The sequence below is a fragment of the Paraburkholderia sp. CNPSo 3076 genome (genome assembly GCF_026343935.1).
Taxonomy (GTDB): Bacteria; Pseudomonadota; Gammaproteobacteria; order Burkholderiales; family Burkholderiaceae; genus Paraburkholderia; species Paraburkholderia nodosa.
The window spans coordinates 1-57,671 of sequence record NZ_JAPMAL010000026.1 but is presented as its reverse complement, the minus strand read 5'-3'; the positions used below and the strand labels follow the sequence as shown (position 1 = coordinate 57,671).

Here is a 57,671-nt window from a genome sequence, read left to right as displayed (position 1 = left end):
CAAACGCGTGACCAACGACCCGATGGAAGCGACCTTCGTAGGCATCCATATGTGGAAGCAGGCCGTGGAAAAGGCGAAGAGCACCGACGTCGACAAGGTGCGCGTGGCCATGATCGGCCAGACCGTGGCGGCGCCCTCGGGCTTCACGCTCACGATGGACGGCAACCATCACCTCCACAAGCCGGTCATGATCGGCGAGATTCGCGGCGACGGCCAGTTCAACGTGGTGTGGAAAACGAAGACCGCCGTGCGCGCGCAGCCGTGGAGCCCGTTCATCGCCGGCAACGAAGGCAAGCCGGATGTGGTCTCCTCGAACGCGCTGCCTGCCTTCCTGCGCCGCTCGCGCGTGGCCTGACGTTGTCTTCGCGAGCGCTGCGCCGCAAGGTAGCGCGCTCGCGTGCCCTGTCTACGGGCCGCGGCGTAACGGCAGGGTGTTGCGCTGTGGCCCGCACCCAAAAAGAAAGCACCATGGCTCTCTCACTCCCGAGGTACGCGCGCGCGGGCTTGCGCCACGCGCTCGCAGCGGCTTCGCTCTTCACGGCGCTATGCACATGCGCGCACGCACTCGAAGCGGCCGACGTCGCCCCGCTCGGCGGCGACGACTTCGACGCGAAATCCGCGGCGATCGACAAGCTCATCGCCACGCACGACGCCGCGTCGCTTGCGCTCCTGAAAGCGCTCGCCGACGACAACGTCACGGCAACCGACTCCGGCGAAGTGCTCGTGCAGGATGGTACGGATGGACAGGGCGCGCACGACGCCGCAACGGGCCAGCCCGTCGCCGCGAACATCGCTTCGAGCGCGCAGCCCATCACGCTGAACAACCTGTTGCGCTCGAAGGTCGCGGGCGCGGTCTCGGGCCTGCAACTCGCCTCGCCCGACCTGGAAACGCGCCGGGCGGCCATTAACGGGTTGCTGAAGAACCCCGATCCGGCCATGAAGCCGATGATCGACGCCGCGCGCGCGAAGGAAACCGACCCCGCGCTCAAGCGCCGTCTCGACACGCTCTGGGCGATGACCGCGCTGCACGACCCGAATGCGGCCACGCGCCTCGAGGCGGCGAAGCTCGTCGCGGCGCGCCACGATCTCGACATGTTCGAACTGCTGCGCCCGCTCGTCGCGAAGAACGCGAGCGGCGCGTACAACGAGCCCGATGCCGACGTGCGCGCAGCGGTGCAACAAGGCATCGACGCGCTCGACGCCATCCAGCGCCGCAGCGAAATCGCCGGCACGCTGTTCGCGGGCCTCTCGCTCGGCAGCGTGCTGCTGCTCGCGGCGCTCGGCCTCGCCATCACCTACGGGCTCATCGGCGTCATCAACATGGCGCACGGCGAGTTCCTGATGATCGGTGCGTACGCAACCTATGTCGTGCAAACGCTCGTGCAGCGCTATGCGCCCGGCGCGTTCGACTGGTATCCGCTCTTCGCGATTCCCGCTTCGTTCGTCGTCGCCGCGCTCGTGGGCGCGGTGATCGAGCGGCTCGTGATCCGCCACCTCTATGGCCGCCCGCTAGAAACGCTGCTCACCACGTTCGGCATCAGCCTCATTCTCATTCAGGCCACGCGCATGATCTTCGGCGCGCAGAACGTGCAGGTCGAAAACCCCTCGTGGATGAGCGGCGGCGTCGCCGTCATGCCCAACCTCATCCTGCCGTACAACCGCCTCGCGATCCTCGCGTTCTCGCTGATCGTGGTGGGCATTGCGTGGACCGTGCTCACGAAGACGCGTCTTGGCCTGTTCGTGCGCGCCGTCACGCAAAACCGCCGCATGGCCGCCTGCGTGGGTGTGCGCACCGCGCGCGTGGATGCGTGGGCCTTCGCGTTCGGCGCGGGCGTGGCGGGCCTTGGCGGCTGCGCGCTCTCGCAGATCGGCAACGTCGGTCCCGATCTCGGCCAGAGCTACATCATCGATTCGTTCATGGCCGTGGTGCTGGGCGGCGTCGGTCAGATTGCGGGCACCGTGCTCGGCGGCTTCGGACTCGGCCTCGTCTCCAAGGCCATCGAGCCGTTCTGGGGCGCCGTACTCGCGAAGATCGCCGTGCTCGTGCTGATCGTGCTCTTCATCCAGAAGCGTCCGCAGGGGCTTTTCGCCCTCAAGGGCCGCAGCGCGGAGGCATGACATGACGAGCGTCACTTCCTCTTCCGCGCGTCACACGCTGGGCGCCTCGCGGACTTCGGGCGACGGCGCCGAAACCTTCGCTCTCGGTTTGCCCGCGCGGGCCGCCCTGCTCTCGCCGCGCGCCTGGCTCGCGCTCATCGTGCTCATCCTCGTCATCGGCGTGGGCGTGCCGCTTTGCGCGCTGGTGCTGCCGCAAGCGAGCGCGCTGCATCTTTCCGCGTATGCGATGACGCTGGGCGGCAAGCTCATGTGCTATGCGATCGCCGCGCTCGCGCTCGATCTCGTGTGGGGCTATTGCGGCATTCTGAGCCTCGGGCACGGCCTCTTCTTCGCGCTGGGCGGCTACGCCATCGGCATGTACCTCATGCGCGAGATCGGTCACGACGGCAAGTACGGCAGCGACCTGCCCGACTTCATGGTGTTTCTCGACTGGCATGCGCTGCCGTGGTACTGGCAAGGCACGCAGCACCTCGGCTATGCGCTCCTGCTCGTCGTGCTCGTGCCGGCCGTGGTCGCCTGGGTATTCGGCTTCTTCACGTTTCGCTCGCGTGTGAAGGGCGTGTACCTCTCGATCATCACGCAGGCCATGACGTTCGCCGCGATGCTGCTGTTCTATCGCAACGAAACGGGCTTCGGCGGCAATAACGGCTTCACCGACTTCAAGCGCATCGCGGGCATGCCGATCACGCATCCGGGCACGCGCACCGTGCTGTTCCTGCTGACGTTCGCCGTGCTCGTGCTCGCGTTTCTCGGCGCGCGCGCCATCGTCACCTCGAAGCTCGGGCGTGTGGTGAGCGCGGTGCGCGACGGCGAAACGCGCCTCATGTTTCTCGGCTTCAGCCCGCTTGGCTACAAGCTGTTCGTGTGGACCGTCTCGGCGGTCCTGTGCGGCATCGCGGGCGCGCTCTACGTGCCGCAGGTCGGCATCATCAATCCGAGCGAGATGTCGCCCGGCAACTCGATCGAAATGGCGATCTGGGTGGCCGTGGGCGGACGCGGCACGCTCATCGGGCCGATCATCGGCGCGTTCGCCGTGAACGGCGCAAAGAGCTTCTTCACCGCGCATTTCGCCGAGTACTGGCTGTTCTTCCTCGGCCTGATGTTCGTGCTCGTGCCGCTGCTGCTGCCCAACGGCATCATGGGGCTCATCGAACTCATCCGGAACCGGATCACCACGCGGAGCGAACGCCCATGAACGGACACAGCGTGATCAGCGACCCGCTCAACCACAACCCCTTCGACGACGCCCTCAAGTACGACGAAATCGCCCTCTCCGGCGCGGCGGATCTCGGGCACGTGGTCGAACCCGGCGCGATCGACATCTCGCACGGCACGATCCTGTATCTCGAAGACGTGAGCGTGAGCTTCGACGGCTTTCGCGCACTCAACAAGCTTTCGCTCGTGATCGACGCGGGCGAGCTGCGCTGCGTGATCGGCCCGAACGGCGCGGGCAAGACCACGATGATGGATGTCATCACCGGCAAGACCGCGCCCGATTCGGGCAAGGTGTTCCTCGGGCAGACGCTCGACCTCACGCGCATGAACGAGCCGGCCATCGCGCGCGCGGGCATTGGCCGCAAGTTCCAGAAGCCCACGGTGTTCGAGCAGCATCCCGTCTGGGAGAACCTCGAACTCGCGATGAAGGCCGACAAGGGCTGGTTCGCCACGCTGCGCGCGCGCTTGGGGCGCGAGGCGCAGGCGAAGATCGAGGAAACGCTCGAGGTGATCCGGCTGGAGAGCGACGCGCGACGCCTCGCGGGCGAGCTATCGCACGGCCAGAAGCAGCGGCTCGAAATCGGCATGCTGCTCATGCAGAAACCGCAACTGCTGCTGCTCGACGAGCCCGCCGCCGGCATGACCGACGACGAAACCATGGAACTCGCCACGCTGCTCAACCGCCTGCGCGGCAGCTGCTCGATGATGGTGGTCGAGCACGACATGGAGTTCGTCGCGGCGCTCGCGGGTGAGGCCGGGCGCGTCACCGTGATGGCCGAAGGCAGCGTGCTCGCGCACGGCACGCTCGAGGACGTGAAGCGCGAAGAAGCGGTCATCGAATCGTATCTGGGCCGCTAGGGCCGTTTTGAGTAGATCAGCCATGCTAACTATCGAATCGCTGAACCAGTACTACGGCGGCAGCCACATCTTGCGCAACGTCTCGATGACGGTGCCCGAGGGTGCACTCACCGTGCTGCTCGGCCGCAACGGCGTGGGCAAGACCACGCTGCTGCGCTGCCTCATGGGCGTCGTGCCGACGAAGAACGGCTCGATCGCGTGGCACGGCGAAGCGCTCACGAAGCTGCCCACGCATGCGCGGGTGGCGCAGGGCCTTGCTTACGTGCCGCAAGGACGCGATATCTTTCCGCGCCTGAGCGTCGAAGAGAATCTGCTGGTGGGCGCGGCGAGCAAGAAGCGCATGCCTAAGGGCGTGCCCGCGCATATCTACGAACTCTTTCCCGTGCTCAAGGACATGAAGGCGCGGCGTGGTGGCGACCTCTCGGGCGGCCAGCAGCAGCAGCTCGCCATCGGCCGCGCGCTGATGAGCGATCCGCAACTGCTCATACTCGATGAGCCTACCGAAGGCATCCAGCCTTCGATCATCCAGGACATCGGCCGTACGCTGCGGCGGCTCGTGGAAGAGAGGCACATGACAGTGCTGCTGGTCGAGCAGTACTACGACTTCGCCAAAGCCATTGCGGACCGATACTGGGTGATGAGCCGCGGCGAAATCGTGGCGGGCGGCGCCGGCGCAAGCATGGATGCGGATGGGGTGCGGGAGTTGATCGCGGTTTGAGCGTAGATTCGGCGTGCTATTCTCGACGCCATTCCAGGCTCCTTTCCCGTCGCCACGCATGTCGCTCCACGTCGATCACGCCGCACTCGCCAACACCACGTTTCGCAGCACCGCGCATCAGGAATGGGCCGCGAAACTCGAACTCGGCTTCGAGTGCCAGGGCGTGCGCACCGCGCTCACGCATCGCCTGCACATGGGGCCGTTGCGCGTGCAACGGCCGCTCTACCCTGAGGGCGACGCGATCTGTCACGCGGTGATCGTGCATCCACCAGCCGGCATCGCAGGCGGCGACCGGCTCGACATCGACGTGAGTGTGGGCGATGGCGCTCACGCCGTGCTCACGACGCCGGGCGCGACCAAGTGGTACAAGTCGAACGGGCGCGTGGCGCGCCAGCGCATCAACGTGCGCGTGGGTGCGGGCGCAAAGCTCGACTGGCTGCCGCAGAACAACCTCGTGTTCGACCACGCCCACGCCGAACTCGAATTCGCGCTCACGCTCGGCGCGGGGGCCACGGCCATCGGCTGGGACGCCACGCAACTGGGCCGCCAGGCCGCGGGCGAACGCTGGTCGGCGGGCATGGTGCGAGCGCTCACGCGCGTGACGCGCGCTGCGTCCGAAGGCGAAGCCGACGAACAGCTGCTCTGGCTCGAACGCGCCCTCATCGACGCCAACGACCCGCTGCGCAACGCGCCGCAAGGCCTCGCGGGCTACCCCGCTTTTGGCGTGCTGTGGGCGATCGGCCCCGCGTGCAACGAGGCGCTCGCGCAAGACCTCGCCGCCATCCTGCCCTTCGACGACGCGCTGCGCTCGGGCGCGACCTGCATCGCGCCGGGCGTGGTGCTCGTGCGCGTGGTCGGGCGCTCGATGGAACCGCTGCAGAACACGCTCACGCAGTGCTGGACAGCGCTGCGGCCGTTCGTGCATGGCGTGAAGGCCGCGCCGCTGCGCCTGTGGACGACCTGAGCGCACGTTATACGCACCGCAGCGGTGCGCATCGGCGCCTCCACGCACGATAACGCAGCGCAGCAACGCCAACACGGTGCATAAGCACCTCGATAATGGTGCGCCCACGCTGTCCCCTTCATTGGCACACACCTTGCTGTGAGCTTGCATCGATTCGTGCGCGCCGCGCGCGAGGCCGCAAGCTGCACGTAACCTCGCTCCCGTAAGCTGGGTCGACAGACTTGCCCCAACCGACCCAATACATGACGCGATGAAGCTCACGCCACGCGAGAAAGACAAGCTCCTGATCTTCACCGCCGCGCTGCTCGCCGAAAGGCGCCGCGAGCGCGGCCTCAAGCTCAATTACCCGGAGGCCGTCGCCTTCATCAGCGCGGCGCTGATGGAAGCGGCCCGCGACGGCAAGACCGTCGCCGAGGTCATGCACTACGGCACCACCCTGCTCACACGCGGCGACGTGATGGAAGGCGTGCCCGAGATGATCCCCGACATCCAGGTTGAAGCAACCTTCCCCGACGGCACCAAGCTCGTCACCGTCCACCATCCAATCCCCTAAGTCGGGAGGAGCCAGCCATGATCCCCGGCGAAATGCTGATCGACGACGGCGAAATCGAGCTCAACGCGGGCCGCGAAACCCTCACCGTGAAGGTGGCCAACACGGGCGACCGCCCCGTGCAGATCGGCTCGCACTTCCACTTCTACGAGGTCAACGCCGCACTCTCGTTCGACCGTGAAGCCGCACGCGGCTTTCGCCTGAACATTGCCGCGGGCACGGCCGTGCGCTTCGAGCCAGGACAGGAGCGCACCGTGGAACTCGTGGCGCTTGCGGGAGAGCGCGCCGTGTACGGCTTCAACGGCCAGGTGATGGGTCCGCTCTGAGCGCGGACTGGCGTTTTCAGGCGATTTCATCAGGAATCCGACATGACATTGAAGATCGGCCGCCGCGCGTACGCGGAGATGTTCGGCCCCACCACCGGCGACCGCGTGCGTCTCGCCGATACCGAACTCATCATCGAGATCGAGCGCGACTACACCGTCTACGGCGACGAAGTGAAGTTCGGCGGCGGCAAGGTGATCCGCGACGGCATGGGCCAGTCGCAGCGAGCGCACTCGGAAGTTGCGGACACCGTGGTCACGAACGCCGTGATCATCGATCACTGGGGCATCGTGAAGGCCGACATCGGCATCAAGGACGGCCGCGTCTGGAAGATCGGCAAGGCGGGCAACCCCGACGTGCAACCGGGCGTGACGATTCCCATTGGCGCTGCAACCGAAGTGATCGCGGGCGAAGGCCAGATCGTCACGGCAGGCGGCATCGATACGCATATTCACTTCATCAGCCCGCAGCAGATCGACGAAGCGCTAGCCTCGGGCGTGACGACCATGCTGGGCGGCGGCACCGGCCCGGCCACGGGCACCAACGCCACCACCTGCACGCCAGGCCCGTGGCATATGGAGCGCATGCTCCAGGCCGCGGACGGCTGGCCGATCAACCTCGGCTTTCTCGGCAAGGGCAACGTGAGCCTGCCGAAGCCCGCCGAAGAACAGATCGCCGCGGGCGCGATCGGCCTGAAGCTGCACGAGGACTGGGGCTCGACGCCTGCCGCTATCGACAACTGCCTGAGCGTGGCGGACGCTACCGATACGCAGGTGGCCATTCACACCGACACGCTCAACGAGTCGGGCTTCGTGGAAGCGACGGTGGCCGCCTTCAAGGGCCGCACGATCCACACGTACCACACCGAAGGCGCGGGCGGCGGCCACGCGCCCGACATCATCAAGGTGTGCGGCGAAGCGAACGTGCTGCCCTCCTCGACGAACCCCACGCGCCCGTACACCATCAACACGCTCGACGAGCATCTCGACATGCTGATGGTGTGCCATCACCTCGACCCGTCGATTGCCGAGGATATTGCATTTGCCGAGTCGCGCATCCGCCGCGAGACCATCGCGGCTGAGGACATCCTCCACGATCTCGGCGCGCTATCGATGCTCTCGTCGGATTCCCAGGCGATGGGCCGCGTGGGCGAGGTCATCATCCGCACCTGGCAAACCGCGCACAAGATGAAGGTGCAGCGCGGCGCCCTGCCCGAGGACGGGGGGGGCAACAGCGCACGCCACGACAACTTCCGCGTGAAGCGCTATGTGGCGAAGTACACGATCAATCCGGCACTCACGCACGGCATCGCGCACGAAGTGGGATCGCTCGAGCCGGGCAAATGGGCCGACCTGGTGTTCTGGGAGCCGGCGTTCTTCGGCATCAAGCCTTCGCTCATCCTCAAGGGCGGCATGATCGCGCTCGCGCAGATGGGCGACCCGAATGCCTCGATTCCGACGCCCCAGCCCGTGCATTACCGCGAGATGTTTGCCACGCGCGGGCGCGCGCTCGCGCAAACCTCGCTCACCTTCGTTTCGCAGCTCTCGCTCGACAAGCGCATTCCTGAGCGTTACGGCCTGCAAAAGCGCGTGGTGGCGGTACGCAACTGCCGCAGCGTGACGAAGGCCGACATGATTCACAATGCCTGGCAGCCCACGATCAGCGTCGATCCCGAAACGTACCAGGTCGTCGCCGACGGTCAGTTGCTCACCTGCGAGCCCGCCACGGTGCTGCCGATGGCACAGCGTTACTTCCTGTTCTAAAGTTTAGCCATGCGCACGATCGACAAACGACTCAATGCGAAGCTCGCGCCCGTTCTTGTGAAGCGGGCGCCCACGCTCACGCTGCCCTACGACGCGCGCTGCAAGAGCCGCCTGGCGGCCACGCTCGACACGGGCGAGGAAGTGGGCGTGGTGCTGCCGCGCGGCACGGTGCTGGGCGACGGCGACCTGCTCGTGGCCGACGACGGCGGCCTCGTGCGTGTGATCGCGGCGGCCGAGTGCGTGTTGCGTGTACGCGCGCCCGATCGCCTCACGCTCACGCGCGCCGCGTATCACCTCGGCAATCGCCACACGCCGGTGGAAGTGGGCGCGGACGAACTCAGGCTCGAAGCGGACCCCGTGCTCGAAGACATGCTCAAGCGCCTGGGCGCGCAGGTGGAGCGCGTGCAGCTGCCGTTCCAGCCGGAATCGGGCGCATACGGCGGCGGTCACCGCCACGGCCACGACGAAACCTTCGCCGACGACTACGCGCTCGCGCAACGCGTGTACGAGGAGCACGACGTGCACCACGGTCATGCGCATTCGCACCACCACGCGCACGACCCTGCGCACGGTCATTCGCACAATCACGCTCATGGCGAAGATCAAGCGCATGACCACGACTGCGGACACGATCACGGTCACTGCGACGGCCACGCGCACGACCACAGCCATGAACATCGCTGAGCTCACCGCCCTGCTGCATCTCGCGTCGCCGGCGCTGCCCATCGGCGCGTTCAGCTACTCGCAGGGACTCGAAGCCGCAATCGATGCGCAACTCGTCACGAACGCCGACGACGCCGCGCACTGGATAGCGGGCGGCCTTGCGAACGTGCTCGCTTGCGGCGAGCTACCTTTTGTGGCGCACCAGATGGGACGCTGGCGCACGCACGACGCGCGCGCGCTGATCGTGGCGAACGAGGAATTCGTCGCGAGCCGCGAATCGGCGGAATTGCGGCGCGAAACCGCGCAGATGGGCTGGTCGCTGCGCCAGCTCTGCGCGCAGCTCGAATGGGGCGATGCCGAACGGCGCGCCACGTTAGAGCGCATGACGCCCATTGCGCAGCCCACGGCCTTCGCCTTCGCCGCGTGGGCCCACGCGGCCGCGCCAGACGCCGCGCTCGCCGCCTACGCGTTCAGCTGGATCGAGAATCAGACGGCCGCCGCGCTCAAGGCGGTGCCGCTCGGCCAGCTCGCGGGCCAGCGCATCGTCGTCGCGCTGCGGCCCGCAATCGAAAAAGCCGTGGCGCGCGCGCTCGCCACGCCCCCCGACGCGCTCAACACCTTCGCGCCGCAGCTCGGCGTGCTTTCTGCGCGCCACGAATCGCAGTACTCGCGGCTCTTCCGCTCCTGAAACACACACACACGAACCATGATTTCGCACGCACCCAGCAAACGAACGAAGAAACTGCCGCCGCTGCGCGTCGGCGTGGGCGGACCGGTCGGCTCCGGCAAGACGACCTTGCTCGAAATGCTCTGCAAGGCCATGCGCGAGCGCTACGACCTCGTCGCCATTACCAACGACATCTACACGAAGGAAGACCAGCGCCTGCTGACCGTGGCGGGCGCCCTGCCCGCCGAGCGCATCATGGGCGTGGAAACGGGCGGCTGTCCGCACACGGCGATCCGCGAAGACGCGTCGATCAACCTCGAAGCCGTCGACCAGATGCTCACGCGCTTTCCCGACGCCGACATCGTCTTCATCGAATCGGGCGGCGACAATCTCGCGGCCACCTTCAGCCCCGAGCTTTCGGACCTCACGATCTACGTGATCGACGTGGCGGGCGGCGAGAAGATCCCGCGCAAGGGCGGCCCTGGCATCACGAAGTCGGACCTGCTCGTCATCAACAAGACCGACCTCGCGCCGTTCGTAGGCGCGAACCTCGACATCATGGCCTCCGACGCGAAAAAGATGCGCGGCGAGCGGCCCTTCGTGATGTGCAACTTGAAGGCGCTCAAGGGGCTTGGTGAGGTCATCGCGTTCATTGAAAAGAAAGGATTGCTGGCCGATTGAACCGCGTCATGCGGCTCAGAGCAGCGTAGTGAGCACGTCCACCGTGCGCGCCGTCGCGCCGCGATGGCGCGAAGCGAATGCCGCTGCAGCCGCGCCCATGGCGACCCGGCGAGGCTTGTCGTTGAAGAGTTCGCGCAAGGCGCGCGCGAGATCGGCGGGGTCCTGAACCTGCAGGGCCGCGCCCGCGACCGTGGCGTCGGCGGTGGCTTGCGTGAAGTTGAACACGTGCGGCCCGATCAACACCGGCACGCCCACGGCGCACGCTTCGATCAGGTTCTGCCCGCCGAGCGGCAGGAGACTACCGCCGATAAACGCGAGATCGGCGGCAGCGTAGTAAGCGCCCATCTCCCCCATCGAATCCCCGAGCAGCACGCTCACGTCCTGCGGCAACACGCGCACGCCCGCGTGCGCAGAAGCCGCAGCAGCGGCAGCCGGCGCCCAACGCGAACGCCGCTCGAGCTTGAAGTTCTTGCGCTCCACGAGCGCCGCCACCTCGTCGAAGCGCTGCGGATGGCGCGGCACGAGGATCAGCAGCGCGTCGGGCACCGCATTGGATTGAGTAAGTGTCGCGAAGGCCTGCAGCACGAGTTCCTCTTCACCTTCGCGCGTGCTCGCCGCCACCCACACCGGCCGCTCGCCGATCGCGTGCCGCCATTCGCGGCCCCGCGCAATCAGCGCGGGCGGGCTCGCCATGTCGAACTTGAGGTTGCCGAGCACCGCCACGTTGCGCGCGCCGAGCGCGGTGAGGCGCTCCGCGTCGGAGGGACTTTGCGCGAGCACGCGCGTGAAGCCGCCGAATACCTCGCGCGTGCCCGCGCCGAATTTCGCCGCACGTTTGAACGAACGCGCCGACATGCGCGCGTTGGTGAGCACGAGCGGCACGTCGGCGTGCTTGCATTCGTCGATGAGCGTGGGCCACACCTCGGTTTCCATCACGAGACCGACCGACGGCCGCCATGCGTGCAGGAAGCGCCGCACCGCGTGCGGCACGTCGTACGGCAGGTAGCAGCGCAGCACGCGATTGCCGAAGAGCTGCTCGCCGGTGGCGCGGCCGCCCGGCGTCATGTGCGTGAGCAGGATGCGCGCATCAGGACGCGCCGCCTGCAGCGCGTCGACGAGCGGCTGTGCCGCGCGGGTCTCGCCCACCGAAACGGCATGCACCCAGATGAGCGGCGCGTCGTCCTCGGGCAGGCGCCCGGCGCTATAGCCAAATCGCTCGCCGATATGCTCGCGATAGCCGCGCTCGCGGCGCGAGCGGATGAATAGCCGCAGCACCGCGAGCGGTGCAATGAGCCACCAGGCCGCGCGATAGATCGCTCTTAGCATCGGGCCTCCGCGACGGCCAGGGTCATGCGAAACGCCGCGGCCGCGCGGCAGGTAGCGGGGATCGGCGGGCTCATCGCGCGTGGATTCAAACCAGTTCCTTGCCCTTGAGGCGTTCGAGAATGCCGAGCGGCGCCCATTCGGGATGCACCATCTCCTTCACCGGCAGGAAAAAGGTCTGCTCCATCATGAACTGACCGGACATCACAGCGTGCGAGGTGTGATCGGAGAAGCACACCCACACGCTGCCCGGCGGAAAGCCGATGGTCTCCTGCGGGCTCGACTTCTGATAGCCGAGATCGGCCTTCATGCCGTCGTGGAGATTGAGCATCAGATGGTCGTACTCGCTGCGCGGCGACTTCGTGATGTGCAGCAGATTCTGCAGCCACGCCGAGCCCGGAAACTGCGGCTTGATGTTGGGCAGGAAGCGCCTGGCCATGTCCTCGAACGGCTCGCCCACGCGCCACACGCGCGGCACGCCGTTCGGGTTGACGTTGGTGAACACGCGCAGGATGCGCTCGCCGTAGTTCGGGCGCGAGGGAAACGCATCCACGTGCAGGCGCGAATCGTCCTTGCGCCACGAGGTCTGGCGCGTTTCCACCTGATGCAGGCGCAGGCTCGTGGGCGCCACGCGCAGCTTGCCGGTGTACTCGGGAAAGAGGCCGTCCACCAGCGTGCGCGCGCACGTCTGGTAGCGCGCGATCAACGCGCGCACAGCCGACTGCGTGACTGTGTCGCCGAGCACGCCGTGCAGCGCGCCGTCGTTCGGGTCGAGGCTGATGTTCTTGCGCTTGGGGTCGGCGATCGCCGGGTCGAGCAGCGCGCGCTCGCCGCCTTCGATCGCAAAGGCCAGGTTCGGAAAATACAGCACCTTGCCCTGCTCGACGGCGTCGAGCAGCGTCTCGCGCGGTTGCGAGAGCTGCTGGCCTTGCCAATCGGCGGAAGTGATTTCGATGATCTGGGATTCGTTCATGGTCGCCCCTGGAAGCGATGGATCTGATTGCCTGCCGGTGTGGCGCGCTGCGAGCGTGGTGTGCCTTGTTGCACGCCCTGTTGCCCGCTCTATTGCCGTCATGCGCGGCCCTTGCCGGCCAGGCCCTGGCGCGCGCCTGTGCACGTTTGTGCACCCTCGTGCGTGCCGATTCTTATACCCGCGGCCTCAGTGGACCGCCTTGACGCGCCGCAGCCCCTCAGTTTGCCAGGCGCCCGCGGCGGTGCGGCGCTACAGCAGCCCGAAGCCCGCCAGCACGTCCTTCACCTGCGCGAGCGTTGGCGGCTGGCCGGCCGTGCCCAGATTGACGACGTTCGGCGACCAGTAGCCGCCCGTGCGCCAAGCGGTCGCGAAATTGTACAACTCGACGGTCGGCCGCTTCAGCGCCGCCGCGATGTGCACGAGGCCCGTGTCCACGCCCACCGTGGCCGCTGCGCCGTCGATGAGGCCCACCACGGCAGGCAGCGAGAGCCTGGGCGGCACGATCGCCGCTTCGCCGAATTCGCGCGCGAGGCGCTCGCTCGTGGCCCGCTCCGCCTCGCTACCCCAGGGCAGCACGAGCGACGCGCCGCGCCGCACGAGCGCCTGTCCCAGTTCGATCCAGTGCTGGTCGGGCCACTGCTTGTCGGCGCGCGACGTGGCGTGCACGAACACCACATAGGGCACCGGCAGGTTAAGCCCGACGCCCGCGAGCGCCTGAGCGGCGCGGTAGGTGTCGAGGCCGAACTCGATGTCGTCAGTGGGCGACGGCGGCGCGAGATCGAGCGCGCCGGCAACCAGTTTGCGCGTGCGCTCGACCACGTGGGTGCGCGGCTCGATACGGATCGAACGGTCGTAGAAGAAGCGCACGGGCCATTCGTAACCCGCGCCATCGGTGCGGTTGCCGAGGCCGACGAGCGGACCGCGCGCCCAGCTTGCGACCCAGGCGGTCTTGATGAGCCCCTGGCAGTCGATCACGAGGTCGTACTTTTCGGCTGCGAGCGCGCGCCGGAACGCGCCGATCTCGCGCCAGTTGGCGCCCGAGAAGAGGCCCTTGCGCCAGCGGCGCAGCGAAAACGGAATCGCGCGGCGCACACCCTCCACGAGCTCGACGAGCGACTGGAAGCTCTCTTCGACGAGCCAGTCAATCTGCGCGTCGGGGTGCCGTCGCCGGATATCGGCAATGGCGGGCATGTTATGGACGACGTCGCCAAGCGACGACACGCGCACGATGAGGATCTTTTGCACGCTCAGGGCTCTTGGGCCGGACAGATTAAAAAGGTGGGCAATTTTAGCGCGCCGCACGCAATTGCAAAGAAAAACCGGGGAAATGCGCGGAAAGGAATGCAAACGGCGCCGCGCCGTTTCTGGCGGGGCGCCGTTGGGCGCGTCATGTGGCCGCAAGGAGCCGCAAGGGGCGTGGTGGCCCCCGGGGCTTAGAACGGCAGCTTCGCGTCCGGTTTCTCGGCGAGAATCACGCGCTTGAAATCGGCCTGGATGCGCGCGAGCGCGGCATCGTTGTCGGCCTCGAAGCGCATCACGACCACGGGCGTGGTGTTCGACGAGCGGGCGAGGCCAAAGCCGTCCGGATATTCCACGCGCAGGCCGTCGATGGTGATGACCTCGTCCTCGCCCGTGAACTTCGCGTTCTTCTGCAGCTTCGCGATCAGCTCGAAGTTCTCGCCTTCCTCGAGCTTCAGCTGCAGCTCGGGCGTGGCGTGCGAATTCGGCAGGTCGTTGAGCAGCTTGCTCGGGTCGGCCACGCGCGAGAGGATTTCGAGCAGACGCGCGCCCGTGTACAGGCCGTCGTCGAAGCCGTACCAGCGGTCCTTGAAGAACACGTGGCCGCTCATTTCACCCGCGAGCGGCGCGCCGGTTTCGCGCAGCTTCGCCTTCACGAGCGAATGGCCCGTCTTCCACATGAGCGGCTCGCCGCCCTTTTCCTTCACCCACTTTGCGAGATTGCGCGTGCACTTCACGTCGTAGATGATCTGCTTGCCCGGATTGCGCGAGAGCACTTCCTCGGCAAACAGCATGAGCTGGCGATCGGGGTAGATGATCTGGCCGTCCTTGGTCACGACGCCCAGACGGTCGCCGTCGCCGTCGAACGCGAAGCCGATCTCCGCATCCGTTTCCTTCAGCGCCCGGATCACGTCCTGCAGATTCTCGGGGTGCGCCGGGTCCGGATGGTGGTTCGGGAAGGTCCCGTCCACCTCCGTGAAAAGCTCGACCAGCTCGCAGCCCATCGCCTTGAAAAGACGCGGCGCCAGATCGCCCGCCACGCCGTTGCCGGTGTCGACGACGATCTTCAGCGGCCGCGCGAGCTTCACGTCGCTCAAAATGCGATCGACGTAGGCATCGGCGATGTCGTACTTCGTGTAGCTGCCCTCGCCCGCGTCGAAACGGTCTGCAACGATGCGATCGTAGAGCGCGAGAATCTGGTCGCCGTAAATGGCCTTGCCGCGCAGGACCATCTTGAAGCCGTTGTAGTCGGGCGGATTGTGGCTGCCCGTCACGACGATGCAGGAGTCCACGTTGCGCTCGCCGCCCACGAGCTTGAGCGGCACGCTCGCGGCGAAGTAACCCACGGGCGTGGGCACCATGCCGACGTCGACCACGTCCACGCCGGCTTCGCACAGGCCGTCGGCCAGCGCACGCGAGAGATCCGGACCCGAGAGCCGGCCGTCGCGCGCGATCACCACGGCGTCGCCGCCCTGCGCACGCACTTCGCTGCCGAACGCGCGGCCGATGGCGCGCGCGGTGTCGGTGTCGAGCGTCTTGCCGATCACGCCGCGAATGTCATATGCCTTGAAAATCGATTTCGAAATCATGTTGGGGCTCACGTCCTGATGGGGATTCGGGTCTATTCGTAACACGGACAGGCAGTTGAAAGCCTCTGGCGTTACGAAAAGTGGGATCCGTTACAAACTATAATTGCCGTTTTTCGGCAGTGGTATGCACCCATTTTAATGCTTCGCCGTTTCCTTTTATTGCCAAAATATTCGTCAAAAATGGCGGAAAGATTGCGCATGCCGCGTGCCTGCCCCCTTTTTAGCGCTTCCCGCCACGGCGAGGCGCGATGCTGAGCCTCAAGCGCTTTGGCAACCCCGACGTCGCCCGTGCGTTTGCGAACATCGTGTGGCTCGGTCTCGAGCGCGTCACGCAGATCGCGGTGGCCATCGTCATCAGCGGCGTGCTCGCGCGCTATTTCGGCCCTGACGTCTTCGGCAAGTGGCAGTACGCCAACACGCTGCTGCTCGTGCTCGCGCCCGTGACCTGGGTCTGTGGCGCCGAGATCCTCGTACCCACCATCGTCAACCGGCCGCCGGAGCAACTCGGCACCGTGCTCGGCAGCGCGTTCGCGCTGCGCATCGGCGTGTCGGCGGCGGCGCTGCTTCTCACGTGGGCCGGCATTGCGCTCGGCGTGACCGATCCGATGGTCGGCGCCATGCTCGCCGGGCTCGCCGTGACGATGCTGTTTCGCGAGCCGTTCGTGGGCGTGATCAACGCCTGGCTGCAGAGCATGACGTACAGCAAGCCGCAATTGCTCGCGAGCATGACGACGGCGGCGATCAAGGCGCTGCTCGTGTACCTGCTTGCGCGCGCGGCGTTCGCGCCCGCCACCTTCGGCTGGCTCTGGGCGCTCGAATCGGCGGCGATTGGCGCGGCGCTCGTGCTCTACTTCCGGCGCCGCCACGGCGGCAAGCTCGGCTGGCACGTGGACCGCTCGCTCTTCAAGCATTTCGCGAGCGCGGGCACGGTGTTCTGGCTCGGGCTCATCTGCATGTACCTGTTCCTGAAGCTCGATCGCCTGATGCTCGAGCGCACGATCTCGTTCGCCGATCTCGGCCGCTACTCCGCCGCGCAGCAGCTCAACGAGAACTGGATCACGCTTGCGCTCATGCTCTCGCAGACGATTGCGCCTGCCTTCGTCTATCGCGTGCAGCAGACCGCGCAGCTGCGCCGCAACCTCGTGCGCCTCTTCGCGATGACGGCCGTGCTGATGGTGGCCGGCGCGCTCGTGCTCGACGCGCTCGCAGGCTTCATCATCGGCCGCGTGTTCGGGCCGGACTATGAAGGCGCGATCGGCATCTTCCGCTGGGCCGTGTGGCTTTCGGTGCCAGCGGGGCTCGAAGCCATCGGCAACCTCGTCGTGCTCAAATATCAGGCGAAATTCGTGCTGCTGGCGAAATGGCTGCTCGCGCTCGCGGTGGCGTTCGCCGTGAATCTCGTGGCGATACCGCGACTCGGCTCGTATGGCGCGCTGTGCGGCCTCGCGGCAGGCTATCTCGCGGCGGCCAACGTGAACCTTTACTACATCCGCTTCAAGCTAGTTTCATGATGAATTCCGCCGCGCTTCCAACGAGCGACGCACGCGAAGGCGCGCTCGCCGACGTTGCCGTGCTCATGCCCGCGTACAACGGCCAGGACGACGTCGCGCGCACGCTCGCGTCGTTCGATGAGGACGCAACGATCTATGCGCTCGTCGTCGATGATGGCAGCACGCCGCCCATCGTCGCGCCCGAGGTGCCTGGCATGTGCGTGGAAGTTTTGCGCTTGGCGAAGAACGGCGGCATCGAGCGCGCGTTGCAGGCGGGTGTCGAGGCGCTTGCGGCGCGCGGGTTTCGCTACGCGGCACGTATCGATGCGGGCGATCTCGCCGCGCCTCAGCGCCTCGCGAAACAGCGCGCGCGCATGGAAGCCGAGCCCACGCTCGCGGCGCTCGGCACGTGGACCCAGGTGGTCAATCGTGCGGGTGAGCCGCTTTTCATGCTGCGTCCGAGCAGCGACGCGCGCGCGCTGCGGCGCACGCGCCTGTTGCGCTCGCCGCTCGTGCATCCTTCGGTGATGCTGCGTATTGATGCCGTGCTCGCCGTGGGCAACTATCGCGTGCAGTATCCGGCCGCTGAGGACCTCGACCTGTTCCTGCGATTGATGGAGCGCTACGAGTGCGCGAATCTGCCGGAGCTTGGCCTCTACTATGAGCTGAACGAAGGCGGTATCAGCGCGACGAAGCGGCGCCGGCAAATCGTGTCGACGCTGCGCTTGCAACTGCGTTATCTGAACGTGCTGAACTGGCGCGACTGGGCGGGCGTGGCGAAGAGCCTGCTTCACTTCGTGACGCCGTACCGCACCTTGCAGAAGGTGAAGCGCGCGCTGTTTGCGCAAGGCACGTAGCGAGGCACCACAGCGGCGATCCTGCTGTTCGTTGTGGAATTGCGTCAGGTGATGACCCCAACACGCACCCAACCCGTCCAGACCCGCGCCGGCAGCCAACAGATCGCATCCAATATGGCTCCCCGCGCATTTGAGCCGCGGGCACGGCATGGGAAATGTGGCAAGTGCCTTTGCCCGCGGTTGCTGGGACACGTCCTTGCCGCGCGGCGTAACACCAGCCGCGGCTCGCGTATGGCTCAAGCCGCAAGGTCTACCGGGCAACGGCCGTCAGCACGGTTCCGGAATCGGAACGATGACCATATTGGCATCGGCAATGATGCACATTGCGAAGGAAGCGCTTGACTATCCTCATACGATTGAGATTTAATGTCGCTGCTGTGCGCTCCCCAGAGCATCGACCGTTAAACCGCTTTTTGCGGGTAAGGGCTCTTATCGCCCAAAATTCTTTTGAGACGTTGATCTAGCCTCACCAGGCTAGACCGAAGAATGCAATGCTCCCTTTCGGGGAGCTCGTCGAGTGGTCGGTTTTGTCGCCGACGCAGGCGAATATCCTATGCATTCGTGCTACCCCCCGCACGGTCGCTTCGTGACTGCGCGCGGCTTCCAGGTCGCCTCATCATTCTCGTCGTCGCTTACGCCTGCTGGTTCAACAGCCTTGGTGTGAGCTCAAGCGAAGCGTACCTCCCTTCATAAGTCGCTAACCGGCACCGACGGTCTATCCGCTGACTGTCCTGCGACACCTTTGAAAAGTCTCGCGCCGCAAGGCGCTAAACAGATCTGACTCGCACAAAAGAAGGCCTTGCAGCCTCACTTTTGGCCAGCGCGATGATGGTCAACGACGATTCACTGATCGCTCATCCATTCCTCGCCTTGCTGGAGCCAAGTGCTCCCCGAAGCGTCGTGTGGCATTTTTGTGCGGAGTTGCGTTTTCCCGCCCGAACGCTGCACACGTTACTTGCCCAAATCGAAGGGGGCTACGCGAAGGCATGACTGAGCTCCTGGTGCAACCGGGATCAGCAGCATGTCTCAATTGTCCGCTTGCGGACAATCGTGGTCCTTATTCGCATCTTTGAAACGCTCGAGCTCATCGAACGTTCTGGTCTGCCACGCGCCGCTCTGGCGCACATCAACCCGTTCACACGCCCTCAAGCGCGATCCCGACGTGACTTGTTCACCCGAGAATCCGCCCACATCGTGCTCGCCCTCACGCGAGCCGTCATCGCCCACGTGCTGCATGCACACAAATGCGGTTGAACATCGAATGCGTCGCCTTGCGACGCGCGGTGTTCATACCGCCCCCGGGCTCTCATTTCCAAGCGCAGACCTTTCCACCGGCTCTAACCGGGGACCCTCAGCTAAACCGCCTCTGCCCATCTTTTTGCACTTCCGAATCACAGCAGGTCAACGTCGCACCCTCGTTGGCCCTGCTCAATCACGTGTCCTTTGCGGACACGACGCCACCGCAGCCGGTGGCAACAGGGTGCCCTCATGTGCGTCGCCGCCCCGCGCATGAGGCTGAAGTACAGGCGGAAAAACCAGCCAGCCACAGGAAAGGAACCCTATGGGACGAAGATCAAGAGGCGTCAACCACGCCGCGCAGATGAGTCGGGACGCCGGCGGAAGCAAAGACTCACAGAAGCACCGCCGCTTGCACTGGAGCGAGTTCGCGCGTTTCGCCGCGCGCGTTGGCCACACGCTGGAAGCGGTGGACCAGGCGGAAGACTGGATGCTCGAATACTTCGTCTGGTTCCTCGTTGCCGGGGCGATGAAACCTGGCACGCTCGCGAACTATCGAGCGTCGCTCTCAGTGATTCAAGGTACCGCCGGACAGGATGTGTCCGGCTCAACCCGCAGTCGGGACCTCCAGCTCGAGCGACGAGACCGGCATGGCAGGCATCGAGCGCGTACACCCCAGGAATTCAGCGATCTGCTCGCCGCTGCCCAGGCGTTCGATCACAGCGTTGTGCACGTGATACGCCTGATGCGTTGGCTGGGACTTCGCATGCGCGAGGCGCTCATGTGCGGCAAGTCACTGGAAACGTGGCGAGATCTGATCTTGCAGGGAGATCGACGCCTGCCTGTCGAACGCGGAGCCAAGAACGGCCGCCCGCGCCGCACCGAAGTGCTGGCCGACCATATCGACGAGACGCTCGACGCAATTAACGCAGCGCTGGCGTTCTGCCGCGATCGCGACTTTGAGTTGGTGAGCGGCTGCCACGACGATCTCAAAAGCGCAAAGTCCCGCCTGAAATCACGCTTCGAGCAATTGCCAATGCGTCGGGAACTCGCGAGCCACAGTCTGCGATTCACGTATGCGGTCGACTTCGCTAACTCCGCACTGGATCGCGGCGTACCACCTGTCGATGTACTGACCCAGCTCTCGGACCGCCTCGGTCACGGACCGTCGCGGGTGAAGATGATTCTCGAGGTCTACTGCTGGGAGATCCGCCATCGGTTCCCAGAAAAAATCCACTTGCCGAGCGACTTCGTTCCCCGCAAGCAAACGAAGGACCCCGCCGTGTCCGCGACGAGCCGCCCAGAGGATCGGTCCGCGTCTCACGAGCCTGCCGACAGGCGGCGAAGGCCAGCGCGTGGACGCCGTTTTCAAACGAATCATGGAGGAAACAGGCCCAGACAAAAATTCTTTTAATCTGCACTACAAATTACCTCACGGCTGCAAACCAAATACTTACATAGGAGCAAGACGACATGCTGGAATCCCCACTCACCGAGGAAGCGCGTGGCGCGCTTAACCGATACAGCAGCGAGAACGCCGTCAAAACGCTGCTACCACCATGGCGACAGTTTGAAGACTTCCTCCAATCGCGCCGTCTATCGCCCACTTCCATCCTCGATATTCCGGAGGACGCGCTTCATGCATACGCGCGCCATCTCGACTACCGGGACTGCCATGTCGATGACGCGCTGGTCGCACTTAGCGCCGTGCTCCTTGTATGCCTGCACGCAGGCTACAGCGGCAAGGTTCTGCGCTCCGTCGTGATCCCGCGTATTCGTCGCCCCATCGAGAACCGACAGTGGGACGCATTTCGCTTGCGAACCTACCAGCCGCTCGAATCCTCGCAACTCGCCCGCAGTCGCAGACGCCGGGCCAAGCGCGAAGCGTGCGTGCAGGATACGGTTCGCACCGACGTCGATCTCAAGTAAGCAACGTTCTTAATGCCTTTCATCGCTCCATCTACAAACATCGAAGGATCAACCATGACTCATCTGATTATGGCTCACTTTCAAAGCTCGAACGGTGCCGCGCAAAATTCAGCAGCGCAAGTTCTTCACGCACAGACTGGAGGATTACTCATCAATCCCGGCCCGCTTGATATGGCTGGAGAGCACGAGAGCAACACACGTTTGGAGGCCACTGAAACAGCACTTCAGGATCACTACTGCACCTTGATGACATCCCGGCGCGGGGGAATTATCGACGTGTCGCCTGAAGACCGGAAAGCCGTGATCGCATTCATCCAGGCAAGGCGCCCTGTTCTTACCGAATTGAAAACGATCATCGTGTCGACGTCTCCGGACACCGCATCACAGCAGGCTGCCGTAGAAACGCTTGCGGAACTAAGTGCAGCGGGTGTGGCTGCGTCCTGCATCCGGATCCTCTGTACCGACGCCCCAGCGAACGCCACCCTCGAGGAGGTCTACCCCATGGTGGCCGAATATGCGCGTGAAACGGAGATCACGCTGTTGCCCGAGGCGACGCTTCCGGAATCAACGTCTTTTGCGAAGGCTCAGCAATTCAAGATGCCAATCGCCGCTGTCTTGAACCGCGCTGTCGATTTCGAGACCGAATTGACCGCGGCGCGACTCAATGGTGCGCCAGAGAAAATCATGCATGGACTCGCCCACAAGGTGATCGCGCAGCGCGATCTTCTCGACGCAGCTGGTGCGTTCAAACGCGTCGCTGAGACTCTCGGACTACCGTGCATTTCACAGGATGAGTGGCGTGCCGAATTCGCCCCGGCGACGAACCGTAAGCGGACGAGGACAACAGCACTCGATTGAGGGCTTTCAACTCAACATGGCGCAACGACGCCGCTGCAAAGGGGATCGACGACGCACTTCCAATCAGTGTCCGTCGATCGGTTTATGCACGATCCGGCGCGTGTCGAATCGGATCCTGGCTGTCGCATGTCCAACTCTTCACGGGCGGCTGGCCTCCATGAGTAACAAGCGCAACGCGTCCGTCACGTCCTCCTGCGTGACGGTAGTCGAACCATCACGCAGATAACGCAGCGCGGCAAGGTCAAGGACTCGTTTCAGCACGGCATCCGTGTCCGAGATGAAACGATCCTGCAACGCACGCGAAGCGAAGTCGGCGGTGTGGCGGGATACCGAAAAAATATCGCCCGCCATCATTCTTAGCCTCATCCGGACATAGGAAGTTATCCAGCTGTCCCGTTTGTCAACGCATCCGATCAAGCAACAGTGACAATGCAAACCATCCGCTGCGCCATTGAAGGCGCATGGTTCGTCGTGCTGTCCGTGCGTCATCTGAACACCGCATCTGAATTCAGCAAACCCGAGATCCCGGACACGCTGGCATCGAGGCGTTTCATCGAACATCATCTCAGCTCTCCTGTTAGCTAGGTTAGCGATCGCCTCGTTCCGGAGGACGTTCGCCATCCCAGTATTCCCCCACCATCGCAAAGTCAAGCTTGCGGCGGAGAATGTCGTCAGGAAATCTAAATGAATACAGAACGACGCCAGTCAAGACACCGGCAGCACGGACGACAGGGAGTGGCGACGGTTTTCAAATGAGATGGCGGGGGCGTATGTCGCGAACTGGTATCGCGTTTGAATGCAACGTTCTTCACGTGCTCTTCCGTCGCCGTGCTGTCACGACCAGCGTGCGACTGCGGGTCGACTGCCTGCATATCTTACCGGTCACGCCGACGGGTGGGACACCCGGCGTGCCTGGTCAAGGAATTCCCGCGTCGAAGCCAAGACACCGCGCAGAAATAAACAAAGCCGCGTCCGAAAACGCGGCCTTGATTGAAATCGATAGTGAAAGCTGAAACAGCAGTCGTTCGTTCAGTGCCAACGCGAGTGGCGCGCGCGATCTGCCTCACGGCTCTTTTTCAACATATAGCCACCGTAAAAGTAGATGGCCAACGTGACAAACAAAGTAAAAATTGCAAAACCCATGCTCATTCTCCGTGGAGTGGACGCCGTCTGTTTGCACGTTCCTGGTCTGCCTTGCGACCGTTACGGTCCATGATCATGCCAATACCGCAGAGGCCCAACGCAACGATCATCGCGACAATCCCGAAACCCATATTCATTCTCCGTTGTATCGCCGTCCTCTAGTTAACGTTCGCGGTCGGCCCTGCGACCGTTACGGCCCATGGCCAGATCCAACGCAGCAAGTAAGACAGCGACTCCCAGTACACCAAAACTCCAGCCCATCGTTGTTCTCCGACGGTGGACGGTATCCAGTCATAGGGTACCGCGGCGGCGGCGCACATCCACGGCCATTATGAGCCGCCCTCCCCTGTTCGCCGACGCGTCCGAAATCCGGTCGCGCTAACGCTGCGAGATGAGCAGTGGAAGTTGCACGCCAACTTCGCCTTTGGCGGTCATGCAGCGTCCCGTGCACTCCCGAGGGCAAGCATCGAACCTATGACGGGGCTCTTCGAAATGCTAAAACCGCACCCAAGCATGCGTCAATTGATGGACAGTTGAGGCTCACGTCGCCGCCGTCCGTTCATTCCGAACGCGAGCGGCGTTCACGATCCGCCTCCCGGCCCTTCCTCGTCATATAGCCACCGTACCAGCAGATGGCTAACCCGACAATCAAGGTAAAAACGGCGAAGCTCATAGCTATTCTCCGTGGTTTGGACACCGTCTGTTTCCGTGGTCGCAGTCAGCTTTACGTCGGCCGCGATCCATAATCGTGCCAAGCCCGCACAGGCCCCACACAATGCACATTGCGACGATGCTGAAGCCCGCGTTCAATCCCCGTCGCTAGGGCATCCTCTGTTGGCCCGTTCACGGTCCGCCTTGCGACCGTTATGGTCCATGACCAGGCCGAACGCGCCGAGCACTAGAGCGACAGCCAGTGCGAAGAAGCTCCAACCCATCGTCATTCTCCGTCCGTAGATGACACCGAGTCATAGAGTATCACGGCGGCGGTGCGGCCTCGCTTCGGCCATATTTTCTCGCCTACCCAGATTGTCAACGCCCGCCGAGATCGGGGTGCGTCGGGCACGGCGTGCGGGCCCGGGCTATAAAGCGACATCAGATCATTCGACCGTACGAACCTTCGTCGCTCAACAACGCCAGAATACGCCGGTGTATTGATTGGCTTAGGCGCGGAGGCACACTGGCGGCGATCCCTGGGATGCGCTCCGGACGCCAGTCTGGTGTAGAGCGGAGTTCGGCCCCGCCCCCGCACCGCACGCCATTCGGCTGACCTTCGTTTAGGCGCCTAAACGGTTAAACCCGGAATGGCGCCGTTTCTGTTGAGCTTTTTGCCGATTGGTAAGTCGAAACAAGGCCAAAATCCGTCGGCTTTCGTTCCTCCGTGAGGCTCTCCTCCGGCGACTCGCGCCGCTACCAAGGCGATTCATCTATCCGCAGTGCCGATCCGTTGACATCGCTGATCAGACGGCCCCGACAGCCCAACCCCTCGTGGGAAGCTGTCGCTTCCGTTGCTCCGGTCCAATGGAGGGAGGACGACTTGGCAGGGCAACGGCGACGGCGCTCCCTTCTTTTGCGCGCTACTTCTTCGTAGCGCGCACAATAGTCGGAATCTACATAAACATGCGTCTGCACCGGAGAAGCAGGGAGAATGCCACTCGTATGGCATACAGGAAGCCAATTGCCCAGCCAAAACCTACGCTGCCGCACGTAAATAGAAATTTGCCGCTCTGCTGCATACCGTAGGCGTAGAACAACAGACCGAGAAGTGCGAGCAGATAGCAGGCGATGGCAATCGCTGCGCGGCGTGCGAGCCAGTGCCAGCTCATGAAACTTCTCGTTGCTTTCTCGATGCCTTTCATTGTTCGTCCCCCGAGCCATGGCGTGCGTCAAATAAAATGCCGCCGACTTTCCAACCCGCAACCGCCACTGCGACCAGCGCCGCGATGTAGACCCACGAGATGGGCTCGTCGAGACGTTGGCCATGAAGGATGGCGTAGAAGCGTTCGTATTCCATGTCGATTTTTCCTTGACGTAGACGCCCGGGTACACAGCGCGACGCGCTGCGTCACCCGGGCTTGAACTCATCCTTGCACGCTGCTGGGAAAGTCAAGTTCGCGTAGCTAGTCGAGGTAGCCGGCCAATTGATTGACCAGTTCTACGCTGAACCTCGGCGAAAGGTGCGCCGCATCGTCTACGCTCAGAGTCTGAAAACCTTCGGTCGCGATCGCGTCGTTCGCTGACAACCTCGACGGTGTGGGGTGCGGCGACGTGGACAATACGGATCCGAGCTGTGATGCTCGCGTACGCTGCACCAACTGTTCACGAAGCTCGGCTTCGGCAAGCGACCTGAATACTGCTGCGCGTTCGCGAGCCGTAGTGCAGCGGCTCAAGCGTTCGTAAAGTAACGGCGAAACAAGAGGATTGATCGTAATCGTCATCTCAATTTTGTCGTTCATGCCGCCGCCCCCCGTTCACGCGCGAGTCCAGCTTCGCCAACGATCAGGAATCCATGCGCGTTTGCGAGGCATGGCGAGTCGATCAATTCGATGGCAGCACGCGGGAACGCGTGCCGAATTGCAATGCTGTAGAGGGCTGCCCCCCCGCCCGAAAGAATGATCGAGCGTATGTCGTGCAAGCGTCCAACTTCGTTCTGCATTTCGGTCGCAACGCCAGCCATGATCGGGTCGGCCAATGCGACATAGCGTGCGAGATCGATCTTCTTGCCATAGAGATAGTAGGATGCCCTCTCTCGCAGCGCCTTGTCGATACGTTCGATGTCGTCGACCTGCTCGCCTTCATCGCGTGAAATCAGTTTTGCGATGCGCTGACAAACGTGTGACACGCCACAGGGAATGCCCCCACTGCGGTTGTCGTCCATCATGAAGCCTTTCGCGCAGATCCAGTCCGTCGTGAAGTAGCCTACATCGACAAGAAGGTGCGCATCGTCACGTCCAAAGCCACCGCGGCGACCGCTAGCCGCATACGCGAGCGAACCCAGAGGCTGCGGGATGACTACCACCTTCTCGACCACGACGCGGCCGTGCCCAAAGTCATGTTCTCCGACGAACAGCAGCTTTAGCTCCGTTGAATATGTTTCCAGGTTGTGAACAGACAGGCCCAAGACAAGACGCTCGATGTGCGTGATACCGGCGAAATGAAACGCGCCAAAAAGCAATGCCGCGTAGTTGTCGGTCGACACATAGGCGTCTGCGAGCGCGCGGCCTGTCCTCCCGTAAGCCGCAGTTATCGGCACATCGGGGCCGACTTCGTATTCGATGCCGCCGATCGAGATCTTTGCGACCTTGCGGGTGGGAAACACACTCTCACCGTAAGCTGAAAGCGCGCGGCTCGCGGCCAGCGGCGCGAGTGATGGAAATATGCCGGTGGTGACCGCGCCATTCGCAGCGCGGTATGCGTACTTCGTGTTGCCATAGCCGACATCAACGGCGAAGACGGGGGTTTTCAAGTTCGGTGTCCTTGAGCGTGGTGTTGACAGGATTGTGCGAAAGTCGGAGATGATTTTTCCCTTCGCTTCTTTTTCCTAAAAACTCGGACCTGCACGCGCCGACTGCTTCGCAATGCATTCCACGGAAAACTCCGACTTTGCTGGATTCAGTCTATCGAGCAAGACGCGAGGGGAAGTCGGCGAATGCTCACAAGAAAGGAGGGGCTTTCGTTCGCCCGTAGCGCCTCACGCCCTGCCCCCGAACTTCCGTGGCAGCAATCCGCGTCTGAACTTGCAAAATGACAACCGATCCGCACTTGCGCGGACGTCGAGCCGTTAGCTCGAACCAAGTACGCACCGATCCAGCATGCGAAGCCCCAGACGCTTCAGGCTGCATGGAAGCAATTACCGCCCGCTGAGCCGTATTCAGAGACTCAGAAAGGAAAATGCCAGACAGGTTGTCGGTCGTGCGAACGATGCAAGCCCACTCGAGGCATCTAAATACACCCAGCGCATCCGTAGCGCTCAGTAGTCAGACCAAGCGAAAGGCGAAGAAGAGAAGCGCCGGTGTCATCTCGCGAAACGCACACCTGTGCCGCAGCACACGAAGTTGGAGTGCGTCTCTGCCGGGCGCCGACAGAAGCGATAGAGGGCGATTCGCGAACATGTACCGCGCCGATCTGCTAGACGAATAGACGAATCGCCGCCCGCAGCTTACGTTCAGCGCGCGTGCCATCACGAATCCCGGAGAGCTTGCTCAGAAAACGCGTTCGTGGGCTAGCGGCCGCGCGCCCCAACCCGTGGATGCGGCGAGTGATGTTGTCGGTCAGCGTGTGCATTGTCGTGTACTTGCGACGTAGCACGGAAAGAGAAGTCATGGTCCGCAGACGTTGCGGGCTGTCATTGCGGAGATGGAACGAATATCGCCCCGTATTGTTATTCGACTGAGGTCGAAGTCTGCTTCAGGAATGCGCGCAACGGATCACATGTCGTTTGCTTTCACCGGGCGCGATCAAGACCGGTGAGCGTTGCAAGTCAGACATGAAAGCGAGAGCAATCGTGAGTCTCCTCGAGAAAATCAACCGAGGGCCGAGAGTATGTCGTCCCCGTTTAAATTTCGGTATCCGCAGAGCCGCCCTGAGCTTCGCGACGCGGCTTAATGTTTGGCGGTCCGACTTTAGCTCGGGACGCGGCCATTCTGAGCCGGCGTTGTGCACTCTCAGCGGCCGCATTTTGACGGTCCGACAGGCCAATTTTGAAGAAGATGAAGTTCCTTACAATAAACTCTTCCAGATCTGAAAGATGCGGCAACAATTGATCGAGATCAGGGACCTCTAGGCGCAAGGACTTTTTGTCGCGTGCGAGGCGGAGGTGCACCGCTTTCGGCGTGGGTCTTGGGAGTCGGTCGAAAACTGCGAACTCAAGGATGTCATCTAGTGCGACGAAGCCCGCGCGCACCGCTTCGCGTACGCGCGAGATGAACATTGCTGCACCAAACTTATCGATCGCGCTCAGCAGCAGTTCACCGATCCGGAAGCTAACGTGCTTCGCCCCGCCGACAGCCTCGACGACTTCCATCGGGATGCGCGTAAGAGCGATCGCTTTTGAAATGTTCGACTTGGAAATCTCGAGCGATCTCGCCAAATCACTTTGCGACGACCACAGGCGCCTTGTGAGCATGTCTTTATAGAAGCAGCCTAGCGCGTAGTGCGAAGCGCCTTCAGCACGCATTCTTTTGTGGACAGCTCTGGCAGTTACCTTGTTGGGTATTGCCTTGGAGGTGGTTTTCGGTTCCGCGCTCATGAAACTTAGTTGCCTCGAATTAGTGTCAGCCGGAGCATGCTGGGAATCGTTTTTTTGGCGTATTTTCGATAGAAAAATGAATAATCATATAAATATATTCCATCACCACGCCGAATTGATCCATTTTCAGCAACTATCTCGTTTAGGCGCCTAAACGATAACGCCCCCCGAGTGCTAATAAGTCCTTGTTCTTAATGGGATAGTCTCACGCATCAAGGTGTGAAACGCTTGAAACGAAGGATAGCACCGCTGGCGAACGGAAATTCGGGCAAAAGCTACACAGAAACAGCGCCATTCCGGGTTTAGCCGTTTAGGCGCCTAAACCACCGGTGTGCCGAGGCTCCTACCGGAGCAGTACGCCACCAGCGCCGAAAATTTTCTACATCCACCGCAGCAGGACCGGCAGCAATACAGGCACGACGAACGCGGTGAACACACCGTTGAGACCCATGCCTAGCCCGGAAAATGCCCCCATCTCCTCGCTCACCTGAAACGCACGTGCGGTGCCGATACCGTGCGAGGCCACGCCGATCGCGAAGCCACGCACCTCGGTCTCACGCACGCGAATCACGTTGAGAATCCAGCGCGCGGTCACCGCGCCGAACACGCCCGTCGAGATCACGAGGACAGCAGTAAGCGACGGGATGCCGCCGATCTTGTCGGCGACGGCCATCGCGATAGGAGTGGTAACGGACTTCGGCGCGAGCGAAGCAATAGTCTGATGCGAGGCGCCGAAGAGCTTCGCGACGCCGACCGCCGACACGATCGCTGTGAGCGAGCCTGCAACGAGCCCGCCGAGCAATGGCAGTGCACCGCGCTTGAGCTTATCCCACTGACGATAAAGCGGCAGGGCGAGCGCGACAGTCGCGGGGCCAAGCAGGAAGTGCACGAACTGGGCGCCCTCGAAATACGTGCGATACGGCGTATCGGTGATTTTGAGCGCTGCAACGACGAGCGCCACAGCAATGAGCACCGGATTCGCGAGCGGATTGTGCTTTGCGCGCGCGTAGATATTGATGGCGATGAGATAGGCGACGAGCGTCACCGTCAAGCCGAGCAGCGGCGTGGCGGCGAGATAGACCCAGATGGCGTCGAGTTTCGTGATGGGCAGGTGGCTATTCACGATGCGCCCTCCCCGGCCGTTTGGTTGCGCCGCTGGCGACGCAGCAGTGCGCGCGTGACGAGCGCCGTCACCGCGATGCCAAGTGTGGTGCTCACGACGAGGCTCGCGATCACAGCGAGCGCCTCGCCGCGCACCGCCTGCGCGGACACCATGATGCCCACGCCTGCCGGAATGAAGAGCAGCGAGAGATGGCGCAGCAATTCGAGCGCGGTCGGCTCGATGGCCTCGGCGGCGGCGGGCCGCATCAACGCGAAGGCGAACAGGAGCAGCATGCCGATCACGGGACCGGGCACGGGCAGCGAGAACACGTAGGACACGCTCTCGCCGAGACACTGGAAGATCAGGAGGGCGGCAAGGGAACGAAGCATGGCTAAGGGCAAGGCGGGGCTGGGAACATGCGCGGCGCGCGCAGTGTAGCCCAATGGGGTGCGAGGCGCAGCAAATCGTCATACCAGAGGGCTATGCGCGCCATCCTCCTGCGTGCCGGGGCAATTACCGGCACTATGTTTGATCCCTATTTTCTCTGCCCGGTAGCAATCCCCAAAGTAGTGCAGAGATTTTTAGGCGCAGTGTCGGGCCAGGATAACGAATGCGTACAATACTGCTTTTCTCGTCTGCTTCGCACCCACAAGGCTGCGTAGTGAGGACGTAACACGGGGACGTATGCAAACCCGCCCTTACAGAGAACAGCAGTTTAGCGATGCCGACCGCAGTTACGATTGATTCCCGACGCACCGCGCCCAGCGACTGGCTGACCGCGGCTTTCCTACTCGCCTTTCCCTCGATCGCCATGCTCGTGCAAGGCGCTTCGAGCGCCGTATCGATTGGTGCGGGCGTCATTTCGCTGGTAGCACTATGCTCGCGGCCCGCAGGCGCACCCTATGGTTACGCGCCGCTTGAGCGTTACGAACTCGTGTTATGCATCGCGCTGTGCGGCCCCGTTGCTGCCGTCGCGCTCAGCACGCTCTCGCATGGGCATCCGATGTTGCGGACCTGGGACTCGCCGTCGCGGTTCCTGCTTGCGATCCCAATCTTTCTCGCGTTGCGGCGCGCGCCGCAGCGAATCTTCGTCTGGGCGGACCTGTCCTTTACGCTAGGCGCCTTGTCAGCACTCGCACTTGCCCTCTTCATGCCGCGCGATTGGGGGGAAGGCCGCATCGGAAGCGCGTTCCTGAACCCGATCCATTTTGGTGATCTCGCGCTTGCGCTCGGCGTGCTGTCGGCGATCGCGCTCAACTGGTGGCGTAAGGATTCGGCGCTCTGGCGCGCGCTCAAGGTTGCGGGCCTGTTTGCAGGCGTCGCTGCTTCGCTGTTGTCTGGCGCCCGCGGAGGCTGGGCGGCGATCCCGCTCGTTGCCTTGCTGATCGTCTGGGAACTCGGCCGCAACAAGCCTTTTCAGTGGAAGGTGCTAATGCCGGTGACGGTTGCGGTGCTGCTCGCGCTCGTGTACGGGCTCTCGGGGACGGTGCGCGATCGAGTGAACGGGGTGTCGTCAGACCTGACCCAGTACACGCAAGGCCACCGCGACACGTCGGTCGGCATTCGCCTGCAGCTCTATGAAGCGGCTGCGACCCTGATTGCCGAAAATCCGGTGCTTGGCCTCGGTGGCGACGGGTTTCGCGACAAGATGACCTCGATGGCGAAGCAAGGCGCGCTCACCCCTACGGCGGCGGCGTTCGGCGAGGGCGAAGTGCACAATCAGCTGCTAGCCTACATGGCAAACTACGGCATTGTGGGCGGTCTCGCGCTGCTCGCGATCTACATCGTGCCCGCAATATTTTTTGCCGCGAAACTGAAATCCATATCGAGGACGGCGCGGCGTACGGCGCTGATGGGCTTGTGCTTCGTATTGATGTTTTTCATTTTCGGCCTGACGGTCGAAACCTTCGACCTGAAGAGTACCGTGTCTTTCTACGCGACTGTACTGGTGGTTCTCGCGGCGATCGCGCAACGCACGGAAGTCAAATCCGACTCTTTATAGGGGCGTCCGCCAGCCACGGCGGCGAGCTTGGGAACGCCATGCACTTTGCCGGCGACGCCCACCGCCGCGACGATCGCCGTGTGCATAATGCGCATCAAGCCCGTCGAGCAGCGGTAGCACGACACGCTTCAGCTTCCTCAACAGACGATAGAATAGTGCGTAAACGCAAGCGCAACAGCTATTGGATCGAGCAAGAAGTGCGCGAACTGTGCGCGCTCGAAATACATGCGGCGCAGCGTGTCTGTGACCTTGAGCACGGCGACGACGGCTCGCGCGTCAGCTCGCTTAGCCGCCAGTTCAACATTCAATGATGTTTCGCATAGCTGTGGCGCTCACTGTGAACTACTATCTCGCGCATTGTCCGGCCACCTGAAGCTTCGACCTGTTACCTCTCCCGACGGAGCGCATCTAGTGCACGAACTCGCCGGAGCTTGATAACCATTACAAACTGAATAAACGTGGAACCTCGACAAAGCGGTGGCGTTAGATCGTCTCGTCGATGCACCTGCAACTGCAACTGCGATATTTGAACGCGATGAGCTGGCGCGGCTGGACAGATATGGCGAAGAGCGTGCTGCACTTTGTGACGCCGCATCGCACGTTGCAAAGAATGAAGCGGGCGCTGTTCGCGCGGAGCTCAGAGTTGTGCACTGCTATGGCGCCTATGCCGTCCCGTGCCAAACTTCGTCGTGCAACGATCGCAGTTTCAGCTTCGACGTGGCCCGGCTCACCGCAAACCACTTGCAGCCATACGTCGACAGCACCAGTTGGTGGCCGCGGACTGCCGTCACTTTTATCAACGCAGCACACGTTCCGCGTAATCGACAAGCGCCCGTAACTCGTCATTACTTCCGCGCGTCGAGCCTCGCGATCTACGTGAAATAGTGCTCGCTGTCCGTTTCCTCGGACACGGAATCGAACCACTCGCCAGGAACGAGCAGCGTGAACACCCCATAACCTGCTGGCATGCCGCGGGAAATAACAATTCGGCCCACGCCGTTGTATGTGAAATAGCTCGCCGCTTTCATCAATTAGCGACCTCATCACTTGACGCGTGAACAATCTCAGCGTTGAGGTCCTCGTCTCCTTTGTCGGCAATCTGGTACCACCGCGTAGCGCGCGGCGGAATGTCTATTGTGTGGCTCGGCCGAGCCATACCGTCATACGTAGGATATGAGCTCGGCAAACCGGCGCGCAAGACGCCTCCTCGGCGGTCTGCTGAAGCGAGAGGTCTGCTGCTTCAATTGGCGGGTGTTTCGGAGTCGACTGAAATCTCGATACGGTGATAGCGCTCGCAGCACAAGCGAAAGCGCCGGGGTTGCGAGCCCTCGGCGCTCTTGCTCTTAGGGACCGCCACTTCCCCGTAGAACGGACGGCTTCGCCAAGGAACAGAAGTCATTGGATTACGCGAAAAACATTCGACCCCAAATTTTCAAACCAAAACTGGAACTCGCTAACCAGATCGAAGACTACCTCTATGTCGCGATTCGGCAACCCGGTCAGGTTAATATTGATGCGAAGGTTAACCGATTGCGATGGTGCAACAGTTCCTACGTTGTCACCGCGAAATTCGCGGATCACGTCGCCCTGACGGTTAATCACCCTAGCGCCGAGCTTAAGATTCTGGAATTCCCATCGCTCTGTCCCAACGTTAGCTACAACGAAATTCACATCAACGCTGCCGATCAATTCTCCCGGCAACTCGTCGCGAAGGCGCAGGTCAGCGCTAAGTGAAGCGATCTTATCGCTTTGTGTACTGGCGACTCTCGACGAAGGAACGCTCCTATAGAGCCAGCTAGGAAGTTTCTGTCCTTCCGCATCCGATTTGCGAGCTCGTACAAAAATATACTGTCCAAGATCATCTGCTCTCCTAGACAATATCTCACGAAGCACCGAAATGTCGCCCTTATATTGGTAAAGATAAGGGTTAACGTCTGCAGTGAAAATCGACTCCACCTCGAATCCGACATAGCGCAGCAGTTGACGAAGTTCATCGCAGGTATATTCTCGATTGTGACGACCGTATGGGCCGTAACCGCTATATGGGTCATAAAGATTGGCACCGTCGATCAGACGCATGACGTTTTCAATACGCGCGACATTTGGTGTGGTGAGGATGAACTCGCCATCCGGCTTGAGAACTCGCCGTATATTGCGTAATACCTTGCACGGATCATTTGTCAAATGCTCGAGTATTTCGCAATAGAGCACAAGATCGAATGTGCCATCTGAAAATGGGAAATGATCGGACTCTGAATTAAAATGATGATATTCCATTTCAGCGACCCTATCCTCGCCGTCTTCCAGGCTTCGGTAGGATACTTTCTGACGGTGCACGCCTTGCGTAAGGTGTGGCCCAAAATAGTTGGAATAAGACCAATCGAAGGCTGTAAATTGCCTCACCAACATCGTTGTAAAATATGGATTTGATCCAAATTCAAGCGCTTGCCCTCCCTGACCGCTGACCTGATCCACTAGGCCAAGTGTGTACACAAATCGCTTGAAGTCTGATTTCAGATAATTCTCAATTTCCTGGTCACTACCCTCGACCCGAACGTGGCGAAGCCATTCAAAAAGATTTGCCTCAGAAACGCCGCCCGGCAACGGCAGGGACGGTGACGTAAAAAAGTCGATCGATTTTGTGTTCATCCAGAACTAATCCATGAAAGATGCTGGTTTGAACGTACGGCAGCGAGACCATTGGCGACCCATCTCTCCGGCCTGAAAAAAAGGGCCGTCAATCAGTCGCGAGGAAAGTCCTCACTCCGCGTTTGGGTAATCCGAGTCTGGCGCAAAGTATAATGCACGAAAATGATCGGCTGTTGTGGGATGTGCTCACGAATGCGAATCGGCTGCTGTGAGCAGTTGCCCCAGGGACCAAGCGGAGGAAAACACGTAGGACACCTTCTCGCCGAGGCATTGGAAGATCAGGAGGGCGGCAAGAGAGCGAAGCATGGCTAAGAGTCGCTAACACAAGTCGTCCACGAAGCGCGAACAGATAACGGCAGCAGCAAGGGACAGCAACGCAACATGAATGTCGAGACGGCGCTCAAAGCGAATGCGCAGTTTGCCGAAGCCGGCGAACCATGCATGCGTGCGCTCGACCACCCAGCGATGCCGTCCGAGCCGCTCCTTGCTTTCCACTCCGCGACGGGCGATACGGGCTGTGATGCCGCGCTGCTTCAGGTAACGCCGACAGCGTGCGAAGTCATAGCCCTTGTCTGCATGCAACTTGCCCGGTCGTTTGCGCGGCTGACCATTCAGGCCCGACACCGCAGGAATTGCATCGATCGTGGACTCGAATGCCATCGAATCGTGCCGGTTGGCGCCCGTGACTGTGATGGCCAGCGGAATGCCGCGCGCATCTACGACGATGTGCCGTTTCGAGCGTCGTCTCGACATTCGTGTCGCGTTGCTCTCCCTGGCTTCTGCCGTTATCTGCTCGCGCTTCGCGGATGACTTGTGTTGGCCGTTCTAAGGGCAACGCGGTACTGGAAACATGCGGGGCGCGCAGTGTAGCCCAACGGGGCGCGCAGCGCAGCGAATCATCATACTAGCGTGCAGCGCGCGCCGCTTCGGTCGGACGGGTCCCGGCGCCCGTCGGCTAAAATGTGCGCCCCGGCCGCTGCCGCCATTGCCTGCCAATAACGCCCCGTGAACTCCGCACCCGCCCGAACCGCCACCGCCAGCGCGCCCCAGTCTGCCGCGCATCGGCATCCGCTGCACGTCGCCCTCGTCTGCAACACGGCCTGGGCGATCTATACCTATCGGCGGGGCCTGTTGCGTGCACTCACGGAAGCAGGCGCTCAAGTCACCGTGATCGCGCCGCGCGACCGCACCTTCGAACCGCTCGCCGCCATGGGCTGCCGCTGCGTCGAGTTGCCGGTCGCCTCGAAAGGCACGAATCCGCTCGATGACCTGCGCACGCTCCTGGCGCTTTATCGCCACTATCGCGCACTCAAGCCGGGCGTCGTGTTCCACTACACGATCAAGCCGAATATCTACGGATCGATTGCCGCCTGGCTCGCGCGCACGCCTTCGGTGGCGGTTACCACGGGCCTCGGTTACGTGTTCATCCGGAAGAGCCGCGCCGCGCAGGTCGCCAAGCGTTTGTATCGTTTCGCGTTCCGCTTCCCTCGCGAGGTGTGGTTCCTCAATCGAGACGACGAAGCCGCCTTCAAGGATGGCAATCTTCTCGCGCACCCCGAACGCGCGAGGCTGCTGCACGGCGAGGGCGTCGATCTCGACGATTTCCCTTTCACGCCGCCGCCCGAACGCGCAGAGTTCGCGTTCGTTCTTATTGGCCGGCTACTCTGGGACAAGGGCGTGGGCGAGTACGTCGAGGCCGCGCGCACGCTGCGCACGCGCTATCCGCACGCGCGCTTCGAGCTGCTCGGCCCGGTGGGCGTGGACAATCCGAGCGCGATCTCGCGCGAAGAAGTCGCTGCCTGGGAACGCGAAGGTGTGATCGAATATCTGGGCGAGACGACCGATGTGCGCCCTTTTATCGCCAATGCGGACTGCGTCGTGCTGCCCTCGTACCGCGAAGGCGTGCCGCGCACGCTGATGGAAGCGAGCGCGATGGGACGTCCGATCGTGGCCACCAACGTGCCCGGCTGCCGCGAAGTGGTTGCTGACGGCGTGAACGGCCTGCTGTGCGAAGCGCGCGACACCGGCTCGCTCTCCGCCAGCCTCGCGCGGATGCTAGAGCTCGACGGGCCGGCGCGCGCCGCCATGGCCGGGCGCGGCCGGAAAAAAATCGAGAAAGAATTCGATGAGCGCGTTGTGGTACAACGCTACCGGGAACTGATCCGGGAAATCACCGGGTCGACTTTTTGATCGAGTCTGGATTTCACGGGAACGAACACGGTATGACTGCGACGAACTCAAAGGGCACCATCCTCGTCACCGGTGGCGCGGGTTACATCGGCTCGCATACCTGCGTCGAGCTGCTCAATGGCGGCTACGAGGTGGTCGCCATCGACAATCTCGTGAACAGCAGCAGTGAGTCGCTCAAGCGCGTCGAGCAGATCACCGGCAAGCCCGTGGCGTTCTACGAAGCCGACGTGCGCGACGCCGCCGCCGTTACGCGCGTCTTCGAAGCGCATCGCATCACCGGCGTGATTCATTTCGCGGCGCTGAAGGCCGTTGGCGAGTCGGTGGCGAAGCCCATCGAGTACTACCGCAACAACGTCGACGGCCTGCTCGTGGTGCTCGACGTGATGCGCCAGCACGACGTGAAGCTGTTCGTGTTCAGCTCTTCGGCCACGGTGTACGGCATGCCCGAACGCTCGCCGATCGACGAAACGTTTCCGCTCTCGGCAACGAATCCCTACGGCCAGTCGAAGCTCATCGCCGAGCAGATCCTGCGCGACGTCGAGATCTCCGACCCGGCGTGGCGCATTGCCGTGCTGCGCTATTTCAACCCGGTGGGTGCGCATGAAAGCGGGCTGATCGGCGAAGACCCGGCGGGCATTCCGAACAACCTCATGCCTTATGTCGCGCAAGTGGCCGTGGGCAAGCTCGAAAAGCTGCGCGTGTTCGGCGGCGACTATCCGACCCCGGACGGCACGGGCGTGCGCGACTATATTCACGTGGTCGATCTCGCGAAGGGACACCTGAAGGCGCTCGATGCGCTTGCCTCGCGTGGCGAAGGCCTGGTCGTGAATCTCGGCACCGGACGCGGCTACAGCGTGCAGGAAGTCGTCAAGGCGTTTGAACAGGCCTCAGGGCGCCCCGTGCCCTATGAGATCGTGGCGCGCCGGCCTGGCGACATCGCCGAGTGTTATGCGAACCCGGTCGCGGCGGAGAACGTCATCGGCTGGAAGGCGGAGTTCGGGATCGAGCGCATGTGCGTGGATCACTGGCGCTGGCAGGAGAAGAATCCGCGCGGGTTTGAGTAAGGGCGAATGCAGCCGCGCTGGTTTATCGGGCAGGCGCGGCTGCAAAGAATGACGCGAGCGCGGCGCGACGCGTCGACAGCAGGCAGAATGTGCGCTGCCCGCCACCTTCACGCGGCGTCGCTATCGGTCAACATCCAGTGCAAGGTGTCGTAGAGTGTCGGCGCATCGAACTGGCCGATGGCGCTCAAAAGCTTGTGGTTATCGCCGCACTGCGATTTCACCTCGTGCTCACGCACAAAGTTGGGATTGGTCCGCGCTTCGATATCGTGACCAGTGATCGTGGACATTGTCTGCAGCACGTGCGTAAGCGTGACCGCATGACCCGAACACACGTTGAACACTTCACCGACTGGCGCCTTTTCGAGCAGCCTGCAATACACGTCGGCCACCCAGCGCACATCGGAGAAGTCGCGAGCCACGTCGCGATTGCCAAGCTCGATGACCGGCGCACGCCGACGGAAGTGATCCGCCATCTTCGCAACGAGAAAGCTCAACGATTGGCCAACGCCGATGCAATTGAACGGGCGCACCGTGATGATCGGCAACCGGTCCGTCCAGAGTTGCGCCATGTATTCGAGCGCGACCTTGCTCACGGCGTAGTCGTTCGCGGGGTGATATGGCGCCGTCTCCGGAATCGGCAGGCCTAGCGGGCCCGCACCATAAATGTTCGCGCTGCTTGCAAGCAGCACCGCCGAAGGTTTCTTTTCACCCGCGGCGAGCGCCTCGAGCAGATTGCGCGAACCCACGACGTTGGTCGCGTAAATTTCCCCCGGATTGCCGTGCCCAACGAACGAGATGGCGGCCAGATGCACGACCCAGTCGGGTCGCACACGCGCCACCACCTCTGCAAGCCCCGCGCGATCCTGAAGATCGCACGCGTACACGTCAGGTTTGGGCTCATCACAGCGCCGCACGAGACTCGAAATCTGATGGCCGCGCGCGCGCAATGCCTGAGCAACATAACGCCCCGTGAAGCCCTCGGCTCCTGTAATCAGCACTGAAGCCATCAGAACGACGTCCCCTTCTTGTTACGCGCGACATCCGCTTCGACCATCATCTGGCACAGTGTTTCAAGTGACGTTTTCGGCGCCCAGCCAAGCTCGTCGTGCGCCTTTTGTGCATCGCCAATGAGCAGATCGACTTCGGCCGGACGATAGAACGTAGGATTCACGCGCACGATCGTCTTGCCGCTCTTGCCATCACGTCCGAGTTCGTTCTCCGCAGTGCCCTGCCATTCGATCTCGATGCCAAGGCACTTCGCCGCCGCGTTGACGAAATCGCGCACGCTTACCGTGCGATTGGTTGCGAGCACATAAGTATCGGGCTGATCGGCCTGCAGCATGCGCCACATGCCTTCCACGTATTCCTTCGCGTAGCCCCAGTCGCGCTGTGCGTCGAGGTTGCCGAGTTCGAGTACGTCGAGCTGGCCGAGGCTGATTTTCGCGAGCGAATCGGTGATCTTGCGCGTCACGAACTCGCGGCCGCGCAGCGGCGACTCGTGATTGAAGAGAATGCCGCTCGACGCAAACATGTCGTAGCTTTCACGGTAGTTCACCGTGATCCAGTGCGCGTAGAGCTTGGCGACACCGTACGGGCTGCGCGGGTAGAACGGCGTCGATTCCGTCTGAGGAATAGCCTGCACCTTGCCGAACATCTCCGACGTGCTGGCTTGATAGAACCGCGCCTCCGGATTGATGATGCGCAGCGCCTCGAGCAGATTCAGGGCGCCGACTCCGGTCACCTGCGCGGTGAGCGCCGGCTGCTCGAACGACACGCCGACGAAGCTTTGCGCGGCAAGGTTGTAGACCTCGTCGGGCTGGGCGCGCTCCATCAGGCGAATACAGCTGCCCGCATCCAGCAGATCGTGCTCGACGAGGCGCAGATTTTGATGATGCGCGACGCCAAGCTCTTCGAGACGCCAAAAGTTGACGGAACTCGTCCGGCGGTACGTGCCATAGACGATATAGCCTTTCTCTAGAAGCTGCTCCGCCAGATAGGCGCCGTCCTGGCCCGTAATGCCAGTAATGATTGCTGATTTCACGAAACTCTATTCCTCAAGTGCATGAGTGCCGCCATGCGGAGCATTCTGCGCAAGCTGTGTTTGCCGCCGGCCGTTATATCACATTCCTGTACAACGACATCCGACGTTCTTGACCGTTTCTAGTGCCGTTGGACTCAGGGGAATTTTCAAAGGTTCTCATAAAGTGACGGATGCCGTTCGACGGCGTCAGAAACCTCTCCTGCATCACAGAAAGTTACAAGCCTGCAAATTTGTTGCAGTTTATTACTACGGTATTACAATTGCTGCTTAACCAGCTAGAATGGTGTGTCGCATGAATCGCATTCACTTTCATTGGGACAGCAAAAAGGTGGAAACAGCAACATCGACGGGCATAGTGATATGGCTCACCGGCATGTCCGGGGCGGGCAAATCAACCATTGCGCGTGCCTTAGTCGATCAATTGCATACGCTCTCCCTTCACGCCACGATGCTCGATGGGGACGTACTTCGCACGGGCCTCAACTCGGATCTCGGCTTTAGCGAAGCCGAGCGTACCGAAAACCTTCGGCGCGTCGCCCATGTAGCGGCGCTTTTTTGCAGCGAAGGATTTGTCGCCGTCGCGGCGACCATCTCGCCCGAGCCCGAGCACCGCGAAAATGCGCGGCGCATCGTAGGTGAGGCCTCGTTCGTGGAAGTGTTTGTTGACACGCCACTCGAGATCTGCGAAAGACGCGACCCCAAGGGGCTTTATCAGCGCGCCCGCCGCGGCGAAATCAAACAGTTCACGGGCTTGGGTTCGCCGTACTACCCTCCAGTCAATCCCGACGTCGTATTGCGCACACAAGAGTCCGACGTGGACGTTTGTGTCGCGCAACTCATCGATCATTTGCATCGTAACGGCCATATCACGGCGCCGCGAAGGGTCAACACCCACTCCTTTCCAGGCAGTGCGCGATCCGTCGCAAGCGGCGCGAAACTGCGCTGACTCGCGCGATTTCGACGCCGAGCGTCGAAATCGCGAGCAAGCTCCCGCCTGCGGTCTTACTCGATGTGTTCGAGATAGTGCAGCAGTGGCGCGACTGAATCGTTCATCGACAACGAGGTAAATCCCGCCGCCGAGCGCGAACTGTCTTCCAATGTTGCTTCGACCGCACGACGAATCTGCCCGATATCGTCCGCGTCCACCTGGGTACACGCGTCGGCCAGAAACTCTGCCGTCCAGGCGGACTTCGAAAGCAGGAGCTCGCACCCCATCGTCGCCGCCTCCAGTGCCGACGTACCTGGAAAATCCCGCGACAGCTCGATGAACAAATGGCTGTACGCCAGCGCGGACAAATGCAGTTCGGAGCCAAACGGCATCACAGGAATGAACGTCACATTCGGTCCAGCGGCGCGGCGGCATTCGGCGGCGTAGGCCTCATCGCGAATCGCGCCCGAAATCACGAGATTCAGATCGAGCCCCTTGAAGGCTTCGACGGCTGCAAGCTGATTCTTCTGCGGTTCGATGATGCCAGGCCAGATCGCGTAGCGATCGAGACCATACGATTCCTGAAAGACTCTCGAAACTTTCCCTTTGCGGCGGAATTTTGGCGAGATCAAAGGTGCAATACGAATCACCTGTTTGCCTTCGAGACTCAAATAGCGCGCGAAGTGCGCTTCCTCGGCGTGTGACTTGAAGACGATGGCGTCAAAACGCGCAAGCAGCCGGGACAGACGTTCCAGCTGCTGCTCACCCGGCTCGTCGACGAACCAGAGATTCGGCCACAGGATCAGATGACGCCCAGCACCGGCCAATTCATCGACGATCAACTCGGATCCGCCTTGCATGGAGAAGTGGATCACGGAATCGTAAGCACCCAGCGACCGTGAAGTCGGGCCGTAAATGTCCGACATCACTCCCGATGCATTCAGGAATTCGTTGAGCAACAGGATTTCCTGCTCTCCGCCGCCGCGGTGCAGAAAGGCGCTCGGCCAGGTCGTCAGCAAGATACGTTTCATGATGGGTCGGCCAGACTCGTCAATGGGATGTGCCGGTACGTTGTCGCGCGACCCGGCACAATGGTCGCGTTCAGCAGGTCGCAATTGCCGATGGGGAAATCCGGGTAGTCGCTCAATTCCAGTCCGAGAAGCCGGAGGAGGATCGAGCGCAATGTCCCTTCATGCCCGACGATCAGAACCGTCTCGTCTCGCTCCCAGACCCGCGATTCGCGGTCAAACCAACCCGTGATGCGCGAGACCATCTCGCGAAAACACTCCCCTTGCGGATAACGCAGATCGGGCGTGAGCCACGGTCGTTGATAGCGGGCGTCCATCGCCCAGAGCTCGTCGAGCGTCCAATGGCTATACGCTCCCGTATTCAGCTCGACAATCTCCTGTTCGACGTGAACCGGGCAGCGTGGGTTCACGAGCGACGCGATCGTGCTTCGTGCTCTCGTGAGCGACGACGTATAGATGCGCGTGAACGCAATGCTTTCCAGATAGCGGCAAACCTCGCCGGCCTGTGCGACACCCGTTTGCGATAGCGGGAAATCCTCAGCGCCGCAGACGAGGCGCTGCTCGTTGGCCGTGCTTGCTCCATGCCGTAGTAGATACAGTTCCACTCTAGAACCCGTACGTATTGACAATGCCGACGTCGACATCGATCGATCGATCGGTCATGTCATCGGCAAACTCGAAGTTTTGATTGATGAGCTCGATGCGTTCGTGCATCAGCTTTCCGATCGCGCCAACGGAAAAATCGTGGTCCACGCGACTGCGTGCATGCTCCGCTTTCGTCAGCCACTGCCCGTAGTTCGCCACCATGTCCGCGAAGGCGCGAGTGGCATCCTCCATGCTGGGCTCTGCCCACAGATCGTCGCTTCGATAACGCGGCCGGTTGTGGCCGACCGGCCGCAGATCGTAGGCCACGAGGCGCGTATCGGAGACGTCGCAGAACTCCATGTTTCCCGAGTAGCCGGTCACCATGACGGGGATGCCGCGGCTCATCGCGTCGGAGATCGTCAATCCGAAGCCTTCCGCCCGATGCAGCGAGACATAGACATCCACGTCGTCGTACAGAGCGGCCATTTCCGAGTCCTCGAGATGGCGGTCCATCAGCTCGATATTCGAATGACGTTCGACGATCTCGGTCAGCTTCTTCGAAAGCAGCGGGTCGTATTTCAGGTTCTTGACCTTGATCGTCAGCCGAACCGAATTGTCATGGGCAAATTGTTCGAGGAAGGCTCGAATGGTGAATAGCGGATTCTTTCTCTCCGCGTCGCTGTACACATCGAAGATCGTCAGGAAATGGAACGTGTCGAAGTGCTGGCCGGCGCGCCTCGCCTGAATTCTCGGCGTGATGTCGCGACTTTCGATCGGATAGGGAATCTTGACGATGGGAATATTGGCGGAGCGGGCAATCGCCGCCTGGCAAAGTGCCGATGGCGTCCAGATCTCGTCAAAGAATTCGAGTTGCCGCGCCCAATGCGCGGGAATGGTCTGCATTTCGTGAACCCAGTAGCCGATGTTGTAAAAACCATTCAGCGAGCCCTCGCCGAGGCGGGAGAAATATAGCGGAACCCGCCGTGCGTTGAAATGAAAGAGGTTGACCTTGTGTTTCAGGGACGCCAGCAGACGTTCGTCGATCGTGGCGTACTCGACGACTTGCGACGGCGACGGCCGGGAAAGCAGATAGACGTCGAAAGGCAGCGTGGACGCACCCAGACAGTCGATACTGAGCGAGGCGACACGCCCAATGCTGTCCTTCGCTTCATACGGCCCAAAAAAATTGACGCCCTTTTTCATAAATCCGTTCTGGAATTCAATTCGTCATGCTGGATGACCGCTGGCTCGTTGACGAGATTCCAGCGACCTGAAGTCGTGCCATGACGCCCTCGCCCGTACTTTCGAGCCCGACGGCAGCGTCAGCTTCGGACGTCGAATCGACGCTAGAGCGCGTCGAAGTTCGCCTTGTCCACCCGGTAGAAATGTCGGTCAAGCGAGCAATCAACGGCGTCTCGCATTTCCTTCGCAATAGCGTCGCGCCTGGACATATGGGCATTCCTGGCAATCGGCACGAAGATCAGTTTCACCACTTCCAGAAAGCAAGTTTTCCGCGCCGCCGGCATGTCGCGAATGCCGAGCAGCCAGTCGCTTCTTCTGAACTGGTCGGAATCGACAGTCGCGTGCCTCTCATTGGCCGCCGAGTCGAAAGCCTCGAAATGTTGCAATCTCTGCGCAACCGGCGCACGACCCAAGTACCGTTTGTAAGAGCTTCCTCTGACTGCTGTATCGACGATCATCAACTGTACCTGCTGCTTGTCGAGTGCGAGGAGGACGCCTCTCCCGCTTTGGATAAGCATCCCGGCGTAGACTGTCGGCCGCGACAGCACACACTGCTTTATGAAACGTTAGTTTTGGGTGCGATACTGCGTAGCGCCATCGTCGCGGGCATCTGGTATTCCGGCACCCAGCGATGCAAGTCGCGGCGAACCTGGTCGTCACCAACTACGCGAAGCTGCATCAGCCAAGGCAGAAGTTGCTCCAGCAGATCTGCGGGCACGTCGCGAGCCCGCGCAATGCGAAGCTTCGGGTGCGGTGTGCGCGTAGTCGTCTCGTCGTCGGCGAGGAGTTCCTCATAGAGCTTCTCGCCGGGGCGCAAGCCCGTGAACACTACGTGAATCTGTTCTTGCGTGAAGCCGTACAAACGAATGAGGTCGTGCGCCAGATCCGCAATCCGCACGGGCTGGCCCATGTCGAGGATGAAAATCTCACCGCCCTGGCCCATGCTCGATGCCTGCAGGACCAGTTGTGAGGCCTCGGGGATCGTCATGAAAAAGCGCGTGATCTCCGGGTGTGTCACCGTCACGGGGCCGCCGCGCGCGATCTGCTCCTGAAACTTCGGAATCACGCTCCCCGCACTGCCAAGCACATTTCCAAACCGCACGATTTCAAAGCGCGTCCGATGACCCGCGCTTTGCTGGAGCGACGAACAAACCATCTCCGCGAGCCGCTTGCTGGCACCCATCACATTGGTCGGGTTGACTGCCTTGTCGGTTGAAATCAGCACGAATCGCGAAACGTCGTGACGAATCGCCGCCCGCGCTACGCGATACGTACCCAGCACGTTGTTGCGCACGGCTTGCCAGGTGTTGAGCTCCTCCATCAGCGGCACGTGCTTATAGGCCGCGGCGTGGAAGACGATGTGTGGACGATACGTCTCCATGATCCGATCAAGCACGAGCGAATCTTTGACGTCGCCAATTGCGGGCAGCACCTCGACTTCGGGGTAGCTCTCACGCAGTTCCTCGTTCAGCCGATAGAGCGCAAACTCCGAACTGTCGAGCGCCACGAGTTGCGCCGGACCGAAGCCCATGATCTGACGGCACAGTTCGGAGCCGATCGAGCCGCCTGCTCCCGTCACCATCACCACGCGAGCCTTCAGCAACGCCTCGACGTGCGCCGTCTCGATATGCACAGGCTCGCGGCCCAGCAAATCCTCGAGATCGATCCGGCGGACACGCGCAAGCGACGCCTGTTCTTCGCCAAGTGCCGTAAGCGCGGGCAACGTGAGCGCTTTAACGCAGGCGCGCACGCACAGCGTCGCAATCCGCCGATGCACTTCGGGCGAAGCCGAAGGTACGGCGATAATCACATGTTCGACCTTCATTTGGGCGCTCAAGCGTTGCAGATCGTTGATTGCGCCCAGTACGCGGTAGCCGTAAAGTTCGCGGCCCAGTTTGACGGGATCATCATCGAGAAGGCCGACGAGACGCCATTCGCCCGAGCGTTTCAGTTCCCGAACGAGATTGGCGCCGGCCGTGCCTGCGCCGATCACGAAAACCGGCTTGCCCTGCCCGACTAGGCCGCCATAGCGGTAAAACTCCTTGGCGCTTCGGTACAGCGCACGTGAACCGCCCATGATCAGGAAAAGCAGCATGGGTGAGACGAGCCAAACAGAACGGGGCACGATGGGCTGCGGTTGAAGCAACGCCGTACCAATTACGACGGCGAGCCCTCCCATGCCGACAGCCTTGGCGATACGGACAAGATCGGGCAGGCTGGCGAATACCCACATGCCGCGATACAGGCCGTAGGTCCGGAACATCACCGCATACGCGATCAAAACTAGGACGAGCGCATGGAGGCCGCTGTGGAAATAGGCGGACGGTACCGGACCGTTGAACCGGATTACATATGCCATCAGCCATGCGGCAATGACGGCGCAGAGATCGAACGCAAACGCGCCAAGCGAAAGCCAGCGGGCTTTGAATTTTTTCATCGACGCAACATAACTGTCAGGTTTGCACAAGGCGGGACTGGTGCCTTCGCCAGCGCCGGTCGACATACATCCCCGCCGCCCCAAGTAACGTCGCCCATGTGACAACGGCCAGCCATTGCTGGACGGGTGCAAGTGTCCTTGCTGCGATAGCCAGCATTATGCCCGCGGCCATGAATGAATACCAAATGCGCGCCGTGAGGGCATGGCCGTACCCCATCTGCACCATGCGCTGGTAGTAGTGCTCGCGATGCGCCTGCCAAACTTTTTCTCCACGAAGTAACCGCCGCGCCAGCGTGACGGACGCGTCGGCAATGAAAGGAGAAAAAATGAGTGCCGGAAACCAGATCGGCCACGCGCCGCCCCGCCAGCCCCAATAGCCAAGCGCACCGGCAAGGAAGCCAAGCGGAATTGATCCGGCATCGCCGAGGAAAATCCGTGCCGGATGAAAATTGAACAGCAGAAACCCGCCCGCGGCACCAGCTGCGAGTGCGCTTGCGACTGCAAGCTGCAAGTCCGGTCGCGCAGCCGTAAGCGCGGCGATCGCGTATCCGCCGAAGCCAAAGAGGGCCATACCACCCGCGAGGCCATCGGAGCCGTCCATGAAGTTGTAGAGGTTGACGAGCCAGGTCATCAAGAAGGCGATAACGGCAAGCGCCGGCCAGGGCACCTGCGCCGGGTAGAGCGCGACGAGCGCGGCGACCGCAAACACATGAGCGCCAAAGCGCACCGAAACCGGCAATCCGCGACGATCGTCGATCTGGGATACCGCGGCCAATACTGCGAAGGCAAATGCGATTAACCAGAGTGACGGAGACTCGAACATCATCAGAACCGCCACAACGGGCACGATCCCCCAGCCGCCGGCACGCGGAATTGGCACGACATGAAGGGAGCGATCGTTTGGAACATCAGTTGCGAGACGCCAAGCTATTCCAGTCTTTAGCAGCCCCCAAAGTGCGAGTGCACAAAGGCAAAACGCAAACAAAGCGCTATAAAGCACGTCCAGATTCGTTAAAGGCATGCTGTTCAAAATGGATATCAGTGAGTAGCGCGATACCACGCAGCAGTTTCGAGCAAGCCTTGCTCCACGGTATAAGGCGGTTGCCAGCCCAGCACGCTGGTGATGCGCCTGCTGTCCACTCTCAACTCGTCGAGCAGTCGCCCAATCTGCGCGGACCGACCGGTTAAATGTCCGGCAACCCGCAACAGCACAGGCGGAACCGCGAGCGCACGGCTCGGTGCATGGAGTTGCCACGCGAGCATGCGCACCAATTCGGCAACGGAAAGATCATGACCGTCGCTCACGTGAAAAAGCTCGCCGGCAGCACGTCGATCCATTACGCAATGCACAATCGCGTCGGCCAGATTGTCCACGAATACCATGCTCCGGCGTGCTTCGACCCCACCCAGCGGGAGCGGCACGCCTTTCGCGATCGCATCCATTAGCTGAAGAAAGTTCGCCCGCACACCGGGACCATACACTAGAGGCGGGCGGACGATCACTACCTCGAGACCAGACTGCCCGCCGTACTCCCTTAGCGCACGCTCCGCCTCGAGCTTCGACACCCCATAGTGATCCAAAGGCCGGGGGGGCACCAGTTCGCTGAGCGCCTCACGCCCCGCGCTCGACTCAGCGACCGCCTTGATGCTGCTGACAAAAACGAAACGGCGGGCACCGGCTTGATGAGCAGCGCGCGCGACGCGCAATGTGCCGGCCACATTGGTCTCGCGGTACGCTGCAAGTGGATCCGCCGAGCGATCTCGCATCACGTGGACACGCGCGGCGAGGTGAATGACCGCCTGACATTCCAGATCAGCAGGCCAGTGAGATTCGATATCGTGGAAGTCATCCGTATCCAGTAGCCACGTGGCCGCGCCCTCAACCGCGGGGGTTGGCCGACGAACAACCCTCGTAACCTGATCGCCTTTAGCGAGTAGTTGGCGGGCAACCCCCTGGCCGACAAAGCCGCTCGCGCCGGTCAGCACTATATGTTTGGTCATCGGTAAGCGTCAAAAAAATGGCCGATGAGGCACCGCGACCAGCAATCACGCTGACCGCTCCTGCGCCTACACTCGGGCTCCCTGCGGGCTTTGCCAACATGAATGTGACTCTATCCATCCGCTATTGTATAACCCAGCCACCAGGCGAAGCAGATTACGCAGGCAGTCATAGCGTGAAATGCACTGAACTCGGGGATTCGCGGTCCCCGTTGCTGCGTTTGGCGCGGCAGACATGAGACAGATTGACGATAATGGAGGCCCGAAAGCCATTGCGCGCTGAAGTGCCATGCGAAATACAACGCCAGCCATACCAGCTGAAGTGAGGTTGGCCCTGTGGAATACTTCGCTCCCGGTTGCCTCCGAACCGCAATCCCGGGTTGATCGCTCACGACATCCGATTTAAATTACAAATCCATCAAATCGCCAAAAAGGGAATTTTTAATTGACATGGATAGCAATACGCCGATTTTTTTTCTACATATTCCCAAAACAGCCGGCACATCCGTAACCGCGCTCATAGAGGATAACCTTTCGTTATCAGAGGCGCTCCAAATGAGGCAGATCCGCGATTCGTACTATGGAAATACACTAGATTACCGGTTGCTAAAGAGCGCAAAAGCAATCTGCGGACACATCCCGCTCAGCGTTTCTCGATTGATGTCTCAGCCGGTAAGGACCCTGGTGTTTTTGCGCTCGCCTGTAGACCTCTCAATCAGTATGTTCAATCACCTCAAGCGCATCGGAGAAGTGAGTGAAAGCAGAACTCTGGCTGAATTTCTGCACTCGCCATACGCAGAGGTCATTTTTAACATGCAAACAAAGTGGCTATCCGGAGATCAACTCAACAATGTGTCAATTCCAATGGATAGACACGCCCTGAGTTTTGAATTCAGTGCGGGCACGAAGATTTTCGACCTCATTAAGCCTGTCGACGAAAATTCCCTTAAAAAAGCAAAATCAAATCTTGAACAAATTTCCTTTATTGGTATCTTCGAAAAAATGAAGGAATCCATTTCGCTACTAAAAAGTCATTTCAATTTTAATTCAAATCTGAACGCTTTCGCGGAGAACATCGGAAGCTACGACAGAACAATCGACCCTGGTCTCAGGCGCTTGCTCCTCGAAAAAAATTCGCTTGACCAGCGACTCTATGAGTTCGGGCTCGAGCTTTACCTACTGCAAACCACGGAGCAAGCCACAAGGAATCGCGCCGGCAGCAGCACCCAAACCTCCTGGGTCGAACTCGACATGAACGATTCGATCAGCCACGAAGGTTTCCACCAAAGAGAACTCTGGCCGCACTGGCACGGTGTCCGATGGACATCGGATGCCGCAAGGCTCTTCCTGCCTTGCATGCTGGATCCCTCCGTTGAATACAGTTACGAAATGACGGCGCTTGCCACTATCTCTGAGCCCGAGATTCATACAACCAGATTGATGCTCGGTGGAATGGATCTGGACTATCATTTGCAATCCGATAGCGGAATTCACCTATTCCGAGGAACAATTACCACGACATCTGCAGTAGAACATCCAACATTGGAAATTACCGCACCCTATGCACGGCATCCTTCGGAATTCACAGGCTCCGCAGACACCCGCTTACTCGGACTCGCAATCAAATCATTTCGACTCAAGCCAGTTCGATGCTGCGCAATAAACACAGCCTAACAATTCAAAAATTTGTCGATGCGTCGTGATGCCGTTGGTGAGTTGCGCAACGAATCTCGTAACGTGGAGGCATGCACGTAAAGTTTCGCTCTCTCCGAAGAGAACCGCTGCGTGCAGCTCGCTGAATCTGTCGGGACTTCGCTGGCGGAGCGGCACCTCCGGCTAAGATTTGATGGCGCGAGCAATGGCCCTCAATGGCGCCGTTATTCTCCATGAGGTCGATTTCTCAAATGCCTCGATTTGTATTCTTGCAAAATGAAGGGCTTGCTTGGTTTTTTCGAGATCAAGATTTATAGCACTGGGACTTGAAGCCTCTGACTTAACGGAATCCAGGGGAGCAGCCGCGCGCCCCTGTATGGATGTAGCTTCCCACAAATGGGCCACATGGGTAAAAGAGGCGTGCTTCACGACTTCCCAATCTGTGCGATGAAGCGCTTTCCGAAAATATTCTTCCTGGAATCCCAATTCAAGCCAGCCATGCTGCCGTATTGCCCATAACGACTCTCCATCAAGCCTTAGACCCCATGGCATTGGCTGCCTATCTTCAATAGGTTCACCCACAAAGTAGACGCGGCCTTCTGGTTTAATAATGCGATGCAACGCACAAAGCAATCGTAGATGATCGGCGCAATGGTGAAAGCATTCGAAAAATATCGCCGCATCAAATTTTTCATCTAGCGTTTCCGCCACCATGAAATCGGCATTTATTGATCTGATCGATATATCGAGTTTCTTCGCGCGCTGTTGAATGAGTCTACAAAAGCCCTCATCGACATCGACGGTTGTCACGTCGTAGCCAGATTGAGCAAGGGCAACCGACATATTCCCCCAACCCGCACCAAACTCAATCAGCCTCGCAGGTGGCCGAATACAGAGTCGATTCAACAGAGCCCCGATCGCGATGTATTGCGCACCTATAATATTTGGAGAGCGTGTACTATAAGGGAAGATGCTTTCGAGTGATGTTACATCTACTGGGTACCCCTCGTTTTTGGTCTGATATGGTTTACCGGCGACACGCGTATACAGCGCCATCTGTGCACGCAGATATTCCTCGCTAAAAGGATCTTCCGGGAGTGGCGGCGGATCCATCCTGAAAGTATCAAAGGTATTTCGCAGGGCTGCATCGGAGACAGCGGCCGCCGCGTGGCATTCCGCAATTTTTCTGTCAAGATCTTCGATGTTTCGTAAGACTTGCATGCTCTCCCTCCCGCTGAAGAATTGCCAGATATTACTCCAGTGGCAGATTCTGGGACCGAAATTGCGCAGTTGAGACGCACAATCCACGCGCCCCGTACCCGCCCCTCCAGCGACGTTTTGACTGGGGATCATGGTCGTCAGACTGCGGTGCGGAACTGATCGGCGTCGGGCCACGATGCGAAATCGATGGGACGGTCAATCGCACGGTCGACTATGCGAGCGAGCACGAAGCGCAGATACGCCTCAGGAGCGATGCTGATGGATTTTGGGGTGCTAACAATATTGTAAATCACGGCGACACGTTCGCCGCCGGAATTTGCTCCGCCGAACAGATTGCTACGCCGACCACTGCCCACCTCTCGTACGCTGGGTGCAGTCCGTGGAACTGTCGCCGAGTGTGCGTCCAACAAACCGCCTTCGTGTGGTGCCCGGTTTCGCAGATGGCCTGGTAGCCACCGTCAGCGTCGGTTTGCTGCGTACCGTGGAATGGCTCTAAGTAAGTACTGGTGTAGATGGATGCCCAGACCACAGTGCCGGTGTCATGCCTCTGCGACAACCAATGTGCAAGACTCATTCGGATAATTTCTCCAAACTCGCCTGGAACCACGCGCAGTAAATGTCCATTTCCTCTGATTCCCACCACGTTCTGGTAAAAATCAGATTGCCGTCTATGGATGCAAACAGTGCTAAGGCGACCGTTACGATTTTTGATTGGGCTGTTGTTGCCAATCAGTGCCAAGACTGGGCGATGCCGTCAAGCGTTTGGGCGGCCTTTATTGTGCTGTCGGATAAGAGTGCCAGGTCCTTATCTGTGGCCGGTTGCAGCGCAGTATCTTTTTCCAGTTCCCTCAGTACTTGACGCTCCAACTCGCTTGCTGACGTTGCAACCGGCCCGACTCTTTCTAACGGGCGAAAATGAGAGTCAAACGCATCAAGTGCCGTCTCGGCCGATCGTTGCCAAGAGAATTTTTTCGCGTGGGCTATGCCGTGGGCTCGGAGCGACGCCCTGAAGTCCGCATCTGACAATGCTCGCTCTATCTTTTCGGCAATGTCAACTGCGGACGTCGGGTCAAAGAGTGCATCGGTGCGCCCGATAACTTCTGGCAGGCTGGTGCTATTTGAAGCGATAGATGGCGCTCCGCACGCGAGCGCTTCAAGCACGGGAAGGCCGAATCCCTCATGAAGCGACGGAAATACATGTAGCTCGCAAATACTATACATACATACCAGATCATCGTCCGGTATGTAGCCGGTAACTATGACTTCATCATCTCTCAAGCTAAATGAAGATATTTCAGCTTTGAGCGCGCCCTTCTCGTGTGGACGGATACTGCTCCCAATGACGAGTTGGTGAGCGCTGCGCATGTCGTCTGGCAGTCGAGAAAATGCGTCTATGAGAGTACCGAAATTCTTCCGTGGGTCAAATCCACCGGGAACGTAAAAAATGAAAGGACGACTAATCCCATATCTATCTAAAAGTGCTTTGGCCTCGGCTGCCGACTGAGGGCGGGGCCAAAATCCGTCGTCGATGGACGTAGAGATGTTGACTATCTGGTCAGCCTCTATGCCGAGTAACTCGATGGCTTCGCGACGCGAGCTTTCGGAGATTGCTAACAGTAAATCGGCGCGCCTAAGCGAGGCGAGCTTTCGAACGTAATAGTCCTTTATGTACTGCTCAGTCAGATAAATATCTTTGAGGGCAAGCGGAATCAAGTCGTACAGCGTCACGGACGTCGGAATTTTTTTGCCATTTGCGCCGATCGTCACTGCCGCATCGTCAACCGTCCCTTCGAACAGACTTGAGACATGAACGACATCTGGTTGCATGTGAGCTAAGAATAGCTCCCTCAAATGCTCAGCCGCGCGGAGACGCCATTCGTTCCCAGAGACAAATTCGGCGACATTCCCCATTCCTGGGAACGTAACGATTTGGGCGGCCGGAATCAGCCCATCAAAATCTTGCTTGATTGGATCGATTGTGCCTGGAAAATTATCGTTCAGTAGCAACCAAACTTCGTGCCCTCGCGGAATGGATTGACGCGCTATCTCTTTAGCAAGTGATTTTGAGTAGCGGCCAAGCCCGCGGAACCGGCTATCATCCTGACACGGTTGAAGGTCGATAACGATGCGCATGACATCTCCAATCTGAGGTGACAGACAACTATTATAGCGAGGCGCCCCAGTGTCATTGTTCGCTGTCTATAACTCGCCGACGGCGTCCACTACCCACCGGGCCCCTTCCATCAGGCTCAGTGCCGTATGTCAGGCGGCGATCGTGCTCTGTACTCATGATCTGCACCCGGAGCGTCATATACGCACCCGTCTAATGTGGCGAGCCAGAGCAATCGATCTCAAACACAGCAGTTTTGAGTTGATTTCGTGATGTCGCTCAACGCCTGCCAGACACAGCTTGGTACGCTGCTTGCACAGATCTGCGCCCCGGGCAGCAACGATTGCGAGTTTGCATCCCACCGGGTGGAGAAATTCCCTAGGTCCCACTGGACCACGGCGAATGAATACGGAGGAGCATCGATCGATTTGCGCAGCAAGCCTTCGTGATGAGAGAGGAGAACGAGAATTGTCCGATCGCCTCTCACCACAAAGGTTTATGCTGGCAAGGATTTCAAGAAAATATGCAGGTCATCGCCATCAACATAGCGGTCGGCCGTGTAGTTCGAGAACTCTACATTGCGCGCACGAAGGGATCGGGGTGCAATTCTGAGCAGTGCATCGCGGTAGAAGTCGATAAACGGTGCAAATGTGCACAACAGCTTATTCGCAATGAATGCCACAGGGCGCAGGTTTGTATCGCCATCGAAGTACTGGACAGTCCCGGTTATGACCCCAGGCCAATCTTCGCTCATGATGTCATCGATGGAGACAATGCCATGCGGCGCGAGGGTATCCTCGGCAAGCCGAAGGTCGTTGAGGAGGACCTCTCTTGTATGACCTCCATCGACTGAGAAGAATCGAGCTTTCTGCCCATCAGGCATAAGATCATCCGCATGGACTTCTAGGGAAGATCGTTTGAAAATCAATACGTCGCCCCCCGGGCAGTAGGCCGACATGTTTTTTATGAACGCATCTTGAGTGAGATTGCGAAGAGAAGAATCAAAGCCACCGTCGGCATAGGTAGCCATGTCCTTATTCAGCTCTTGATCTTCGAAGATGTCAACTGCGATGGCCTTCTCGTTGGGGCGCAATGAAGTTGCCAGACCTGCGAGATGCTTGCCGTGGTAAACACCAATCTCAATGATGTTTCCACCATATCCGTTGCGAGCCTGAATCTGCGTTAGAACAGAGGAAATATATGCGCTGCTCGGCAAGAGCATCCCTTCGATGTCGGGTAAGTTTCTTAGCCAATTCACCAAGAGAGGCTCAGGATAAACGCCGAACTTACTAATAATTTCTTCTGCGGACAACGGCGCTTGTGACGGCTGCAAAGCACGCTTGAAGATGCCGCGCTTAAACTCACTCGATCCAAGTATACCTTTGACCAGGTCCTCAGGATCCGCGCAACGCTTCAACCAGCTATTAATAGCCTCATCGCTCTCCGGCTCACGTCGAAGTAGCAAGTTATATGCTGAGACGACATCCTCTTTAGTGATCATCGCGTTGCTCATGGTCGATTGGTCCGACGGACATTGTAATCAACATGGTACCGCTCTTGACGGTCAAAATGCGTAGGGAGCATGTGCGAACGGCAAGTGTGCCTAGCAGGTTGCTGAAATACCTTCCGGGAGGGCTTCACAAAAAATTCCCGACCTCATAGGAAGTCCTGCATGCCGCTCGCGCGACTCCGGTAAGGGGTAGGTCACCCCTGAAAACTGCTTCTAAGCACCCTGCAAAACGGTATTTCAGCAACCTGCTAGGCGCTGGCGCGGCATACGTAAACCGATGCGCAGACCGTCGCGGTAAGTTTCACTGCGTGAGCGAGTGCGTGCCAGCAGCAACTCGCAACGCCCCGGGCGAACGTGAATGCGGCAACGAGTGCCGCCGCTGCACAGACAATCGCGTGGTAGTTCCGTTGAATTGATGGGGCGCGTGGAGCTTATGGTCGGATTTGCACCTTCACCGCGCCCGATTGCTTATCATCCGCGATTTGAAATGCACGAGCCGCATCCGCCATCGAGAATTCGTGAGTGATCAATTTCCGAAGTTGATCAGCCTTGCGCGCGAGAAGATCAATTGCAATCTCGAAGTCGTGCTTCCCGTCCAGATACCCATAGCAGTTGGAGAATTGGAATGTCAATTCTTTTACCAACGGAGGGAACACGTCGACTCCTTTGAATCCTGGGTCGAAGGCGCCGACGATACCAACCGACCCGAGAGGTCGAACGAGGCGGCACGCCAGATCAAGCGTCGACTGCGAGCCGCCTACTGCCTCGACTGCAAAGTCGACGCCATGAGAATTGGCTTCCAAAACCCGCTTTAGAGCTGTCTCGGTATCCGGGAAAAAGTCCTCGGCACCAATGGATCTGGCGAGTTCACCTTGAAACGCGTGTTTCGCAACGACAAACACCTTTGTGGCGCCCGCATCGAGCGCCGCCGCCACGGCGCCGAGTCCGATGGATCCTGCACCAATTACTACACCAGTCATTCCTGGCTTGACACCCACACGGCGCATGGCGTGCACGCCAACCGCAAGTGGTTCTACAAGTGCGCCTAGCGAATCATCGACTGAATCTGGAAGGTCAAACGTGGCGGAGTCCTTGACTCGCACATATTGAGCGAAACCTCCGGTACGCAGCGGAGCCTCCTTATCGATACAATGAAATGCTAGGCCGCGGACGCAGAACTCACACTTCCCGCACATCGCATTTAGAAATACATCAGCAGTAACCCTTTGCCCGACGCGCGCCGGGGAAACACCTTCGCCTACCGCGACGATTACGCCTGCGTATTCGTGGCCTTGCGGGACGGAGTGACGGCTCGAATCCTTTCTGTAAGAAGACAAATCGGTGCCACATATACCGACTGCACCAACCTTGATGACCACCGTTCCAGGACGTGCATCTGGACTGTTGACTGTCGAGACATCGATTTGGCGTAGTCCGGTATGGATAGCTGCCTGCATCGGCTCACCAGAGTCAGGCTGCTCCATCGGAGTAAGCGACGAGAAAGAAAATCCTGCCTTGATCAACTTTGGAATTCGATTGGCCCGAAATTCGTCAGACCCCATAAGCCCTCGAATCAGGTCAAGAGAGCTCTCGGCATTCTGCATCCAGTACTCAATCGCGTCCGGTTCGGCGGGGCGCGCAAGGAGCAGCGAATAAGCCGACTCCACGTCCTGTCTTGTTAGCATCGGAATTCCTTGTCTCTCGATTGCTGCAGCGAATGGGCGAGTATATCTGGTAAATAACGGAAATTCTTCCATTGTGGTCCGTCGAGTACTTGGCCAATCAGACTGGAGCTGCGCAAGCGAGCATCAAAAGGCGCAGTTTGCGCTCGGCTCCCACTAGCTTGTCGGGTGCACTCGGAACCCGGTTGACCATGACCGAGAAGGCGAGCAAAGCCGGGTCGGCTGGAAACGTCGCGGACAAGTACCTCAGATACGCGAATGACAATGGTGCTTGTGCGCTGGAGCAACACACACGTTCTCAGATACGGGCTGTTTTCGCTAGCTTTGCCGCATGACTGAATGCCTGCCTCAGACGACCGCCTGAAAGTTCAAGCGCCTGCCGTAACTTTACTTCCCCGAGACCCTGCGTCACAATCAGCGCAACCCACTTCCCTTGGAACTGTCCGTCCCGTTCAAACCGTCCCTGACCTCCCCGATGGGCAGTTCAAACTCCTCCACTTATGGGCGGCTAAATTCCCCCAGGCAGGACGAGCGGATTATGCGTCGGATTCCTCAGTGACGGCAAGTCTGGTGGCAGCTTCACGCAGGCGATAGCTCTTGCCTTCAAACTCGAGGAGTTTGGAGCGATGAAGCAGTCGGTCAAGGATCGTCGAAGCCATGGTGTTGTCGCGAAGGTAGCGCCCCCAGTCCTGGACGACGCGGTTGGACGTGACGAGGATGCTGCGGCGTTGCTTGTAGCGTTGATGGACGATGGTCTGCAGCAGTTCGGCCGCGGCATCGGGGATGCGTTTGGCGAGGAACAGATCGTCAAGCACGAGGAGTTCGGGCTCGACGAGAGCTTTGAGCAACCGGTCCTGATCAGCGCGCGTTTCCACGGCATAGCCGGCGAACACGGTGTCGGACTCGACGTAGCGCACCTTCATCCCCTGCAGGGTGGCGTTGTAGGCGATGGCCTTCGCAACGTGGCTTTTGCCGGTGCCGGGTTTGCCGATCAGCAGCGCGTTGTCGCTATCGGCGACGAACTTCAGGGTGTGTAGCTCAAAGCAGGCTTGACGGCGTACTTTCGGATTGAAGGACCAGTCGAAGTCGGTCAGGGTTTTACGCTCGTCCAGTCCGGACTGCTGGAAACGTCGTTCGAGCAGTCGGGATTGCCGGCGGTCGAGCTCGTCCTGCAGAATCATGGAGAAGGTTTCGAGGAACGACTGCTGGCTGGCCTGGGCCTGCAGTACCCGGGTTTCGAGTGTCGCGCTGATGCCGGATAGGCGCAGTTCGCGCAGGGCGCGGTCGATTTCGGCAAGGCTCATGCTCAAGAGAGATCTCCATGGGTTGATGGCATGGCGGCGCTATGTTTGGCGCCGAGGGTGAACAGGTCGGCATAGTCGTCGCCGTCCCGGATGAGGTGATGTTCCTGAGTCAAGGGCAGTTCGCCCTGGACGGGCGCGTCCAGTTCAGCTAGCGCCTGCTCCAGCAGACGCTCGGTCAGCGCCTTGACGTGCTTGTAGCTGGGCACGCCTTCTCTCATGGCGATCTCGCAGGCCGATTCGATCAGGCGGCGGGGGTAGCGCCGGACCAGGCCAACGATGCCCCAGAGCTTGCGCTGACCGACCCGGCCTTCGGTGTCGAACAGATGCTGGCACAGGCGCTCGGCCGATGGCCCGATCGTCCTGGCCTGCGCGAGGATGCGGCGCGTTTCCCGGGAGGGATTGAACGGCCGCTCGTCCTGCGGCAGTACCACCGTGCCCGGCCTGTCGGCCAGCATGTGGGTGCGCAGCAATGCCTGTGTCTGGAGGTTGCGGATTTCCAGGTGACGGGCAAACTTACGCACC

The 57,671-nt window shown here is 60.6% G+C and carries 52 protein-coding genes and 2 pseudogenes (1 of these 54 running past the window's edge); 24 read left to right on the top strand and 30 right to left on the bottom strand.

What is annotated here, in order from left to right; genetic code table 11:
- From urtA to ureG, 12 genes are all read left to right on the top strand, one after another.
- On the top strand, nucleotides 1–355 hold the end of the coding sequence (gene urtA / locus M3A49_RS27745) for an urea ABC transporter substrate-binding protein (protein WP_254355941.1). 950 nt of this gene lie to the left of the window's left edge; 355 of the gene's 1,305 nt are visible here — the last part of the coding sequence; its start codon lies beyond the left edge, outside the window; the stop codon is at nucleotides 353–355.
- Nucleotides 356–468: 113 nt separating this feature from the next.
- Entirely contained in the window at nucleotides 469–2,118 is a 1,650-nt protein-coding gene (gene urtB, locus M3A49_RS27740; protein ID WP_266231887.1) for an urea ABC transporter permease subunit UrtB, read from the top strand.
- A gap of 1 nt (nucleotide 2,119) precedes the next feature.
- Entirely contained in the window at nucleotides 2,120–3,313 is a 1,194-nt protein-coding gene (urtC, locus tag M3A49_RS27735) for an urea ABC transporter permease subunit UrtC (protein WP_266231886.1), read from the top strand.
- Nucleotides 3,310–4,191, top strand: a complete 882-nt coding sequence (gene urtD / locus M3A49_RS27730; RefSeq protein ID WP_266231885.1) for an urea ABC transporter ATP-binding protein UrtD — start codon at nucleotides 3,310–3,312, stop codon at nucleotides 4,189–4,191. The genes urtC and urtD overlap by 4 nt, the downstream gene beginning before the upstream one ends.
- A 22-nt stretch (nucleotides 4,192–4,213) precedes the next feature.
- Entirely contained in the window at nucleotides 4,214–4,909 is a 696-nt protein-coding gene (gene urtE, locus M3A49_RS27725) for an urea ABC transporter ATP-binding subunit UrtE (protein ID WP_266231884.1), read from the top strand.
- A 58-nt stretch (nucleotides 4,910–4,967) separates the two neighbouring features.
- Entirely contained in the window at nucleotides 4,968–5,873 is a 906-nt protein-coding gene (locus M3A49_RS27720) for an urease accessory protein UreD (protein WP_266231883.1), read from the top strand.
- Nucleotides 5,874–6,123: 250 nt separating this feature from the next.
- Nucleotides 6,124–6,426: an urease subunit gamma gene (ureA, locus tag M3A49_RS27715; RefSeq protein ID WP_254355931.1), complete on the top strand. Its 303-nt coding sequence runs from the start codon at nucleotides 6,124–6,126 to the stop codon at nucleotides 6,424–6,426.
- A 17-nt stretch (nucleotides 6,427–6,443) separates the two neighbouring features.
- The gene (locus tag M3A49_RS27710) at nucleotides 6,444–6,749 is read left to right on the top strand and encodes an urease subunit beta (RefSeq protein ID WP_028208481.1); all 306 of its coding nucleotides are present in this window, start codon (nucleotides 6,444–6,446) and stop codon (nucleotides 6,747–6,749) included.
- A gap of 42 nt (nucleotides 6,750–6,791) precedes the next feature.
- Nucleotides 6,792–8,510, top strand: a complete 1,719-nt coding sequence (ureC, locus tag M3A49_RS27705; RefSeq protein ID WP_266231882.1) for an urease subunit alpha — start codon at nucleotides 6,792–6,794, stop codon at nucleotides 8,508–8,510.
- Between the two features lie 9 nt (nucleotides 8,511–8,519).
- Nucleotides 8,520–9,194, top strand: a complete 675-nt coding sequence (ureE, locus tag M3A49_RS27700) for an urease accessory protein UreE (protein WP_266231881.1) — start codon at nucleotides 8,520–8,522, stop codon at nucleotides 9,192–9,194.
- The gene (locus M3A49_RS27695) at nucleotides 9,181–9,861 is read left to right on the top strand and encodes an urease accessory protein UreF (RefSeq protein ID WP_266231941.1); all 681 of its coding nucleotides are present in this window, start codon (nucleotides 9,181–9,183) and stop codon (nucleotides 9,859–9,861) included. The genes ureE and M3A49_RS27695 overlap by 14 nt, the downstream gene beginning before the upstream one ends.
- An 18-nt stretch (nucleotides 9,862–9,879) precedes the next feature.
- A complete protein-coding gene (gene ureG, locus M3A49_RS27690; protein WP_266231880.1) occupies nucleotides 9,880–10,521 on the top strand; it encodes an urease accessory protein UreG in 642 nt (213 codons plus the stop codon).
- Nucleotides 10,522–10,536: 15 nt separating this feature from the next.
- On the opposite strand, the gene waaA is transcribed toward ureG, so the two are convergent.
- From waaA to M3A49_RS27670, 4 genes are all read right to left on the bottom strand, one after another.
- Entirely contained in the window at nucleotides 10,537–11,847 is a 1,311-nt protein-coding gene (waaA, locus tag M3A49_RS27685) for a lipid IV(A) 3-deoxy-D-manno-octulosonic acid transferase (protein WP_266231879.1), read from the bottom strand.
- 85 nt (nucleotides 11,848–11,932) lie between these two features.
- Nucleotides 11,933–12,817 (bottom strand): Kdo hydroxylase family protein, encoded by an 885-nt coding sequence (locus tag M3A49_RS27680; protein WP_266231878.1) that lies wholly within the window; start codon nucleotides 12,815–12,817, stop codon nucleotides 11,933–11,935.
- A gap of 249 nt (nucleotides 12,818–13,066) precedes the next feature.
- Nucleotides 13,067–14,062, bottom strand: coding sequence for a lipopolysaccharide heptosyltransferase I (gene waaC / locus M3A49_RS27675; RefSeq protein WP_266231877.1), 996 nt, complete (start codon nucleotides 14,060–14,062; stop codon nucleotides 13,067–13,069).
- Between the two features lie 188 nt (nucleotides 14,063–14,250).
- Complete coding sequence (locus tag M3A49_RS27670; RefSeq protein WP_254355923.1) at nucleotides 14,251–15,645, bottom strand: phosphomannomutase/phosphoglucomutase; 1,395 nt, start codon at nucleotides 15,643–15,645, stop codon at nucleotides 14,251–14,253.
- Nucleotides 15,646–15,893: 248 nt separating this feature from the next.
- Between M3A49_RS27670 and M3A49_RS27665 the strand changes: the two genes are divergently transcribed.
- The 5 genes from M3A49_RS27665 to M3A49_RS27645 all read left to right on the top strand — a co-directional run bounded on the left by M3A49_RS27665 (nucleotide 15,894) and on the right by M3A49_RS27645 (nucleotide 22,015).
- Nucleotides 15,894–17,156 carry an oligosaccharide flippase family protein gene (locus tag M3A49_RS27665; protein ID WP_266231876.1) on the top strand — a complete coding sequence of 421 codons (1,263 nt, stop codon included), beginning with the start codon at nucleotides 15,894–15,896 and terminating at the stop codon, nucleotides 17,154–17,156.
- The gene (locus M3A49_RS27660; RefSeq protein ID WP_266231940.1) at nucleotides 17,156–17,992 is read left to right on the top strand and encodes a glycosyltransferase; all 837 of its coding nucleotides are present in this window, start codon (nucleotides 17,156–17,158) and stop codon (nucleotides 17,990–17,992) included. Before M3A49_RS27665 ends, M3A49_RS27660 begins: the two co-directional genes overlap by 1 nt.
- Nucleotides 17,993–19,553: 1,561 nt before the next feature.
- Nucleotides 19,554–20,642 carry an integrase domain-containing protein gene (locus tag M3A49_RS27655; protein WP_266231875.1) on the top strand — a complete coding sequence of 363 codons (1,089 nt, stop codon included), beginning with the start codon at nucleotides 19,554–19,556 and terminating at the stop codon, nucleotides 20,640–20,642.
- A gap of 59 nt (nucleotides 20,643–20,701) precedes the next feature.
- Nucleotides 20,702–21,157 carry a hypothetical protein gene (locus M3A49_RS27650; RefSeq protein WP_266231874.1) on the top strand — a complete coding sequence of 152 codons (456 nt, stop codon included), beginning with the start codon at nucleotides 20,702–20,704 and terminating at the stop codon, nucleotides 21,155–21,157.
- A 54-nt stretch (nucleotides 21,158–21,211) separates the two neighbouring features.
- On the top strand, nucleotides 21,212–22,015 hold the full coding sequence (locus M3A49_RS27645) for a hypothetical protein (RefSeq protein WP_266231873.1): 804 nt from the start codon (nucleotides 21,212–21,214) through the stop codon (nucleotides 22,013–22,015).
- A 138-nt stretch (nucleotides 22,016–22,153) separates the two neighbouring features.
- Here the strand turns inward: M3A49_RS27645 and M3A49_RS27640 are convergent, their stop codons facing one another.
- Nucleotides 22,154–22,369, bottom strand: a complete 216-nt coding sequence (locus M3A49_RS27640; RefSeq protein WP_266231872.1) for a hypothetical protein — start codon at nucleotides 22,367–22,369, stop codon at nucleotides 22,154–22,156.
- A gap of 75 nt (nucleotides 22,370–22,444) precedes the next feature.
- Here M3A49_RS27640 and M3A49_RS27635 point away from each other — a divergent pair, with 75 nt between their 5' ends.
- Nucleotides 22,445–22,600 carry a hypothetical protein gene (locus M3A49_RS27635; RefSeq protein ID WP_254338374.1) on the top strand — a complete coding sequence of 52 codons (156 nt, stop codon included), beginning with the start codon at nucleotides 22,445–22,447 and terminating at the stop codon, nucleotides 22,598–22,600.
- Nucleotides 22,601–24,765: 2,165 nt separating this feature from the next.
- Here the strand turns inward: M3A49_RS27635 and M3A49_RS27630 are convergent.
- From M3A49_RS27630 to M3A49_RS27600, 7 genes are all read right to left on the bottom strand, one after another.
- Complete coding sequence (locus M3A49_RS27630; protein ID WP_266231871.1) at nucleotides 24,766–25,014, bottom strand: hypothetical protein; 249 nt, start codon at nucleotides 25,012–25,014, stop codon at nucleotides 24,766–24,768.
- Complete coding sequence (locus M3A49_RS27625) at nucleotides 25,011–25,169, bottom strand: hypothetical protein (protein WP_266231870.1); 159 nt, start codon at nucleotides 25,167–25,169, stop codon at nucleotides 25,011–25,013. Before M3A49_RS27625 ends, M3A49_RS27630 begins: the two co-directional genes overlap by 4 nt.
- A 106-nt stretch (nucleotides 25,170–25,275) precedes the next feature.
- A complete protein-coding gene (locus M3A49_RS27620; protein WP_266231869.1) occupies nucleotides 25,276–25,611 on the bottom strand; it encodes a hypothetical protein in 336 nt (111 codons plus the stop codon).
- Nucleotides 25,608–26,621, bottom strand: coding sequence for a PRTRC system protein D (locus tag M3A49_RS27615; protein ID WP_266231868.1), 1,014 nt, complete (start codon nucleotides 26,619–26,621; stop codon nucleotides 25,608–25,610). Before M3A49_RS27615 ends, M3A49_RS27620 begins: the two co-directional genes overlap by 4 nt.
- Before the next feature lie 1,089 nt (nucleotides 26,622–27,710).
- A complete protein-coding gene (locus M3A49_RS27610) occupies nucleotides 27,711–28,403 on the bottom strand; it encodes a hypothetical protein (RefSeq protein WP_266231867.1) in 693 nt (230 codons plus the stop codon).
- 379 nt (nucleotides 28,404–28,782) lie between these two features.
- Nucleotides 28,783–29,526: an LrgB family protein gene (locus M3A49_RS27605; protein WP_266231866.1), complete on the bottom strand. Its 744-nt coding sequence runs from the start codon at nucleotides 29,524–29,526 to the stop codon at nucleotides 28,783–28,785.
- Nucleotides 29,523–29,894: a CidA/LrgA family protein gene (locus tag M3A49_RS27600; protein WP_028209075.1), complete on the bottom strand. Its 372-nt coding sequence runs from the start codon at nucleotides 29,892–29,894 to the stop codon at nucleotides 29,523–29,525. The genes M3A49_RS27605 and M3A49_RS27600 overlap by 4 nt, the downstream gene beginning before the upstream one ends.
- A 674-nt stretch (nucleotides 29,895–30,568) precedes the next feature.
- Here M3A49_RS27600 and M3A49_RS27595 point away from each other — a divergent pair.
- Together M3A49_RS27595 and M3A49_RS27590 are read left to right on the top strand one after the other, a co-directional pair.
- Nucleotides 30,569–31,507 carry an O-antigen ligase family protein gene (locus tag M3A49_RS27595; RefSeq protein WP_266231865.1) on the top strand — a complete coding sequence of 313 codons (939 nt, stop codon included), beginning with the start codon at nucleotides 30,569–30,571 and terminating at the stop codon, nucleotides 31,505–31,507.
- Nucleotides 31,508–31,662: 155 nt separating this feature from the next.
- Nucleotides 31,663–31,818 carry a hypothetical protein gene (locus M3A49_RS27590; protein WP_266231864.1) on the top strand — a complete coding sequence of 52 codons (156 nt, stop codon included), beginning with the start codon at nucleotides 31,663–31,665 and terminating at the stop codon, nucleotides 31,816–31,818.
- A 1,084-nt stretch (nucleotides 31,819–32,902) separates the two neighbouring features.
- Here M3A49_RS27590 and M3A49_RS27585 read toward each other — a convergent pair.
- Both M3A49_RS27585 and M3A49_RS27580 read right to left on the bottom strand, forming a co-directional pair.
- Nucleotides 32,903–34,156 carry a class I SAM-dependent methyltransferase gene (locus M3A49_RS27585; protein ID WP_266231863.1) on the bottom strand — a complete coding sequence of 418 codons (1,254 nt, stop codon included), beginning with the start codon at nucleotides 34,154–34,156 and terminating at the stop codon, nucleotides 32,903–32,905.
- A 318-nt stretch (nucleotides 34,157–34,474) separates the two neighbouring features.
- Nucleotides 34,475–34,897 (bottom strand): annotated as a pseudogene (locus M3A49_RS27580) (IS5 family transposase); the annotation flags it as partial.
- Nucleotides 34,898–35,161: 264 nt separating this feature from the next.
- Here M3A49_RS27580 and M3A49_RS27570 point away from each other — a divergent pair.
- A complete protein-coding gene (locus tag M3A49_RS27570) occupies nucleotides 35,162–36,346 on the top strand; it encodes a glycosyltransferase family 4 protein (RefSeq protein WP_416339023.1) in 1,185 nt (394 codons plus the stop codon).
- Nucleotides 36,347–36,378: 32 nt separating this feature from the next.
- Nucleotides 36,379–37,410 (top strand): UDP-glucose 4-epimerase GalE, encoded by a 1,032-nt coding sequence (galE, locus tag M3A49_RS27565; RefSeq protein WP_266231862.1) that lies wholly within the window; start codon nucleotides 36,379–36,381, stop codon nucleotides 37,408–37,410.
- Nucleotides 37,411–37,517: 107 nt separating this feature from the next.
- On the opposite strand, the gene M3A49_RS27560 is transcribed toward galE, so the two are convergent.
- Together M3A49_RS27560 and gmd are read right to left on the bottom strand one after the other, a co-directional pair.
- Nucleotides 37,518–38,417: an NAD-dependent epimerase/dehydratase family protein gene (locus M3A49_RS27560; protein ID WP_266231861.1), complete on the bottom strand. Its 900-nt coding sequence runs from the start codon at nucleotides 38,415–38,417 to the stop codon at nucleotides 37,518–37,520.
- Nucleotides 38,417–39,451, bottom strand: a complete 1,035-nt coding sequence (gmd, locus tag M3A49_RS27555) for a GDP-mannose 4,6-dehydratase (RefSeq protein WP_266231860.1) — start codon at nucleotides 39,449–39,451, stop codon at nucleotides 38,417–38,419. Before gmd ends, M3A49_RS27560 begins: the two co-directional genes overlap by 1 nt.
- A gap of 292 nt (nucleotides 39,452–39,743) precedes the next feature.
- On the opposite strand from gmd, the gene cysC reads away from it, so the two are divergent.
- Nucleotides 39,744–40,397 carry an adenylyl-sulfate kinase gene (cysC, locus tag M3A49_RS27550; protein WP_266231859.1) on the top strand — a complete coding sequence of 218 codons (654 nt, stop codon included), beginning with the start codon at nucleotides 39,744–39,746 and terminating at the stop codon, nucleotides 40,395–40,397.
- A gap of 56 nt (nucleotides 40,398–40,453) precedes the next feature.
- Here cysC and M3A49_RS27545 read toward each other — a convergent pair whose 3' ends face one another.
- From M3A49_RS27545 to M3A49_RS27515, 7 genes are all read right to left on the bottom strand, one after another.
- Nucleotides 40,454–41,410, bottom strand: coding sequence for a hypothetical protein (locus tag M3A49_RS27545; protein WP_266231858.1), 957 nt, complete (start codon nucleotides 41,408–41,410; stop codon nucleotides 40,454–40,456).
- Nucleotides 41,407–42,012: a histidine phosphatase family protein gene (locus M3A49_RS27540; RefSeq protein WP_266231856.1), complete on the bottom strand. Its 606-nt coding sequence runs from the start codon at nucleotides 42,010–42,012 to the stop codon at nucleotides 41,407–41,409. Before M3A49_RS27540 ends, M3A49_RS27545 begins: the two co-directional genes overlap by 4 nt.
- Before the next feature lies 1 nt (nucleotide 42,013).
- Complete coding sequence (locus tag M3A49_RS27535) at nucleotides 42,014–43,195, bottom strand: glycosyltransferase (RefSeq protein ID WP_266231855.1); 1,182 nt, start codon at nucleotides 43,193–43,195, stop codon at nucleotides 42,014–42,016.
- Between the two features lie 143 nt (nucleotides 43,196–43,338).
- On the bottom strand, nucleotides 43,339–43,692 hold the full coding sequence (locus M3A49_RS27530; protein ID WP_266231854.1) for a hypothetical protein: 354 nt from the start codon (nucleotides 43,690–43,692) through the stop codon (nucleotides 43,339–43,341).
- 98 nt (nucleotides 43,693–43,790) lie between these two features.
- Nucleotides 43,791–45,671, bottom strand: a complete 1,881-nt coding sequence (locus M3A49_RS27525) for a polysaccharide biosynthesis protein (RefSeq protein ID WP_266231938.1) — start codon at nucleotides 45,669–45,671, stop codon at nucleotides 43,791–43,793.
- 16 nt (nucleotides 45,672–45,687) lie between these two features.
- Nucleotides 45,688–46,692, bottom strand: a complete 1,005-nt coding sequence (locus tag M3A49_RS27520) for an MraY family glycosyltransferase (protein ID WP_266231937.1) — start codon at nucleotides 46,690–46,692, stop codon at nucleotides 45,688–45,690.
- Between the two features lie 17 nt (nucleotides 46,693–46,709).
- A complete protein-coding gene (locus M3A49_RS27515; protein ID WP_266231853.1) occupies nucleotides 46,710–47,672 on the bottom strand; it encodes an NAD-dependent epimerase/dehydratase family protein in 963 nt (320 codons plus the stop codon).
- Between the two features lie 447 nt (nucleotides 47,673–48,119).
- Here M3A49_RS27515 and M3A49_RS27510 point away from each other — a divergent pair, with 447 nt between their 5' ends.
- Nucleotides 48,120–49,343, top strand: a complete 1,224-nt coding sequence (locus tag M3A49_RS27510) for a sulfotransferase family 2 domain-containing protein (protein ID WP_266231852.1) — start codon at nucleotides 48,120–48,122, stop codon at nucleotides 49,341–49,343.
- Between the two features lie 162 nt (nucleotides 49,344–49,505).
- Here the strand turns inward: M3A49_RS27510 and M3A49_RS27505 are convergent, their stop codons facing one another.
- The 7 genes and pseudogenes from M3A49_RS27505 to M3A49_RS27475 form a co-directional block, all read right to left on the bottom strand.
- Complete coding sequence (locus M3A49_RS27505) at nucleotides 49,506–50,543, bottom strand: class I SAM-dependent methyltransferase (RefSeq protein WP_266231851.1); 1,038 nt, start codon at nucleotides 50,541–50,543, stop codon at nucleotides 49,506–49,508.
- A gap of 289 nt (nucleotides 50,544–50,832) precedes the next feature.
- Nucleotides 50,833–51,117 (bottom strand): IS66 family transposase, encoded by a 285-nt coding sequence (locus M3A49_RS27500; RefSeq protein WP_266231936.1) that lies wholly within the window; start codon nucleotides 51,115–51,117, stop codon nucleotides 50,833–50,835.
- Between the two features lie 155 nt (nucleotides 51,118–51,272).
- Nucleotides 51,273–52,676: a glycosyltransferase family 4 protein gene (locus M3A49_RS27495; RefSeq protein ID WP_266231850.1), complete on the bottom strand. Its 1,404-nt coding sequence runs from the start codon at nucleotides 52,674–52,676 to the stop codon at nucleotides 51,273–51,275.
- 473 nt (nucleotides 52,677–53,149) lie between these two features.
- A complete protein-coding gene (locus M3A49_RS27490; protein ID WP_266231849.1) occupies nucleotides 53,150–54,166 on the bottom strand; it encodes a class I SAM-dependent methyltransferase in 1,017 nt (338 codons plus the stop codon).
- Nucleotides 54,167–54,594: 428 nt separating this feature from the next.
- Complete coding sequence (locus tag M3A49_RS27485; RefSeq protein ID WP_266231848.1) at nucleotides 54,595–55,848, bottom strand: zinc-dependent alcohol dehydrogenase; 1,254 nt, start codon at nucleotides 55,846–55,848, stop codon at nucleotides 54,595–54,597.
- Between the two features lie 533 nt (nucleotides 55,849–56,381).
- Nucleotides 56,382–57,149: an IS21-like element helper ATPase IstB gene (gene istB, locus M3A49_RS27480; RefSeq protein ID WP_266231935.1), complete on the bottom strand. Its 768-nt coding sequence runs from the start codon at nucleotides 57,147–57,149 to the stop codon at nucleotides 56,382–56,384.
- A 2-nt stretch (nucleotides 57,150–57,151) separates the two neighbouring features.
- Nucleotides 57,152–57,671, bottom strand: a pseudogene (locus M3A49_RS27475) (IS21 family transposase); the annotation flags it as partial.

Coding starts and splice junctions, on each gene's coding strand:
- urtB (WP_266231887.1), top strand. CDS start 469: ATGGCTCTCTCACTCCCGAGGTACGCGCGCGCGGGCTTGCGCCACGCG.
- urtC (WP_266231886.1), top strand. CDS start 2,120: ATGACGAGCGTCACTTCCTCTTCCGCGCGTCACACGCTGGGCGCCTCG.
- urtD (WP_266231885.1), top strand. CDS start 3,310: ATGAACGGACACAGCGTGATCAGCGACCCGCTCAACCACAACCCCTTC.
- urtE (WP_266231884.1), top strand. CDS start 4,214: ATGCTAACTATCGAATCGCTGAACCAGTACTACGGCGGCAGCCACATC.
- M3A49_RS27720 (WP_266231883.1), top strand. CDS start 4,968: ATGTCGCTCCACGTCGATCACGCCGCACTCGCCAACACCACGTTTCGC.
- ureA (WP_254355931.1), top strand. CDS start 6,124: ATGAAGCTCACGCCACGCGAGAAAGACAAGCTCCTGATCTTCACCGCC.
- M3A49_RS27710 (WP_028208481.1), top strand. CDS start 6,444: ATGATCCCCGGCGAAATGCTGATCGACGACGGCGAAATCGAGCTCAAC.
- ureC (WP_266231882.1), top strand. CDS start 6,792: ATGACATTGAAGATCGGCCGCCGCGCGTACGCGGAGATGTTCGGCCCC.
- ureE (WP_266231881.1), top strand. CDS start 8,520: ATGCGCACGATCGACAAACGACTCAATGCGAAGCTCGCGCCCGTTCTT.
- M3A49_RS27695 (WP_266231941.1), top strand. CDS start 9,181: ATGAACATCGCTGAGCTCACCGCCCTGCTGCATCTCGCGTCGCCGGCG.
- ureG (WP_266231880.1), top strand. CDS start 9,880: ATGATTTCGCACGCACCCAGCAAACGAACGAAGAAACTGCCGCCGCTG.
- waaA (WP_266231879.1), bottom strand. CDS start 11,847: ATGCTAAGAGCGATCTATCGCGCGGCCTGGTGGCTCATTGCACCGCTC.
- M3A49_RS27680 (WP_266231878.1), bottom strand. CDS start 12,817: ATGAACGAATCCCAGATCATCGAAATCACTTCCGCCGATTGGCAAGGC.
- M3A49_RS27670 (WP_254355923.1), bottom strand. CDS start 15,645: ATGATTTCGAAATCGATTTTCAAGGCATATGACATTCGCGGCGTGATC.
- M3A49_RS27665 (WP_266231876.1), top strand. CDS start 15,894: ATGCTGAGCCTCAAGCGCTTTGGCAACCCCGACGTCGCCCGTGCGTTT.
- M3A49_RS27660 (WP_266231940.1), top strand. CDS start 17,156: ATGAATTCCGCCGCGCTTCCAACGAGCGACGCACGCGAAGGCGCGCTC.
- M3A49_RS27655 (WP_266231875.1), top strand. CDS start 19,554: ATGGGACGAAGATCAAGAGGCGTCAACCACGCCGCGCAGATGAGTCGG.
- M3A49_RS27650 (WP_266231874.1), top strand. CDS start 20,702: ATGCTGGAATCCCCACTCACCGAGGAAGCGCGTGGCGCGCTTAACCGA.
- M3A49_RS27645 (WP_266231873.1), top strand. CDS start 21,212: ATGACTCATCTGATTATGGCTCACTTTCAAAGCTCGAACGGTGCCGCG.
- M3A49_RS27640 (WP_266231872.1), bottom strand. CDS start 22,369: ATGATGGCGGGCGATATTTTTTCGGTATCCCGCCACACCGCCGACTTC.
- M3A49_RS27635 (WP_254338374.1), top strand. CDS start 22,445: ATGCAAACCATCCGCTGCGCCATTGAAGGCGCATGGTTCGTCGTGCTG.
- M3A49_RS27630 (WP_266231871.1), bottom strand. CDS start 25,014: ATGAAAGGCATCGAGAAAGCAACGAGAAGTTTCATGAGCTGGCACTGG.
- M3A49_RS27625 (WP_266231870.1), bottom strand. CDS start 25,169: ATGGAATACGAACGCTTCTACGCCATCCTTCATGGCCAACGTCTCGAC.
- M3A49_RS27620 (WP_266231869.1), bottom strand. CDS start 25,611: ATGAACGACAAAATTGAGATGACGATTACGATCAATCCTCTTGTTTCG.
- M3A49_RS27610 (WP_266231867.1), bottom strand. CDS start 28,403: ATGAGCGCGGAACCGAAAACCACCTCCAAGGCAATACCCAACAAGGTA.
- M3A49_RS27600 (WP_028209075.1), bottom strand. CDS start 29,894: ATGCTTCGTTCCCTTGCCGCCCTCCTGATCTTCCAGTGTCTCGGCGAG.
- M3A49_RS27585 (WP_266231863.1), bottom strand. CDS start 34,156: ATGAACACAAAATCGATCGACTTTTTTACGTCACCGTCCCTGCCGTTG.
- galE (WP_266231862.1), top strand. CDS start 36,379: ATGACTGCGACGAACTCAAAGGGCACCATCCTCGTCACCGGTGGCGCG.
- M3A49_RS27560 (WP_266231861.1), bottom strand. CDS start 38,417: ATGGCTTCAGTGCTGATTACAGGAGCCGAGGGCTTCACGGGGCGTTAT.
- cysC (WP_266231859.1), top strand. CDS start 39,744: ATGAATCGCATTCACTTTCATTGGGACAGCAAAAAGGTGGAAACAGCA.
- M3A49_RS27545 (WP_266231858.1), bottom strand. CDS start 41,410: ATGAAACGTATCTTGCTGACGACCTGGCCGAGCGCCTTTCTGCACCGC.
- M3A49_RS27535 (WP_266231855.1), bottom strand. CDS start 43,195: ATGAAAAAGGGCGTCAATTTTTTTGGGCCGTATGAAGCGAAGGACAGC.
- M3A49_RS27530 (WP_266231854.1), bottom strand. CDS start 43,692: ATGATCGTCGATACAGCAGTCAGAGGAAGCTCTTACAAACGGTACTTG.
- M3A49_RS27525 (WP_266231938.1), bottom strand. CDS start 45,671: ATGAAAAAATTCAAAGCCCGCTGGCTTTCGCTTGGCGCGTTTGCGTTC.
- M3A49_RS27520 (WP_266231937.1), bottom strand. CDS start 46,692: ATGCCTTTAACGAATCTGGACGTGCTTTATAGCGCTTTGTTTGCGTTT.
- M3A49_RS27515 (WP_266231853.1), bottom strand. CDS start 47,672: ATGACCAAACATATAGTGCTGACCGGCGCGAGCGGCTTTGTCGGCCAG.
- M3A49_RS27510 (WP_266231852.1), top strand. CDS start 48,120: ATGGATAGCAATACGCCGATTTTTTTTCTACATATTCCCAAAACAGCC.
- M3A49_RS27505 (WP_266231851.1), bottom strand. CDS start 50,543: ATGCAAGTCTTACGAAACATCGAAGATCTTGACAGAAAAATTGCGGAA.
- M3A49_RS27500 (WP_266231936.1), bottom strand. CDS start 51,117: ATGAGTCTTGCACATTGGTTGTCGCAGAGGCATGACACCGGCACTGTG.
- M3A49_RS27495 (WP_266231850.1), bottom strand. CDS start 52,676: ATGCGCATCGTTATCGACCTTCAACCGTGTCAGGATGATAGCCGGTTC.
- M3A49_RS27490 (WP_266231849.1), bottom strand. CDS start 54,166: ATGAGCAACGCGATGATCACTAAAGAGGATGTCGTCTCAGCATATAAC.
- M3A49_RS27485 (WP_266231848.1), bottom strand. CDS start 55,848: ATGCTAACAAGACAGGACGTGGAGTCGGCTTATTCGCTGCTCCTTGCG.
- istB (WP_266231935.1), bottom strand. CDS start 57,149: ATGAGCCTTGCCGAAATCGACCGCGCCCTGCGCGAACTGCGCCTATCC.